Origin of the sequence: Caulobacter sp. KR2-114 (genome assembly GCF_049446115.1) — a bacterium.
Taxonomy (GTDB): Bacteria; Pseudomonadota; Alphaproteobacteria; order Caulobacterales; family Caulobacteraceae; genus Acaudatibacter.
On record NZ_JBMSEC010000002.1, the window covers coordinates 713,755 to 768,569 of the forward strand.

The window sequence follows — 54,815 nt, forward strand, 5'->3', positions numbered from 1 at the left end:
CTCGAGGAGAAAGCGCCATGACTTACTTCTTCTTGCCTTCCTTGCGGCGAACCTTCTCGCCGGCATAGCGGACGCCCTTGCCCTTGTAGGGTTCGGGAGGACGGATCTTGCGGATGCGCGCGGCCAGCTCGCCGACCATCTGCTTGTCGATGCCGCTGATCTTGATCTCGGTCTGCTTCGGCACCGCGAAGGTGATGCCTTCCGGCGGATCCAGGTCGACGTCGTGCGAGAAGCCGAGTTGCAGCGACAGGGCCTTGCCCTTCAGCGCGGCGCGATAGCCCACGCCCACCAGCTCGAGGGTCTCCTCGTAGCCCTGGGTGACCCCGTGGACCATGTTGGCCACCAGGGTGCGGGACAGGCCCCACATACCGCGGGCGCGCTGCGTGTCGTTGCGGGGGGCGAGCGTCAGTTCGCCGCCGTCCTGCTTGATCTCCACGTCGTCGACCACGGTCCACGAGAGCTGGCCCTTGGGGCCCTTCACCGTGACCGTCTGGCCGTCGACCGTCAGGGTGACGCCGGCCGGGATCGCGATGGGTTTCTTGCCGATACGGGACATATCAATACACCTGGCAGAGCACTTCGCCGCCGACGTTGGCGTCTTTGGCGGCGGTGTCGGACATGACGCCCTTGGGCGTCGACAGGATCGAGATGCCCAGGCCGTTCTTCACCGGCTTGAGGTCCGAAATCGACGAGTAGACCCGGCGGCCCGGCTTGGACACGCGATGGATCTCGGCGATCACCGGCTCACCGTCGAAGTACTTCAGCTCGATCTCGAATTCCGGGAACGCGCCGGGCTTCTGAACCAGGGTGTAGCCCCGGATGTAGCCTTCGGACTGCAGCACGTCGAGAACGCGCTGGCGCATCTTGGATGCGGGGGTCGACACCTTCGAACGCTTGCGGGTCGCGGCGTTCTTGATGCGGGCGATCATGTCGCCGATGGGATCGTTGACCATATCTCCAGCCCTTCCCTACCAGCTCGACTTCACGAGGCCGGGGATCTGACCATGCGAGCCCAGCTCGCGCAGCGCGATCCGGCTCATCTTGAGCTTGCGGTAGAAGGCGCGCGGGCGGCCCGTCACCTCACAGCGGTTGCGGATGCGCGTGGCGGACGAGTTGCGCGGCAGCTTCGCCAGTTGCAGGCGCGCCTCGAAGCGCTCCTCAAGCGACAGTTGCTCGTTGTTGGCGGTGTCAACCAGGGCCTGACGCTTGGCCGCATACTGCTTCACCAGCTTGCGGACCATTTCGTTGCGGTTGACGGCGCTTTTCTTGGCCATGTTCGGTTCCTTGCCCGTCCCTTAAGCGTTGAACGGGAACTGGAATTCCTTGAGAAGCGCGCGCGCTTCGTCGTCGGTCTTCGCAGTGGTGCAGACGATGATGTCCATGCCCCAGATCTGTTCGATCTGGTCGTAGTTGATTTCCGGGAACACCAGGTGCTCCTTCAGGCCCATGGCATAGTTGCCACGGCCGTCGAAGCTGGTGGCCTTCAGGCCCCGGAAGTCCTTCACGCGCGGCAGGGCGATGGTGATCAGGCGGTCAAGGAACTCGTACATCCGGTCCTTGCGCAGGGTCACCTTGGCGCCGATTGTCATGCCTTCGCGCAGCTTGAAGGTCGCCACGGACTTGCGGGCCTTGGTCGCCACCGGCTTCTGGCCGGCGATCGCGGTCAGGTCCTTGATCGCGGCGTTGATCTTCTTGGAGTCGGCCACGGCCTCGCCGACGCCCATGTTCAGGACGATCTTGTCCAGCTTGGGAATCTGCATCTCGTTCGTGTAGCCGAACTGGTCCTTCATCGCCTTGCGGATGCGCTGGCGATATTCGGCCTTCAGCCGCGGTTCGTAGGTGGTTTCAGTATCAGCCATTGATCACCTCGCCAGTCGTCTTGGCGATGCGCACCTTCTTGTCGCCATCGATACGGAAACCGACGCGGGTCGGCTTCCCATTGGAGTCCACGACCGCCACGTTGGAGATGTGGAGGCTCGCTTCCTTGGTCTTGATGCCGCCCTGCGGGTCGGACTGGCTCGGGCGCGTGTGGCGCTGCACCAGGTTCAGGCCCGACACGATGACGCGGCCTTCCTTGGGCATGACCTTGGCGACCGGACCGGTGCGGCCCTTGTCCTTGCCGGCCAGAACGACGACACGGTCGCCCTTCTTGATCTTGGCGGCCATTACAGCACCTCCGGCGCGAGCGAGATGATCTTCATGTGGTTCTTGGCGCGCAGCTCGCGCGGCACCGGGCCAAAGATCCGGGTGCCGATCGGCTCGTTCGCCTTGTTGACGATCACCGCCGCGGACTTGTCGAAACGGATCAGCGAACCGTCCTTGCGCTTGATGCCCTGGGCGGTGCGCACGACGATGGCGCGCAGCACGTCGCCCTTCTTCACGCGGCCGCGCGGAATGGCTTCCTTCACCGACACGACGATGACATCGCCGACACTGGCGTAGCGCCGCTTGGCGCCGCCCAGCACCTTGATGCACATCACCCGGCGCGCGCCGGAGTTGTCGGCGACGTCGAGGTTGCTTTGCATCTGGATCATGGTCTGACCCTTACCTTAAGCGCTGGCAGCCTGGTCGCCCTTTGGCAGGACTTCCCAGGTCTTCAGCTTGGATTTCGGCGCGCACTCGATGATCCGGGCCAGTTCGCCTTCCTTGTAGGAATTGGCCTCATCGTGAGCGTGGTACTTCTTCGACCGGCGCACGGTCTTCTTCAGCAGCGGGTGCAGGAAGGTCCGCTCGACCTTCACGATCACCGTCTTGTCGCCCTTGTCGGAGACGACCACGCCTTCCAGAATTCGCTTCGGCATCTGTCTGTCTCTCGTCTTAGGCCGTGGCGGCCTTGGCGCGCAGGACGGTCTGAATGCGCGCGATGTCGCGACGCACTTCCCGCACGCGGTGGGTCTTCTCGAGCTGGCTGGTGGCGCCCTGGAAGCGCAGGTTGAACTGCTCCTTCTTCAGGTTCAGCAGCTGCTCGGCGAGCTGGTCGGAGGTCAGCCGACGGACTTCATCGATCTTCATTGGGCATGCTCCACGCCGGCGTCGAGGCGCGTGACGATGCGCGTGCGCACGGGCAGCTTGGCGGCGCCGAGGCGAAGGGCTTCACGCGCCACATCGTCCGGCACGCCGTCGACTTCGAACATGATGCGGCCAGGCGCGACGCGCGCGGCCCAGTATTCCACCGCGCCCTTGCCCTTGCCCATCCGCACTTCGGCCGGCTTGTCGGTGACCGGCAGGTCCGGGAAGATGCGGATCCACACCCGGCCCTGACGCTTCATCTGGCGGGTGATCGCGCGGCGGGCCGCTTCGATCTGGCGGGCGGTGATCCGCTCCGGCTCGACCGACTTGAGGCCGTGCGAACCGAAGTTCAGCAGCGCGCCACCCTTGGTCATGCCATGGATGCGGCCCTTGAACTGCTTGCGGTACTTGGTTTTCTTCGGAGACAGCATGTTCGTACGACCTTAAGCGTTCGCGTTTTCGCGACGGTCGCGGCGCGGGCCGCGATCACCGCGGTCGCCACGGCCTTCGCGATCGCCGCGGCCACCGCCTTCACCGGCCGGACCGGACTCGCTGGCCAGACGCTTGTCCAGGGCCATCGGGTCGTGCTCCAGCACCTCGCCTTTGAAGATCCAGGTCTTCACGCCGATGATGCCGTAGGTCGTCTTGGCTTCCGCGAAGCCGTAGTCGATGTCGGCGCGCAGGGTGTGACGGGGGACGCGGCCCTCGTGATAGGATTCCGTCCGCGCGATTTCCGCGCCGCCGAGGCGGCCGGCGACTTCCACGCGGATGCCCTTGGCGCCCAGGCGGGTCGCCGACTGCATCGAACGCTTCATGGCGCGGCGGAAGGCCACGCGGCGCTCGAGCTGCTGGGCGATGTTCTCGGCCACCAGCTGGGCGTCGGTCTCGGGCTTGCGCACTTCGACGATGTTGAGGTGGATCTCGCCCTCGGTCATGCCCGAGAGGTCCTTGCGCAGCTTGTCGATGTCCGCGCCCTTCTTGCCGATGATCACGCCGGGGCGCGCGGCATAGATGGTGATGCGGCACTTCTTGTGCGGACGCTCGATGATGATCCGCGACACGCCGGCCTGGCCGAGACGCTTCTTCAGCTCGCGGCGCACCTTGATGTCGGCGTGCAGCAGGCGGGCGTACTCGGCGCCGTCGGCGAACCAGCGGCTGTCCCAGGTGCGGTTGATGCCGAGGCGCAGCCCGACCGGATTGACTTTCTGACCCATTAGGCGGCCTCACCCAGTTCGCGGACCACGATGGTGATCTCGGAAAACGGCTTTTCGATCCGCGACGAGCGGCCCCGCGCACGGGCGGAGAAACGCTTCATCACCAGGTTCTTGCCGACGTAGGCTTCGGCGACCACCAGGCTGTCGATATCGAGGTTGTGGTTGTTCTCGGCGTTGGAGATCGCCGAGTAGAGCGCCTTGCGCACATCCTTGGCGATGCGCTTGTGGCTGAACTCCAGTTCGTTGAGGGCGCGCTGCACCTTCAGACCCCGGATGGACTGGGCCACGAGGTTGAGCTTGCGCGCGCCGGTGCGCAGCGAGCGCACCTTGCACATGGCCTCAACCGGCTTCAGGCGCCGCTCTTTGGCTTTCTTGCTCATGTTACTTCCTCTTGGCCTTCTTGTCGGCCGCGTGGCCCGGGAAGTAGCGCGTGGGAGCGAACTCCCCGAACTTCATTCCAACCATGTCTTCGGAGACCAGCACCGGAACGTGCTTCTGGCCGTTGTGCACGCCGAAGGTCAGGCCGACGAATTGCGGCATGATGGTCGAGCGGCGCGACCAGGTCTTGATGACGTCCTTGCGGCCCGACGATTGGGCGGCGTCCGCCTTCTTAAGAAGGTAGCCGTCGACAAACGGGCCTTTCCAAACAGAGCGGGTCATCGCTTAGCGAGCCTTCTTCACGTGGCGACTGCGGATGATGAACTTATCCGTGGTCTTGTTCGTACGAGTCTTCTTGCCCTTGGTGGGCTTGCCCCACGGGGTCACCGGGTGACGGCCGCCGGAGGTGCGGCCTTCACCGCCGCCGTGCGGGTGGTCGACCGGGTTCATCGCCACGCCGCGGACGTGCGGGCGACGGCCCTTGTGGCGAACGCGGCCGGCCTTGCCGAGCACTTCGTTCATGTGGTCCGGGTTGGACACCGCGCCGACCGTGGCCATGCAGCCGTCCGGCACCATGCGCAGCTCGCCCGAGTTCAGGCGGATCTGGGCGTAGCCGGCGTCACGGCCGACCAGCTGGGCGTAGGCGCCGGCGGACCGGGCGATCTGCCCGCCCTTCAGCGGCTTCAGCTCGATGTTGTGGATGATCGTGCCGACCGGCAGCGAGCGCAGCGGCGAGGCGTTGCCCGGCTTCACGTCGACCTTCTCGGCGGCGATGATCTCGTCGCCGGCCTTCAGGCGCTGCGGGGCCAGGATATAGGCCATGTCGCCGTCGGCGTACTTCACCAGGGCGATGAAGGCCGTGCGGTTCGGGTCGTATTCCAGGCGTTCCACGACGCCGACCACGCCGAACTTGCGGCGCTTGAAGTCGACCATGCGGTAGAGGCGCTTGGCGCCGCCGCCGCGGAAGCGGACCGCGATGCGGCCACCGCCGCCACGGCCGCCGGACTTGGTCAGACCTTCGACCAGGCTCTTTTCCGGGCGGCCCTTGTGGAGCTCGGAGCGATCGACCAGCACCAGCCCGCGGCGGGACGGCGAAGTCGGGTTGAACTGTTTCAGAGCCATGACCTAGAGCCCCGTCGTGATGTCGATGGATTGGCCTTCGGCAAGCGTGACGATGGCCTTCTTGACGTCGGAGCGGCGGATGCGCATGCCGCGGCGGACCTTGGTCTTACCCTTCTGCAGGATGGTGTTGACCTTGGTCACCTTGACCTTGAACAGCTCTTCGACGGCGGCGGTGATCTCGGGCTTGGTGGCCTCGAGCGGCACCCGGAAGACGACCTTGTTCTGGTCGCTCAGCAGGGTGGCCTTCTCGGTGATCACCGGCGCGAGGATCGTGTCGTAGTGACGGGCGGTGGGCATCAGGCGGCTTCCTTCTGAGCGAAGCGGGCCTGAATGGCCTCGACCGCGTCCTTGGTCAGCACCAGGGTCTCGCGGCGCAGCACGTCGTAGACGTTGAGGCCGGCGTTCGGCAGCACATCCACGTTGGGGATGTTCCGCGCGGCCAGCTTGAAGTTGGCGTCGACCTCGACCCCGGCGATCACCAGGGCGTTCTTCAGGCCGATCTTGGCGAAGTTGGCGCGCAGGGCGGCCGTCTTCGGCTCGGCCAGGGCGGCGCTGTCCAGCACCACCAGCGTCCCGGCCTTGGCCTTGGAGGACAGCGCGTGGCGCAGGGCCAGGGCGCGGACCTTCTTGTTCAGGCCGAACTCGTGGCTGCGCACCACCGGCCCGTGGGCCTTGGCGCCGCCGACGAACTGGGCCGCCCGGCGCGAGCCGTGACGGGCGCCGCCGGTGCCCTTCTGCTTGTACATCTTCTTGCCCGTACGAGAGACCTCGTTGCGGACCTGGATCTTGTGGTTGCCCGAGCGGCGCTTGGCGAGCTGCCAGGTCACCACGCGTTGCAGGATGTCACCGCGGATCTCGTCGATGCCGAAGATGTCGTCCGGCAGGTCGAGCGAACCGCCCTTGCCGCCGTCCAGTTTGATCACGTCGATTTTCATTGGTCTTCGCCCCCGTTCGAGGCCTCGGGAGCCTGGGCGTCTTCAGCCGGGGTTTCGGCCGGAGCCGCGGCCGCAGCCGCCTTGGACTTGATCGCGCCCGGGGTGGGAACACCGTCCGGAGCCGCCGCCTTGATGGCGTCGCGGATCTTCACGTAGGAGCCCTGGGCCCCCGGAACCGCGCCGCGCAGAAGAATAAGACCGCGCTCCACATCCACGCGGAACACGGTCAGATTGAGGGTGGTGACGGTTTCCTGGCCGAGGTGGCCGGCCATCTTCTTGTTCTTGAAGGTCTTGCCCGGATCCTGGCGGTTGCCGGTCGAACCGTGGGAACGGTGCGATACGGACACGCCGTGGGTGGCGCGCAGACCGCCGAAGTTCCAGCGCTTCATGGCGCCGGCGAAGCCCTTACCGATGGTGACGCCCTGAACGTCGACCTTCTGGCCGGGAACGAAGTGGTCGGCGGTGAATTCCGCGCCCACGTCGATCAGGTTGTCCTCGGACACGCGGAACTCCGCCACCTGGCGCTTGGGTTCGACCAGGCCCTTGGCGAAATGGCCGCGCTCGGCCTTGGAGGTGTTCTTGGCCTTCTTGGCGCCGGCCCCGAGCTGCAGGGCGACATAGCCGTCCTTGTCCTGGGTGCGCTGGCCGGTGACCTGGCAGCCGTCGAGGCTGAGCACGGTCACGGGGATATGGCTCCCGGCCTCGTCGAAGAGGCGGGTCATACCCAGTTTCTTGGCGATCACGCCGGTACGCATCGGCTGGTCCCCTTAGAGCTTGATTTCGACGTCGACGCCCGCCGACAGGTCGAGCTTCATCAGCGCGTCCACGGTCTGCGGGGTGGGGTCGACGATGTCGAGCACGCGCTTGTGCGTGCGGATTTCGAACTGCTCGCGCGACTTCTTGTCGATGTGCGGCGAGCGGTTGACGGTGAAACGCTCGATGAGCGTGGGCAGGGGGATCGGCCCCCTGACGGTCGCGCCGGTGCGCTTGGCCGTATTCACGATTTCGCGGGTGGAATGATCCAGCACGCGGTGATCGAAGGCCTTGAGCCGGATGCGGATGTTCTGACGATCCATATCGCTCGATAATTCCCCTTAGGCTTGCGCCCGCGTGTGCCAGACCGTTCAAAGACCAGCCCGTTTGGTCGAAAGACCGCCCGGGACGCGTAGCCCGCAAAAACGAATGATAGCCCGCGCGGTCCCCCGCGAGGGCTGTTCCCCTTAAGTCTCCCGGCCAACGGTGGCCAGGTCCTTCAGGTTCGTTCCGCGAACCGCGTCTGCCCCAAGGGACACAGCCGGCTCAACAGAGGGGCGGCTTCTAGACTCACCCGCCGCTGGCGTCAAGGGCTGATGCGTGACGGACGCGGTCACGAAACGGCCTTGGCCGATAGCGATGTTCCGCTGAGAGCCGAACCCCTGTAAGGGTGAAGCACATAGGGGTCCAGACCACAGGGGGCGCTGGGTTTTGAGTCGCGATCCGGAGACCCCGCGCAATCTGCTCGAGGCCATCGGCGCCCGGCTGGACCGCTTCTTCGGCGATCTGCAGGAGCGCATCGAGCGCTATCTCGGCTTCCCCAAGCCGGACAAGCGTCGCCAGGACGGAATCATCCTGGTCCTGTCGGTGATCATCCACGCCGTGCTGATCGGCGTGATCGCCGACCAGCTGACCCCGGTCTACAACCTGCCTGTGGAGCAGCCGATCCAGGCCGAGATCGTGCCGGAGCCGGAGGAGCCTCCGCCGCCCCCTCCCCCGCCGCCGCCGGTCCCGCCGCCGAAGGTCGAGCAGAAGGTGGAGACGCCGCCGCCGACGCCCGTGCCGCCCAAGCCGCAGCCGCCCCCCAAGCCCGCGCCCCAGCCGGCCCCGCAGCCCGCGCCCGCGCCGAGCCCGCCCGCGCCGCAGCCGGCCCCCAGCCCGCCCGCGCCGCCCAAGCCCGCTCCGCCCAAGCCCGAGCCCCCCAAGCCGGCCCCGCCGAAACCCTCGCCGCTGCCCGCCCCCGTGGCGCCGACCCAGGCCAAGCCGACGCCAGCGCCCTCCCCGGCGCCGGCGCCGACCCCCGCGCCGGCCAGGCCCAACCCGTCGCCGGCGCCCACCATCAGCCCGGCCCCGCCCGCGCCGGTCGCCGGCCCGCCGAAGCCCTCGCCGTCCGCCAACGTCGCGCCCAGCCCGCTGAACGTGCGCAAGCCCAAGGACACGCCGGCGGGCGTGCCCGGCCTGCCGATGGCGCCTGCCGCGGGCCCCGCCGGGCGGCCGGGAACGCCGGCCGGCGGCTCGCCTGGCTCGCCTGGCTCCCCCGGATTCCCAGGATCACCCGGCGCGCCGGGGACCGGCAGCCGGCTGAACGGCCTCAATCCCTTCCCCGGCGGGATGATGCCCGGCGGCGGCGGCGGCCTGCGCGGCACGCTGGTCGGCTGCGCCAACGCCGATGCGGTGCATCTGAGCGGGGTCGAGAAGAACACCTGCGCCGAACGGTTCGGCACGCACGTGGGCTCGGCGCCGGCGATGACCCTGTCGCCGGCCAAGCGCAAGGAATACGACGCCGCCGCCGCCCGCCAGGAGCAGGACCGCAAGTACCGCGACAGCGCCCCGGTGGGCACCACCTCGGACGGTCAGGACGCCGGCATGGGCGCCGGCATCGGCCCGCAGCACCGCGGCCCCTGACGACAGTCTCCCGGCACAGCCCCTGACCGCCGCCGCCCGGCCGCCATGCTTTGGCCGGCTTGCCCCCCGATGCTGGCGCCATGTCCATGATCCGAACCGTCGGCCTGCGAAGCCTGGGCGGGGGCGCCGCGGCCCTGCTGCTGCTGGGCGCCGGCCTGCCGCCAGACGCGGTGCGCCCCGGCTACTGGGAGAGCACCAGCACGCTGGATTCGCCGGTGGCCAGCAGCAAGACCGAGCGCCGCTGCATCACTGCCCAGGACGTGGCCAAGTTCATGCTGGGGCCGTCGAACCATATCTACAGCTGCAGCTATCCGGTGCAGTCCGCCCGCGGCGGCCACATCGCCTTCAAGGGACACTGCACCAGCCGCCAGGGTCGGGAGGCGGACATCGCCGGCCAGGGGACCTACAGCCCCACAACCCTGCACGTGGAGGCCCAGGTGCAGACCACCCTCGCCTCCCTGCCGATCACCGCCACAGCCACCACCGACGCCCACCGCATCGCCGACGCCTGCCCGGCCCCGACCGCGCCCCCGGCGCCCTGAGGGCGGCCCTAGGCCCGCTTGGGGAAGCCCTCGTCCAGCCCCAGGCGCTCGGCCGGGGTCAGGCGCTGCGGGGCCGCCACGGGATCGCCGGTCGCGGGGTCGAAGAAGCTGTTGCGCCGCCAGTCGCCCGAGAGCCGTGCGCCGACCATCCGCGAGGCCATGCGCCAGAGGATCGCGGCGACGTTGGCCTGACGCACGCGGCCGATGTCGCCGGTGGCGTAGCGGGTCCAGACGTGGCCGGCGGGCGGGCCGATCGCGCGGTCGCAGGCGCGCGGGTCGAAGCCGGCGAGGATCAGCGACATGAACGAGCGCCTGGCCGAGCCGTAGGTGTTGGCGATCGGCGTGCGGCAGCAGTCGGCGTACCAGCGCAGCAGCGGCCGGTCGGTCACCTGAACGCAGGCGAGCCGGCTGGCGCCCAGGGTGATCTCGAAGCGCGAGGCGGCGGTCTGGAACACGTCCGTGCCGCCGTGGCGGTCCAGCCAGCGCTCGGGCGCGCCGAGGAAGCGCGCGAAGGCTTGGCAGTCGTCGCAATGACAGATGTAGCGCATGCCGGTCTTCGGCGACGGCCCGCGCAGCACCCCCCGCACCGCCCCGCAGGCGCAGCTGAAATCGAGCTCGGCCATGCCGTAGCCTAGCACGGCCACGGCGCCGGTTCGGTGACGGCGAGCGCCCGGAATGGGCGCCGCACATGCGAACGGCCCGGGATCGCTCCCGGGCCGCCGCATGTCGTTACCTCGATGGAACGCCTCAGGCGTCCGCAGCCTCGGCCGCGGCCTCCTCGGCGATCTCCATGGGCAGGGGCTCCATGGCTTCCTCGCGGCTGGCGGCCAGCTGCTCGTCGCGCTTGGCGGCGATGCGCTGCAGGCCACGCAGGTAGGAGCCCGTACCCGCCGGGATGAGCCGGCCGACGATGACGTTCTCCTTCAGCCCTTCCAGGGTGTCGCGCTTGCCGTGCACGGAGGCGTCGGTGAGCACGCGGGTGGTTTCCTGGAACGAGGCGGCCGAGATGAAGCTGCGGGTCTGCAGCGACGCCTTGGTGATGCCCAGCAGCACCGGCTGGGTGATCGCCGGACGGCCACCGCGGGCTTCCGCCTTGGTGTTCTCTTCCTCGACTTCGGACTTGTCGAGGTGATCGCCCTTCAGCAGGCCCGTGTCGCCCGGCTCCATGATCTCGACCTTCTGCAGCATCTGACGGACGATCGTCTCGATGTGCTTGTCGTTGATCGGCACGCCCTGCAGCCGGTAGACCTCCTGGATCTCGTTGACCAGGAAGTTGGCCAGCTCCTCGATGCCGAGGATGCGCAGGATGTCGTGCGGGTCCGGGTTGCCGTCGATCAGGTACTCGCCCTTGCGGATGATGTCCCCGTCGTGGACGGCGATGTGCTTGCCCTTCGGGATCAGGAACTCGACCGCCTCGCCACCGTCTTCCGGGGTGATCTTGATGCGGCGCTTGTTCTTGTAGTCCCGACCGAACTCCACCCGGCCGTCCATCTCGGCGATCACCGCGCAGTCCTTCGGCCGGCGGGCCTCGAACAGTTCGGCCACCCGCGGCAGACCGCCGGTGATGTCCCGCGTCTTGGCGCTTTCCGTCGGCAGACGGGCCAGCACGTCGCCAGGACGCACCTCGTCACCGTCGCCGACCGAGAGGATCGCCCCCACGGGCAGCAGCGAGCGGGCCTCACCGCCGTTCGCCAGGCGCTTGTAGGCGCCGTCGGCGTCGAGCACGGCCATGGCCGGACGCAGGTCCGAGCCCTTGGACGAGGCGCGCCAGTCGATGACCACGCGGTTGGAGATGCCGGTGGCCTCGTCGGCCTCCTCGCGGACGGAGAAGCCTTCCACCAGATCCTCGAAGCGGACCTTGCCGGCCACTTCGGTGATGATCGGCGTGGTGTAGGGGTCCCATTCCGCCAGGCGCTGCCCGCGCTTGACCTTGTCGCCGTCCTTGACCTTCAGGCGCGCGCCGTACGGCGGCTTGTAGGACTCGCGGTCCTTGCCGTCGACCTGCACGGTGACCGTCAGGTTGCGGCTCATGACGATGATGTCCCCGTCGGGGGCCTGCACAGAGTTGCCGCCGCCGACCCGGGCCACGCCCTCGTTGGTGGCTTCGAAGAACGACTGCTCGGCCACCTGGGCGGTGCCGCCGATGTGGAAGGTCCGCATCGTCAGCTGGGTGCCCGGCTCGCCGATCGACTGGGCGGCGATGACGCCCACGGCCTCACCGATGTTGACGGTGGTGCCGCGCGCCAGGTCGCGGCCGTAGCAGGCCGCGCAGACGCCGACCTTGGCCTCGCAGGTCAGCACCGAGCGCACCTTCACCGACTGCACGCCCGCGGCCTCGACGGCCTCGATCATGTTCTCGTCGAGATAGGTGTCGGCCGGCGCGACCAGCTCGTTGGTGCCCGGCTCCTTCACCGCCTCGGCCGTGTAGCGGCCCAGGATGCGCTGGCCGAGCGAGACGATCACGTCGCCGCCTTCGACCACGGCGCGCAGGGTGATGCCCCGCGTGGTGCCGCAGTCTTCCTCGGTGATGATGCAGTCCTGCGCCACGTCCACCAGACGGCGGGTCAGGTAGCCCGAGTTCGCCGTCTTCAGCGCGGTGTCGGCCAGACCCTTACGGGCGCCGTGCGTGGAGTTGAAGTACTCCTGCACGGTCAGGCCTTCCTTGAAGTTCGAGATGATCGGCGTCTCGATGATCTCGCCGGACGGCTTGGCCATCAGGCCGCGCATGCCGCCCAGCTGCTTCATCTGCGCCTGGGAGCCCCGGGCGCCGGAGTTGGCCATCATCCAGACCGAGTTGATCTCGAGCTCGCGCCCGGTCTTCTCGTCCTTATGGCTGGTGGAGATCTCGGCCATCATCTCGTCGGCCACGCGGTCGGTGGCCTTGGACCAGGCGTCGACCACCTTGTTGTACTTCTCGCCCTTGGTGATCAGGCCGTCGGCGTACTGCTGCTCGTACTCCTCGACCAGGTGGCGGGTGGTCTCGACGATCCCCTTCTTCTTCTCGGGGATGATGATGTCGTCCTTGCCGAAGGAGATGCCGGCCTTGGCCGCTTCCTTGAAGCCCAGACCCATCACCTGGTCGGCGAAGATCACCGTCGCCTTCTGACCGCAGTGCCGGTAGACGGCGTCGATCAGGTTGGCGATTTCCTTCTTGGTCAGGTTCTTTTCCACCAGCCGGTGGCCGATGTTCGGGTTCTGCGGCAGCAGGGCGGCGATCTTCATCCGGCCCGGCGTGGTGTCGATCACCTTGCGTTCCGAGACCCCGTCCGCGTTCATTTCGGTGAAGCGGGCCTTGATCTTGGTGTGCAGGGTCACGACCCCGGCGTCGAGCGCCGCGTCGATCTCGCCGAGGTCGGCGAACAGTTTGCCCTCGCCCGGCTCCTTATCCTTGGCCATCGACAGGTAGTAGAGGCCCAGGACGATGTCCTGCGACGGCACGATGATCGGCCGGCCGTTGGCGGGCGACAGGATGTTGTTCGTGCTCATCATCAGCACGCGCGCTTCCAGCTGGGCTTCCAGCGAGAGCGGCACGTGCACGGCCATCTGGTCGCCGTCGAAGTCGGCGTTGAAGGCGGTGCAGACCAGCGGGTGAAGCTGGATCGCCTTGCCCTCGATCAGCTTGGGCTCGAAGGCCTGGATGCCGAGGCGGTGCAGGGTCGGGGCGCGGTTCAGCAGCACCGGGTGTTCGCGGATCACCTCTTCGAGGATGTCCCACACCTGCGGCTGCTCGCGCTCGACCATGCGCTTGGACTGCTTGACGGTGCCCGACAGGCCCTTGGCGTCCAGCCGCGCGTAGATGAACGGCTTGAACAGCTCCAGCGCCATCTTCTTGGGCAGGCCGCACTCGTGCAGCTTCAGCTCGGGACCGACGACGATCACCGAACGGCCCGAGTAGTCGACCCGCTTGCCCAGCAGGTTCTGGCGGAAGCGGCCTTGCTTGCCCTTCAGCATGTCGGCCAGCGACTTCAGCGGACGCTTGTTGGCGCCGGTGATCACGCGGCCGCGGCGGCCGTTGTCGAACAGGGCGTCGACGGCTTCCTGCAGCATCCGCTTCTCGTTGCGGATGATGATGTCCGGCGCGCGCAGCTCGATCAGGCGCTTGAGGCGGTTGTTCCGGTTGATCACCCGGCGGTACAGGTCGTTCAGGTCGGAGGTGGCGAAGCGGCCGCCGTCCAGCGGCACCAGCGGGCGCAGCTCGGGCGGGATCACCGGGACGACCGTCATGATCATCCATTCCGGCTTGTTGCCGCTCTCCAGGAACGCCTCGATGATCTTCAGGCGCTTGGACGCCTTCTTGAGCTTCATCTCCGAGGTGGTGGTGAGCAGGTCCTCGCGGAGCTTGTCGGCTTCCTTCTCCAGCTCCAGGCCCTTCAGCAGGCCCTGGATCGCCTCGGCGCCGATCTCGGCGGTGAAGCTGTCGTCGCCGAACTCGTCCTGGAAGCGCATGTACTCGTCTTCGCTCAGCAGCTGGTGCTGCTTCAGCGAGGTCAGGCCCGGCTCGGTGACGATGTAGTATTCGAAGTACAGGACCCGCTCGATGTCCTTCAGCGGCATGTCCAGCATCATGGCGATGCGGCTGGGCAGCGACTTCAGGAACCAGATGTGCGCGACCGGGCTGGCCAGTTCGATGTGGCCCATCCGCTCGCGGCGGACGCGGGCCAGGGTGACCTCGACGCCGCACTTCTCGCAGATGATGCCCTTGTACTTCATGCGCTTGTACTTGCCGCACAGGCACTCGTAGTCCTTCGTCGGACCGAAGATCCGCGCGCAGAACAGGCCGTCACGCTCGGGCTTGAACGTCCGGTAGTTGATGGTCTCCGGCTTCTTGATCTCGCCGAACGACCACGACCGGATCTTCTCCGGGCTGGAGAGCGAGATGCGGATCTGGTCGAAGGTCGGGGCGGCGACCACCGGATTGAAGATATTCAGGACTTCCTGGTTCATGAGACTTCCAGTTCGTCAGTATTGCAGAAGGCGAATGGGAGGGGGCTGACGGTCCCTCCCCTCGCACAGGATCGATTGGCGGACGTCGAACGCCGTCAGCTGTTTTCCAGCTCGACGTTCAGGCCCAGCGACCGCATCTCCTTGACCAGCACGTTGAAGCTTTCCGGGATGCCGGCCTCGAAGGCGTCGTCGCCGCGGACGATGCTCTCGTAGACCTTGGTCCGGCCCGCCACGTCGTCCGACTTCACCGTCAGCATTTCCTGCAGGGTATAGGCGGCGCCGTAGGCTTCCAGGGCCCACACCTCCATTTCCCCGAAGCGCTGACCGCCGAACTGCGCCTTGCCGCCCAGCGGCTGCTGGGTGACCAGGCTGTAGGGGCCGATCGAGCGGGCGTGGATCTTGTCGTCCACCAGGTGGTGCAGCTTCAGCATGTAGATGTAGCCGACCGTCACCTTGCGCTTGAAGGGCTCGCCCGTCTGGCCATCGTACAGCTGGACCTGGCCCGAACGATCGAGACCAGCCGATTCCAGCATGTCCTCGATGTCGTTGATGTGCGCCCCGTCGAACACCGGGGTGGCGATCGGAACGCCCTTGCTGAGGTTGCGCGACAGCTCGATCAGCTCATCCTCGTCGTCGGGGATGTGCTCGTTCGGGCCATAGATCTCGCGCAGACGGTCCTGCAGCGCCTTCTTCTCGCCGCCGCTGGAACGCCAGTCCTCCAGGAGGGCGGCGATCTGCTTGCCCAGGCCCGCGCAGGCCCAGCCGAGGTGGGTCTCGAAGATCTGGCCGACGTTCATCCGCGACGGCACGCCCAGCGGATTGAGCACCACGTCCACGGCGGTGCCGTCTTCCAGGTGCGGCATGTCCTCGATCGGCAGGATCTTGGAGATGACCCCCTTGTTGCCGTGACGGCCGGCCATCTTGTCGCCCGGTTGCAGCTTGCGCTTCACCGCCACGAACACCTTGACCATCTTCATCACGCCGGGGGGCAATTCGTCGCCGCGCTGCAGCTTGTCGACCTTGTCCTCGAAGCGGCGGTCCAGACGCTTGCGCGCCTCGTCGAACTGGCGGCGCATGGCCTCCAGCTCGCCCATCGCCTTCTCGTCGTCGAGGGCGATCTGCCACCACAGGCCCGGCGCGATCTCTTCCAGCTTCGCCGGGGTGATCTCGCCCCGGCCCAGGCCCTTGGGCCCGGAGACGGCGGTCTTGCCCGTGAGCAGTTCGCGCAGGCGGCCGGTCATGTTGCGGTTCAGGATCGCGAATTCGTCGTCGCGGTCCTTGCCCAGACGGTCGATTTCTTCGCGTTCGATCGCCACGGCGCGTTCGTCCTTGTCGACGCCATGCCGGTTGAACACGCGCACCTCGACCACCGTGCCGGCGACGCCGGGCGGCAGCCGCAGCGAGGTGTCGCGCACGTCGGAGGCCTTCTCGCCGAAGATCGCGCGCAGCAGCTTCTCTTCCGGGGTCATCGGGCTTTCGCCCTTGGGCGTGACCTTGCCCACCAGGATGTCGCCCGGCTGAACCTCGGCGCCGATCGCCACGATGCCCGCCTCGTCGAGGTTGCGCAGGGCTTCCTCGCCGACGTTGGGGATGTCGCGGGTGATCTCTTCCGGACCCAGCTTGGTGTCGCGGGCCATGACCTCGAACTCCTCGATGTGGATCGAGGTGAACACGTCATCGCGCACGATCCGCTCGGAGATCAGGATCGAGTCTTCGAAGTTGTAGCCGTTCCAGGGCATGAAGGCGACGAGGGCGTTGCGGCCCAGCGCCAGTTCGCCCAGCTCGGTGGACGGGCCGTCGGCGATGATGTCGCCGGCCTGCAGCCGATCGCCCACCCGCACCAGCGGACGCTGGTTGATGCAGGTGTTCTGGTTCGAACGCTGGAACTTCGACAGGCGGTAGATGTCGACGCCCGGCTTGGTGGGGTCGGTCTCTTCCGTGGCGCGGATGACGATCCGGGTGCCGTCGATCTGTTCCACCACGCCGGCGCGGCGGGCGGCGACCACGGCGCCGGAGTCACGCGCGACCACGCCCTCCATGCCCGTGCCGACCAGCGGCGCATCGGACTGGATCAGCGGCACCGCCTGGCGCTGCATGTTCGAGCCCATCAGCGCGCGGTTGGCGTCGTCGTTCTCGAGGAACGGGATCAGGGCCGCGGCCACCGACACCACCTGCTTGGGAGACACGTCCATCAGGTCGACGGTGTCCTTGGGCAGCAGCGAGGGTTCGCCGTTCACCCGGCCGGGGACCAGATCCTCGACCATCTCGCCGCCATCGATCTTGATGTTGGCCTGGGCGATGACGTGCTTGGCCTCTTCCATGGCCGACATGTAGATTACCTCGTCGGTGATCTTGCCGTCCTTGACCCGCCGGTACGGGCTTTCGATGAAGCCGTACTTGTTGACCACCGCGTGGGTGGCCAGCGAGTTGATCAGGCCGATGTTCGGGCCTTCCGGCGTCTCGATCGGGCAGATCCGGCCGTAGTGGGTCGGGTGCACGTCGCGCACCTCGAAGCCGGCGCGCTCGCGGGTCAGACCGCCCGGGCCGAGGGCCGACAGACGCCGCTTGTGGGTGATTTCCGACAGCGGGTTGGTCTGGTCCATGAACTGCGAGAGCTGGGACGAGCCGAAGAACTCGCGCACGGCGGCGGCCGCCGGCTTGGCGTTGATCAGGTCGTGCGGCATGACCGTGTCGATATCGACCGAGCTCATGCGCTCCTTGATCGCCCGCTCCATGCGCAGCAGGCCGACGCGGTACTGGTTCTCCAGCAGCTCGCCCACCGAACGCACCCGGCGGTTGCCCAGGTTGTCGATGTCGTCGATCTCGCCGCGGCCGTCGCGCAGGCCGACCAGGGTCTTGAGCACCTCCAGCACGTCTTCCTTGCGGATCACGCGCATGTCGTCCGGGCAGTCCAGCTCCAGACGCATGTTCATCTTCACCCGGCCGACGCTCGACAGGTCGTAGCGCTCCTGGTCGAAGAACAGGCTCTTGAACATCGCCTCGGCGGCTTCCACCGTCGGCGGCTCGCCCGGGCGCATCACCCGGTAGATGTCGAACAGGGCGTCTTCGCGGGTGACGTTCTTGTCCACGCGCAGGGTGTTGCGCATGTAGGCCCCGACCGTGACGTGGTCGATGTCGAGCACGTCGATGGTGGTGAAGCCCTTCTGCTCCAGGTCGGCGATCATGCCCGGGTCCAGCTCGTCGCCGGCCTCGGCGTAGATCTCGCCGGTCTGCATGTTGACTTCGTCGCGCGCCAGGTAGCGGCCCACCAGGGCGTCCGGCGACAGCAGCAGGGTCTTAAGCCCGTTGTCGGCCAGGCGCTTGGCCTGGCGGGCGGAGATCTTGGTGCCCGCGGGCGCCACTTCCTCGCCGGTGTCGGCGTCGATCAGCGGGAAGTCCGGCTTCACGCCGCGCCAGCGCTCGGGCTTGTAGGGCGTGGCCCAGCCGCCGGTGCGCTTCTCGAACGGCACCACGTCATAGAAGGTGGTGAGGATCTCCTCGCCGTCCATGCCCAGGGCATAGAGGAAGGTGGTCGCCGGCAGCTTGCGGCGCCGGTCGATGCGGACATAGACGATGTCCTTGGCGTCGAACTCGAAGTCCAGCCACGAGCCGCGGTACGGGATGATCCGCGCAGCGAACAGCAGCTTGCCCGACGAGTGGGTCTTGCCCTTGTCGTGGTCGAAGAACACGCCCGGCGACCGGTGCATCTGCGAGACGATGACCCGCTCGGTGCCGTTGACGATGAACGTGCCCTTGTCGGTCATGAGCGGGATGTCGCCCATGTAGACGTCCTGCTCCTTGATGTCCTTCACGGAGCGGGCCTGGGTCTCTTCGTCGGTCTCGAACACGATCAGGCGCAGCTTGACCTTCAGCGGCGCAGCGAAGGTCATGTCGCGCTGGATGCATTCCTCGACGTCGTACTTCGGCTCTTCGAACTCGTACGAAACGTACTCGAGGGTGGCGCGTTCGTTGAAGTCGCGGATCGGGAACACCGACTTGAAGACCGCTTCGACGCCCTCATCCCGGCGCTGGCCGGGGCGCACTTCGCGCTGCAGGAACTGTTCGTAGGACGACCGCTGAACCTCGATCAGGTTCGGCATCTGCACAGCTTCGGGGATGCGGCCGAAAGACTTCCGGATCCGCTTCTTGCCGGTGAACGATTGCGCCATCGTGGCTCCCTTGGGTGCGCGAGGACGGACCCCGCGCGTGATATGGTCCGATGCGTCCACCCTCGGTGCGGTCGGGGGGCCTTCGAGCAGACGCTCCTGAGGGCCACATGCCGTCCGCCCGGACGCTCGAAAATCCCGGCCGGACGGGGAAACGTCCGACGGGCGCCCCTTCGCGCTGATCAGAGGGCGGCGACCGCGCCTCGGGGCGTATGTGCTGCACGACCCGAATCCGGGCGCGCGCATGCGACTTGAATCTCTGGCTGTAAGAGAAAGGCGTATGTAGTCCGTCGCCGCGGTCTTGGGAAGCCCCCTCCGCGCGAATTTCGCCGTACCCGTCAGCTAAGGCCAAAACCGCCGGGGGCGCAAGGCCGGGGCCCCTCAAGGTTGTGGGCGAATCCCCACCGCGGGCGCCGGGCCGACCGGCGCCGCCGCGCGCAACGAAAAAGGCCCGGGCCTAAAGCCCGGGCCTTCCCGAAAGGTCGTCCGAAGGGACGGCTTACTTCACCTGGACGGTGGCGCCGGCTTCTTCGAGCTTCTTCTTGATCTCTTCCGCTTCCTGCTTGGAGATGTTCTCCTTCACGTTCTGCGGGGCGCCTTCGACCAGGTCCTTGGCTTCCTTCAGGCCGAGGTCCGGACGCACGGCGCGGACTTCCTTGATCACGTTGATCTTCTTGTCGCCGCCGGCGGTCAGCACGACGGTGAATTCGGTCTGCTCTTCGACTTCGGCGGCCGGGGCGGCGGCGCCCGGAGCGGCGACGGCCATGGCCACCGGCGCGGCGGCGGAAACGCCCCACTTTTCTTCCAGCAGCTTGGACAGCTCAGCGGCTTCCAGGACGGTCAGGGCGGAGAGGTCTTCGACCAGCTTTTCGAGCTTCGACATGGTTTTCAGTTCCTAGGGAAAGGTTGGGATGACGTTGGGAGATGACGGGCCTTAGGCGGCGTCCTTGGTGGCGTAGGCGTTGAACACCCGCGCCAGCTGGCCGGCCGGAGCCTGGAGCACGCCGGCGACCTTGGTGGCCGGGGCCTGCAGCAGACCGATGATCGAGGCGCGCAGCTGGTCGAGCGACGGCAGCTTGGCCAGCGCGTCGATGCCAGCGGCATCCAGGACCTGTTCGCCCATCAGGCCGCCAATGACCGTGAACTTGTCATTGTCCTTGGCGTACTGGGTGGCGACCTTGGCGGCGCTCACCGGATCGGGCGCATAGGCGATGGCGACCGGGCCCTTGAACAGCGCGTAGGTGTCGCTGCCCTCGGTCGTCGCCAGGGCCTTCTGGGCCAGACGGTTCTTCACCACCTTCATCGTCGCGCCTTCCTTGCGGAGGCGAAGGCGAAGGTCAGTCATTTCCGCAACAGTGAGACCCATGTAGTGGGTCACGACGACGGCGCCGGCGTCGGCGAAGACGCCCTTGAGCGTCTCGATCGACTCCGCCTTTTGAGCGCGGTCCATTGCGGTCTCCGTTACTCATGACGCGCCCACCGGACCATCCGGCGGACGTAATCAACGGTTCTTCGCGCGAAGGATCGCTCCCGCGCGCGGCGAACCAACAGACCTGTCCCAAGGAATTGCAGGCGACCGTCCATGCCTGCGGCATCGGACCTGTGGCCTTCGCTTCCCCGTCTCCCAGCGGTGAGGAAGGGCTCTTCCTCGCTTATGGTCCGGGTGACCCCCGAACGCCGCAGTTCTCGGACAGGATCGACGGGGCGAGCCCCATCGGAGGCGCGCTCTTACACGCGATGGGGTTTGGAAGCAAGTCCTGGGCAGTTGGGCTGTTCCTGCCTTTGCCCCCCTCCTTCGTCACCCCGGACAAGGCGCGAAGCGCCGCCGATCCGGGGCCGGCCAGGCCGGCTCCTCGCGGCAATTCGTCTTGGCGCCGGCCGGGCTGGCCCCGGCTCTCCGCTGCGCTGCGGCCGGGGTGACGAGAATTGGGGACAGCGCGGGCCCAAAGTCAGCCCCGCGATGCGGCGGCAAGTCGCCTGCCCTACCCGTTCAAATACACAGGATTGCCGATCAACAGCGTCCGCTCGCCATCCTCAGAGCGGACGTCGGCGCGGATCCAGTGGCAGGCGCCGTCAGACGGCAGGGTGAAGGCCAGGGTCGCCACATCGCCGTCGGCCTGCACGCCGGCCAGGGCCGCGCCATGCTCGCCGTCCAGCACGACGTCGATGCGCGCGCCGGCCAGGCCCGTCACCGTCAGCTCGAACGCGACCTCCGCCCCCGCCGGCGCGGCCAGGGCGTCGCCCATCATGGCCGAGGCTTCGCCGCAGCGGGCGGTCAGCTCCAGCCCCCTGCCCCGCACGCCCTCGACGTCGACGAACACGTGGCCGGCGCGGATGGCGTCCAGGATCGCCCGCTCCGACAGGTTCGGCGCGAACACCACCGTGGTCGGGCTGCCCACGGCCGGGGCGGCGGCCGGATCGCCGTCCGGCTTGTGGTTGTCGGAGCCGCCGATGGCGGTGATGCGATGGCCCTCGTTCAGCCGGGCCTCCCAAAACGGAACGCCGGAGAACACCCCGTCGGCCTTGCCGCCCTGCGCCTGCATGGCGCCGCCGTTGCACACCTCGATGGCGTCCACCCGGGCGAAGTCGGTATTGGCCGCCGTCCAGCCGCAGCCCATGCAGTACTCGTTGGACGGCAGGGCCGGATGGTTGATGGCGAACAGGCCGTGCTGGCGGGCGACGGCGTCCTGCAGCTGGGTGACCGCCGGCAGGTGGCGGCTCTCCAGGCGGAATTCCACGAAGCCGATCGCGCCCAGCACGCCGGCGTGGCCGCGGAAGGTGGTGATCTCGACGCCCGGCATCAGCAGCAGCCGGTCGAAGTGCGGCTGCAGCTCGCGCAGGGCGTGGTGGTGCGAGACGGCGTTGTGGTCGGTGACGGCGATGAAGTCGCAGCCGCGCGCGGCGGCCGCCTCCACGGTGCGGTAGACCGGCCCCGGCGCCCGGCGCTCGCCGCCCTGGGTGGCGACGGTGCCGTCGGAATGGCAGGTGTGCATGTGCAGGTCGCCGCGGTACCAGCGGGCGCCGACCTCCAAGGGCTCGTCGGCGAAGGCCGAGACGGCGGTCGCCTCGCCGCGGCCGAAGCGGATCGTCGCCGTATACGCCGCCACCACGCCCGGCCGGATGTTCGGCACCCCCAGCAGCAGCGTCCAGCGGCCGGGAACGATCGGCCCCGGCAGGTACGACGGGGTGGCGTCCAGTTCGCCGACGGTGAAGCGCATCTTGTCGCCGCCGCTCCAGCCACGGAAGCGGTCGGGGTCCATCAGGCCCAGGTCGATGGTGGTCTTCTGCTCGCGGGTGGTGAAGTCGAAGTCGACCGTCAGCCGCTGCACCCCCGCCGGCACGTCGAAGGCCAGCTCGCGATAGGTCTCGTGGTCGGCGCGGGTGAGAACGCCGGTCAGCACGACCACGGTCTGCGCCTGCGCGGCGGCGGGGACGACGGGCGTCTCGGTCAGGCTCAAGACTGGCCCTCCAACGGCGCGCCCGGCTCGATATCGACCGCCGCGCCGCCGTTTCGCCGGCCCGCCCGGCGCAGGGCCTTGGCCTCGCGCTGACGGCGGCGCTCCTCGCGGTAGTCGTGGAACTGGGCCAGCTGGTTGACCAGCAGCGCCGCCTGGAAGGCGATGAACAGCGACAGCTTCACGACGCTGTCGTGCCGGCCGAGGTCCTTCATCAGATCCTGGAAGGCCGCGACGATGCCCAGCACCAGGCCGACGCCCAGCGCCGCCAGATACGGCCGCCCGATATGTTCGCGCAGCCAGGCGTCCAGCGCCGAGGAAAGCTTCAGTATCGTCGCGATCATGGCCAGGTCCCTGAGACGACGGAGCCTAGGCGAGGATCGCGCCCGGCCCAAGTCCCGGCGCGCGGGCGCCGGCGCAAGAAAAAGGCCCCCGGAGATCGCTCCCCGAGGGCCCGTTCCTTCAGCGCTCAGCGCCGCCTCAGGCGGTGATGCTGGCGGTATCGACCTTGAAGCCCGGGCCCATCGTCGAGGACAGGCTGATGCGCTTCACATAGGTGCCCTTGGCGCCGGAGGGCTTGGCCTTGTTGAGGGCGTCGACCAGGGCGCGGGCGTTGGCCAGCAGGGCGTCGTCGGTGAAGCTTGCCTTGCCGATGCCGGCGTGGACGATGCCTTCCTTCTCGACGCGGAACTCGATGGCGCCGCCCTTGGCGTCCTTCACCGCCTGACCCACGTTCGGGGTCACGGTGCCGACGCGCGGGTTCGGCATCAGGCCGCGCGGGCCGAGGATCTTACCGAGACGGCCGACCAGGGCCATCATGTCCGGCGTGGCGATCACCCGGTCGAAGTCCATGAAGCCGCCCTGGATGCGCTCCACCAGGTCTTCGGCGCCGACCACTTCGGCGCCCGCCGCGGTGGCTTCCGCCGCCTTGGCGTCCTTGGCGATGACGGCCACGCGCACGTCGCGGCCGGTGCCGGACGGCAGGCTGACCACGCCGCGGACCTGCTGGTCGGCGTGACGGGGATCGACGCCCAGGTTGACGGCGATCTCGATGCTTTCGTCGAACTTGGCCTTGGCGTTGGCCTTGACCAGCTTGACGGCTTCGGTGAGGGCGTGGGTGGCGTCGCGATCGCCGGTCCAGGCCTGGATCCGCTTGGGTTGCTTGGGCATGCGCTTAGGCCTCCACGACCTTGAGGCCCATGGCGCGGGCCGAGCCTTCGATGATCCGGGCCGCGGCCTCGATATCGTTGGCGTTGAGATCCTTCATCTTCTTCTCGGCGATGTCGCGCAGCTGCTGGCGCGTGATCTGGCCGACGCTCTCACGGCCGGTCTTGTTGGCGCCGGACTTCAGGCCGGTCGCTTCCTTGAGGAAGAAGGTGGCGGGCGGGGTCTTGGTGACGAAGGTGAAGCTCTTGTCCTGATAGACGGTGATCACCGTCGGCAGGGGCGTGCCCTTCTGCATGTTCTCGGTGCGGGCGTTGAACTCCTTGCAGAACCCCATGATGTTGACGCCGCGCTGGCCCAGCGCCGGCCCGATGGGCGGCGAAGGCGTGGCGGAGCCGGCGGGGACCTGCAGCTTGATGTAGCCCAGGATCTTCTTGGCCATATGGTCCTCTCATAGACCCGGCCGGGACCGGGTCTTTCGGTTGAAGAGCCGTGGTAATTGGGCTTGGCGACCCTCCCACGGATTTGTCACGCCCGGACCGACGGCCCGCGCGCGAAGGGGCGGCGTGTAGCAGAGCCCACGCCGAAGAGCAAATAGGGTCGGCTAGGCGGTCTTCTCGACCTGGCCGTATTCCAGCTCCACCGGCGTGGCGCGGCCGAAGATGGAGACGGTGACGCGCAGACGGGCGCGCTCCTCGTCGACCTGTTCCACGCTGCCGTTGAAGCTGGCGAACGGACCGTCGATGACCTTGACGGTCTCGCCGATCTCGAAGGTGATGGTCGGCTTCGGCCGCTCCACGCCCTCCTCGATGGCGCCGATGATGCGCGCCACTTCCCGCTCGGAAACCGGCATCGGCTTGGAGCCGGAGCCCAGGAAGCCGGTGACCTTGGGGGTGTTCTTCACCAGGTGATAGGCCTCGTCCGAGAGGTCCATCTTCACCAGCACGTAGCCGGGGAAGAACTTGCGCTCGGCGTTGACCTTGCGGCCGCGGCGGATCTCGACGACGTCCTCGGTGGGCACCAGGATCTCGGAGAAGGCGTCGTCCAGCCCCTGGGCGTGAGCCTGCTCGCGGATGCTCTCGGCCACCTTCTTCTCGAAGTTCGAGTAGGCGTGGACGATGTACCACTTGTGGCGCGGATTGGAGGCCTGGACGGCGGTATCGGTCATGGGTGGGTCTCTATTGGCCGCCGGCGGCGAATTTCAGGATCTGGCTGACGGCGAGCGACAGCGCGGAGTCGACGGTGAAGAAGAAGATCGCGGTGACCACCACCATGATCCCCACCATCACCGAGGTGATCCAGGTTTCCTTCCAGGTGGTCCAGGTGATCTTCCTCGCCTCGGCCCGCGTCTCGCGCAGGAATTGGACGGGATTGAAAGGCTTCCTGGGCGTCTGGTCGACCTCGCCGCCCTGTCCCGCAGGCGGGCGGCCGCCGGCGCCGCGCAGGGCGGAGCGGGGGCGCAGGTTGGTCTGGACGACGCCTTGATCCTTGGCCATGGGGCCTTTCAACTCGCTTCTTCGTGGGTCGGCGGCGGCGGGGCCGCGCCTCGGGTACGCTTCATATAGTGGCAGGAGTGGAGGGACTCGAACCCCCGGCCCTCGGTTTTGGAGACCGATGCTCTACCAGCTGAGCTACACTCCTTCAGGCACTTTCCCCGGCAATGAACAACGCGCCGGAGAGCGGCCAGCCCACCGGCGCGTTCGGCTCATCGCCGTAGGGCGCGTGGTTTAGCAAGGGGCGCCTGCAAGAGCAAGCGGGGAGCCACTAGGCGCGTCACCGCGTTCCTTCGACGAAGGAGCCCGCCATGACCGACGCCACCGGGACCGAACGCAGCCGCGAATCCGAGAGCGAGAACCAGCGCCCCGACCGCGCCGGCCACCCTCCCCGCCCCGCGACCGAACCGAAAGGGGCGGAGTGGTCGACCCAGACGCCGAAGACCGAGACGGATCCCGGCACCGGCGAGCCGACGAAGGGGAAGTGAGGGGGGCATTTCTCCCTTACCCCTCTCCTCCTCTGTCATCCCGGAATGGGCGCAGCCCATATCCGGGACCGCCGGAAGCGCCGATGGGTGACGGCGGTAGCGGGCGCCGGCGCCTGCCGCGGTCCCGGATATCCGCTTCGCGGATTCCGGGATGACAGTGAGGGGGGTGGCGGAATCGAAACGGCCGCCGGAGTGTCCTCCGGCGGCCGCCCGATAGTCGTCTTGTCGTTTGGGCCTTGGCCTATTCGACGATCTTGGTCACCACGCCCGAGCCGACCGTGCGGCCGCCTTCGCGGATCGCGAAGCGCAGGCCCTGGTCCATGGCGATCGGCGTGATCAGTTCCACGTCCAGCTCGGTGTTGTCGCCCGGCATCACCATCTCCACGCCTTCGCGCAGCTTGATGATCCCCGTCACGTCCGTCGTGCGGAAGTAGAACTGCGGGCGGTAGTTGGAGAAGAACGGCGTGTGGCGGCCGCCCTCGTCCTTGGTCAGGATGTAGGCCTCAGCCACGAACTTGGTGTGCGGCGTGATCGAGCCCGGCTTGCACAGCACCTGGCCGCGCTCGACGTCCTCACGCTTGGTGCCGCGCAGCAGCACGCCCACGTTGTCGCCCGCCTGACCCTGGTCCAGCAGCTTGCGGAACATCTCGACGCCCGTGCAGGTCGTCTTCTGCACCGGACGGATGCCGACGATCTCGACTTCCTCGCCGACCTTCACGACGCCCTTCTCGATCCGGCCCGTCACCACCGTGCCGCGGCCAGAGATCGAGAACACGTCTTCCACCGGCATCAGGAACGGCAGGTCAACCGGACGCTCCGGCTGCGGGATGTAGGCGTCGACCTGGGTCATCAGTTCCAGGATCGAGTTCTCGCCGATGATCGGATCACCGCCGTCGATCGCCACCTTGGCCGAACCCTTGACGATCGGAATGTCGTCGCCCGGGAACTCGTAGGACGACAGAAGTTCGCGAACCTCCATCTCCACCAGCTCCAGCAGCTCGGCGTCGTCCACCAGGTCCACCTTGTTCATGTAGACCACCAGCGCCGGCACGCCCACCTGGCGGGCCAGCAGGATGTGCTCGCGCGTCTGCGGCATCGGGCCGTCGGCCGCCGACACCACCAGGATCGCGCCGTCCATCTGCGCCGCGCCCGTGATCATGTTCTTCACGTAGTCGGCGTGGCCAGGGCAGTCCACGTGCGCGTAGTGACGGTTCGCCGTCTCGTACTCCACGTGCGCCGTGTTGATCGTGATCCCCCGCGCCTTCTCTTCCGGCGCAGCGTCGATGTCCTCGTACTTCTTCGCCGTCGCACCGCCCGTCTTCGCCAGGATCATGGTGATCGCCGCCGTCAGCGTCGTCTTCCCATGGTCAACGTGACCAATCGTGCCAATGTTGCAGTGAGGCTTCGTGCGTTCGAACTTTTCCTTGGCCATCGTCTTACCTTCGCGCGGTCCCTTGTGTGATGAGATGTACTACTGGATCTGGAGCGGGTAGCGGGAATCGAACCCGCATCCTCAGCTTGGAAGGCTGCTGCACTACCATTGTGCTATACCCGCGCGCCAAGCGGGGCGCTGAATGCTCTCCTAGCTCGTCGAGGACGTCTTGGCCGGGGGCGAGGCCTTCGAGAACCGCGTGGTGGGGGAAGTAGGACTCGAACCTACGAAGCTTACGCAGCGGATTTACAGTCCGCCCCCTTTGCCGCTCGGGACATTCCCCCAACGCGGTTTCTCGAATGGGCCCGATCCCGGCGCCGCCGTCAGCCCGGGAGACCCCGGACCGCCGTGCGAAACACCTTCCGGTCACGGCTCCAAATGCTTAGAGCGGAACGGCAGGGCTCGCATGGGCCCCAAATCGGAGCGCGTCTTATAGTGGCCTCGCATCGGCAACGCAACGACCGGAAAAGCACGGCGCGAAATAGCCACGCGTCGCCAGCAAAAAGCCAAGCCGTACAAAGGCCTGCGGCCGGCGCCGCAGCCGCCGCCAAGCCCCCTTCCCGCCCCCGCCCACCCGCCAGGGGCCACGACGAGGCCGACTGGATCTGGGGCGTGCACCCCGTGTTCGCCGCGCTGGAGAACCCCGCGCGCACCCAGATTCGCCGGGTGGTCGCCACGCCTGACCGCGCCCGGACGCTCGCCGAGCGGTTCAGCGCGCTGAAGACCCTGGAGGTCGCCGACACCCAGGCCATCGCCCGGCTGCTGCCCCAGGGCGCCGCGCACCAGGGCCTGGCCCTGCGCGCCGAGCCGCCCGAACCTCGGTCGATCGAGGACCTGGGCACGCCGGCGCAAGGCTTCCTGCTGATGCTCGACCAGGTCACCGACCCGCAGAACGTCGGCGCCATCTTCCGCTCGGCCGCGGCCTTCGGCGCGCGCGGGGTGATCGTGCAGGACCGCCACGCCCCGGCCCTGGCCGGCGCCCTGGCCAAGGCCGCCGCGGGCGCGGTCGACAAGATCCCGCACGCCCGCGCCGTGAACCTGTCGCGCGCCCTGGAGCAGCTGGAGGAGATGGGCTGGCGCGCGGTGGGCCTGGCCGGCGAGGCCGAGGACGACCTGGAGACGGTGCTGGACGGGCGCCCGACGGTGATCGTCATGGGCTCGGAGGGCGAGGGCCTGCGCCGGCTGGTGCGCGAGCACTGCGACGCCCTGGCGCGCATCCCGATGCCCGGCGGCTTCGAGAGCCTGAACGTCTCGGCGGCGGCGGCGGTGGCCCTCTACGCCGCCGCGCGCGCCACCCGCCGCGGGTAGAGTCAGGAATAATTCACCCCCGCGCGCTTGCGCGCGCGACGCGGGCGGGCCATTTCTTGCGCATGGTCGAAATGCTGCCCGGCCCCCTTGGGGATCACGCCTGGATCGGGCCCGCGACCGTCCTCGTACAGGTGCTGATGATCGACCTGGTCCTGGCCGGCGACAACGCCGTGGCCGTGGGCCTGGCCGCCGGCGGCCTGTCCGCCGACCAGCGCAAGAAGGTGATCCTGGTCGGCCTCGCCGCCGCGGTGGTGATGCGCATCGGCTTCGCCATCGTCACCGCCCAGCTGATGGCGGTGATCGGCCTCTTGCTGGCGGGCGGGGTGCTGCTGCTGTGGGTGTGTTGGAAGATGTGGCGCGACCTCCGCAGCCAGTCCGCGCACGAGGACGCCGCCGAACTGAAGCCGGCCAAGACCTTCCGCGCCGCCTTCGTGCAGATTCTGATCGCCGACCTGTCCATGTCGCTGGACAACGTGCTGGCCGTCGCCGGGGCGGCGCACAACCATCCCCTGCTGCTGGCCATCGGCCTGCTGGTGTCCGTCGCCCTCATGGGGCTGGCGGCCAACGCCATCGCCCAGCTGCTGAACCGCCACCGCTGGATCGGCTACGTGGGGCTGGGCATCGTGCTCTACGTCGCCGTGCACATGATCTGGCAGGGCTATCGCACGGTGATCATCGATACCCACCAGGTGGCGCAGTACAACGCCTGGGCGCCCGACTGGGCCGACATCCATCCGCAGGAAATCAGCAGGCGGACCGGCCAGCACATCTGAGCCCGGCCCGCCTGCCCTTCCCTAGCCCTCCGAACGTCAGCTCTGCCCCTGGAACTGCTCGGTCCACTCGGCGACCTGGGCGTCCTCGATCTTCTGGAACAGGATCTCCGGCACGCTGAACGGCCGGCCGGCCTCCAGGCGCGACAGCTCCACGGCGATGTTCTCCGACGGCCAGGTGGGCGGGAAGGGTTCGCCCACCGCCATGGCGATCTTCTCGGCCGCGTACGGGATGATCGGCGCAGACACCCGCGCATAGAGCGCCGCCAGGTTGATCGCCGTGCGCACGACCACCGCCGCCCGCTCGGGATCGGTCTTGATCGCCGTCCACGGGGCCGCCTCCTGCAGGTACTCATTGCCCACCACCCAGAGCGCCCGCAGAGCCTGGGCGGTCTTGCGGATCTCGATGGCTTCGAACTGGGCGGTGAGGTCGGCCAGCTTCTCGGCCACCTGGGCGTAGAGCTTCTCCTCCAGCGGCCCGGGTTCGCCGCCGGCGGGGATCTTGCCGTCGAACCGGGTCTCGGCGAACTTCAGGATGCGGTTGACGAAGTTGCCCAGCACGTCGGCCAGGTCGCGCACCGCCCCCTGGAACAGCTCCCAGGTGAAGGCGCTGTCGGAGTGCTCCGGGCTGTTCGACGTCAGGTACCAGCGCCAGTAGTCGGACGGCAGCAGGGCCAGGGCCTGGTCCATGAACACGCCGCGCCGCTTGGAGGTCGAGAACGGGCCGCCGTACCAGTTCAGCCAGTTGAAGGCCTTCAGGTTGTCGACGCTCTTCCACGGTTCGCCCGAGCCGATGATCGTCGCCGGGAAGCTGACGGTGTGGAAGGCGACGTTGTCCTTGCCCATGAACTGGACGTAGCGCACGTCCTTCGCCCCGGCGTCCTCGCGCCACCAGCGCTGCCAGTCCTGGCCGGTGGCGTCGGCCCATTCCTGGGTCGAGCCGATGTATTCGATCGGGGCGTCGAACCAGACGTAGAACACCTTGTCCTCGAAGCCCGGCCGCGGCTGGCCGCCCCGAGTGACCGGCACGCCCCACGACAGGTCGCGGGTGATGCCGCGGTCGATCAGCCCCTCGTCGAGGTGCTTGTAGGCGATCGAGCGGGCCAGGCTGGAGAACTCCGGCTTGGCGTCCACCCACTGGCGGATCGGCCCCTGCAGCGCCGACTGCTTCAGATACAGGTGCTGGCTCTCGCGCACCTCCAGGTTCCGCGAGCCGGAGATCACCGAATAGGGCTCCTTCAGCTCGATCGGGTCGAGCAGCGAGCCGCAGTTGTCGCACTGGTCGCCGCGCGCGTCCGGATAGCCGCACACCGGGCAGATGCCCTGGATATAGCGGTCCGGCAGGAAGCGCTTGTCGTCGATGGAGTAGACCAGCTTGTCGGTGCGCTCCTCGATGAAGCCCCTGTCCTCCAGGGCCTCGGCGAAGTGCTGGGTCAGGCGCGCGTTCTGCGGCGAGGACGAGCGGCCGAACCAGTCCCACGACAGGCCGAAGCCGCGCCCCAGGTCGTGCTGGATGCGGTGCTGCTCCTCGCAATAGGTCATCACGTCCTGGCCGGCGGCGGCGGCGGCCAGCTCCGCCGGGGTGCCATGCTCGTCGGTGGCGCAGATGTAGAGCACCTCGTGCCCCCGGGCCCGCTGGAAGCGGGCGTAGAGGTCGGCCGGCAGCATCGAGCCGGCGAGATTGCCCAGGTGCTTGACGCCGTTGATGTACGGCAGGGCGGAGGTGATGAGGATACGGGCCATGGCGGTCCTTTAGCGTCAGCCGCGCCGCCCCTCCAGCGGGTATGGCGCGATGTTGGATGATGCCGGCGCGCAATCGCGCGACCGGCGGGTCGACAAAGCCTGGGATCAGGATGAGGGATGAAGCGCAGCGCGGGCCGTCAGGTCGGCTCGCCAGCGGCCCTCACCCGGCGCGCATTCGCCGGCCGCGGGCGACCAGGATCGTCCGGCTGGAGCCCGTGTCGGGATGATCGGCGGCAGTCGTCACGTCTTGATCAGTCCCATGCCCTGGATGGCGCAGAGGTCTGGAAATATAGAACCGGCGCCGCAAATGCCAAGCGGCGCTTAACGTGGCCGCCGTGGCGCCTGTAAGGTCCCGCGCGATCGGGAGGTGGTGATGCGGGCGAGAGGTTCGGTCCTGGGCAGGCTGCGCGGCGTGACGGCCGCGCTGGTCGGCGCCCTGACGCTGGCCGCGTGCGGCGGGGGTGGTGGGGGCGGCGGCGCGCTGCACATCTACAACTGGTCCGACTACATCGATCCCAAGATCCTGGCGGACTTCACCCGGGAGACCGGGACCAAGGTGGTCTACGACACCTTCGATTCCGTCGACATGCTGGAGACCAAGGTGCTGACCGGCAACTCCGGCTACGACATCGTCGTGCCGTCGAACCAGTACGTGCCGCGCTTCGCCGAGGCCAAGGCGATCCAGCCGCTGGACCAGGCCAAGCTGCCGAATGCGAAGAACCTTTGGCCGGCGGTGATGCGCTACATGGCCCCGTTCGATCCGGGGGCGAAGTACGCCGTGCCGTACATGTGGGGCACCGTCGGCATCGGCTACAACCCGGACAAGGTGGCCAGGGCGCTGCCCGGGGTGAAGGTCGACAGCTGGCGCGTGCTGTTCGACCCGGCCAATCTGGCGAAGCTTAAGGACTGCGGCGTCTATTTCCTGGCCGATCCTCAGGACATGTATGGCTCGGCGCTGCGCTTCATGGGCAAGGATCCCAACAGCAAGGACCCGGCCGACTATGCCGCCGCCACGGACCTGCTGCTGAAGCTGCGCCCGTACGTGCGCAAGTTCACCAACTCCGAGAACATCGAGGCCCTGGCCAACGGGGATATCTGCATCGCCATCGGCTATTCCGGCGACATGCTGCAGGCGGCCTCCCGCGCCCGGGAGGCGAACCACGGCGTCACCCTGGCCTACGCCATCCCCAAGGAGGGCTCGCAGGTGTGGTTCGACAGCTTCACCATCCCCGCCGATGCGCCCAACCCGTCCGCCGCGCACGCCTTCATCAACTACATGCTGCGGCCGGACGTGATCGCCCGCGCCTCGAACGCCACCCACTACGCCAACGCCAATGCGGCCGCGACGCCGCTGCTGGACAAGGCGGTGCGTGACGACCCGAACGTCTACCTGTCGCCGGACACCTTCGCCCGGCTGTACGTGGTGGCTCCCAAGGATCAGGCGCTGCTGCGCGAGGTGAACCGCGACTGGACGCGGGTCACCACCGGCCAGTAGCGGTCGGCGGCATGGCTGACTCCGCTCCGCGTCCGCCCCTCGCCCGCTTCGAGGGGGTCAGCAAGCGCTTCGGCGAGGTGACGGCGGTCAACGACGTCACCCTGGATATCCTCGAGGGCGAGTTCTTCGCCCTGCTGGGCCCGTCCGGCTGCGGCAAGACCACGCTGATGCGGTTGCTGGCCGGGTTCGAGGCCCCCGACGGCGGGCGCGTGTCCCTGGGCGGCCAGGACCTGGCGGGCACGCCGCCGCACCGGCGGCCGGTGAACATGATGTTCCAGTCCTACGCCCTGTTCCCGCACCTCGACGTGGCCGGCAACATCGCCTTCGGCCTGCGGCAGGAGGGCCTGGGCAGGGCCGCGATCGCCGCGCGGGTGGAGGAGATGCTCGCCCTGGTGCAGCTCACCGGGCTTGGCCGGCGGCGCCCCGACCAGCTCTCCGGCGGCCAGCGCCAGCGCGTCGCCCTCGCCCGCGCCCTGGCCAAGCGGCCGAGGATGCTGCTGCTGGACGAGCCCATGGCCGCCCTGGACCGCAAGCTGCGCGAGGAGACGCGCTTCGAGCTGAAGGCGCTACAGGCGCGGCTGGGAACCACCTTCCTGATCGTCACCCACGACCAGGAGGAGGCCATGAGCCTGGCCGACCGCATCGCGGTGATGCGCGAGGGCGCCATCGAGCAGGTGGCCCCGCCGGCGGAGATCTACGAGGCGCCCGCCAGCCGCTACGTCGCCGGCTTCCTGGGCGAGGTGAACCTGTTCGAGGCGGCGGTGACGGGGACCGAGGGCGGTCTGGTTAAGCTGGCCGGCGCGGCGTGTCCGGCAGGGTTCCTGGCGCAGGCCCCGGACGCGCCGCCGCCCGGAACCACCGTCTGGCTGGCCGTGCGCCCCGAGAAGATGGTCCTGGCGCAGGATCCGCCCGCCGCCGCAGCGCCCAACACGCTCGCCGGCGAGGTGCGCGACATCGGCTACACCGGCGACTGGAGCACCTATGTCGTGGCGCTTGAGGGCGATAGCACCCTGCGCGTCGCCCGCGCCAACGCCTCGCGCCACGTGCAGCGCCCGATCGTCCGCGGCGACAAGGTCTGGGCCAGCTTCGCGCCCGACGCCGCCGTGGTGCTGACGCGATGAGCCGCCGCCTGTGGCCTTGCGCCCCCTCCGTCACTCAGCGCTGCGCGCTGAGCGCCACCTCCCCCGCTGCGCCCTTCGGGCTTGCATGGGAGGAGATGAGAATGGCGCCGACCGTATCTCCTCCCCTGCGCAGCGCAGCGAAGCGGGGGAGGTGGCAGACCGCGAAGCGGGCTGACGGAGGGGGCGCAAGGCAGTCGCAGAGAGGGCCACAGCCCCATGGCTGACCCCCGCCCCCGCCGCTGGCTGGCGGCCGTCCCGCCCTACGCCTGGCTGCTGGTGTTCTTCCTGTTTCCGTTCGTGCTGGTGGCCAAGCTGTCGCTGTCGCACACCGTGCTGGCGATCCCGCCCTATGCGCCGACGCTGGACCTGTCGCGCGGGGCCGACGGCGTCGCCGATTTCGTTCGCGGCCTCAGCGGCGAGACCTATGCCCGGCTGGTCCACGACCGCCTGTACCTGGCCGCCTATCTCTCCAGCCTGAAGGTCGCGGCGGTCTCCACCCTGCTGCTGCTGCTGGTCGGCTATCCTATGGCCTACGGCATGGCCCGCACCGGTCCACGGGCCCGCACCTGGCTGCTGATGGCGGTGATCCTGCCGTTCTGGACCAGCTTCCTGATCCGGGTCTATGCCTGGATCGCCATCCTCAAGCCGGAAGGGCTGCTGAACCTGGCGCTCGGCTGGCTGCATCTGGGGCCGGCGGAAATCATGAACACCCCGACCGCGGTCTACATCGGCATCGTCTATTCCTACCTGCCGTTCATGGTGCTGCCGCTCTATGCGGCGCTCGAGAAGCTGGACCCGACCCTGCTGGAGGCCGCCGGCGACCTGGGCGCGCCGCCGTGGCGGGCGTTCTGGCGGGTGACCTGGCCGCTCTCCTGGCCGGGCGTCGTGGCCGGCTCTCTGCTGTGCTTCATCCCGATCGTCGGCGAGTTCGTGATCCCCGACCTGCTCGGCGGGCCGGGCTCGCTGATGATCGGCCGCACGCTGTGGACCGAGTTCTTCGCCGACCGCGACTGGCCCAGCGCCTCGGCGGTGGCGATCGTGCTCCTGGCCACCCTCACCGCGCCGATCCTGATCTACCAGCATCAGCAGGCCCGCGCCCTGGAGCGCCAATGAGAGAGCCCCGCTGATGCGCAAGGGCCCCTCCTGGTTCAACCTGGCCTCCATCGGCCTGGGCCTGGCCTTCCTCTATCTGCCGATCGTGCTGCTGGTCGCCTGGTCGTTCAACGCCGGCCGGCTGGTCACCGTCTGGTCCGGCTTCTCGACGCATTGGTATGCGGCGCTGCTGGACGACGACGCCCTGCGCGACGCCGCCTGGGTGACGCTGCGGGTGGGCGTGCTCAGCGCCAGCCTGGCCACCGTCCTGGGGACCCTCGCCGCCGTCGGCCTGGTGCGCGGCGGGCGCTTCCGCTCACGGCTGCTGTTCGCAGGCCTGATCTATGCGCCGCTGGTGATGCCCGAGGTGATCATGGGCCTGTCGCTGCTGCTGCTGTTCGTGGCCCTGGGCCTGCCCCGCGGCTTCTGGACCCTGACCGCGGCGCACACCACCCTGACCCTGTGCTACGTCGCCGTGGTGGTGCAGGCGCGGCTGGTCGACTTCGACCGCAGCCTGGAAGAGGCCGCGCAGGACCTGGGCTGCCCGCCCTGGCGCACCTTCCTGTCCGTCACCCTGCCGAACATCGCCCCGGCCGTCGCCGCCGGCTGGATGCTGGCCTTCACCCTGTCGCTGGACGACCTGGTGATCGCCTCCTTCACCTCCGGCCCCGGCGCGACCACCCTGCCGATGCGCATCTACAGCCAGGTCCGCCTGGGGGTCTCGCCGGAGATCAACGCCGTCTGCACCCTGCTGATCGGCGCCGTGGCGCTGGGCGTGGCCGCCTGGGGACTGGCAGGCCGGGCGCGGACGCGGCTGCCGCTATGACGCCCCTGCCGGCCGGTGAGTTGCCACCAACCCCTCCCCTACGGCATAAGCGCCCCTCGGCGCCGGTTTAGCTCAGCTGGTAGAGCAGCGGTTTTGTAAACCGAAGGTCGCGGGTTCGAGTCCTGCAACCGGCACCACGCCCCGTCGGGGCCAGCCCTGGCCGGGTCGCCAGGCCCTGGAGCCCTCAGGGTCAGACGGGATCATCTGACCCGTTGAAAAAGGCTCTGTCTTCATAAGTTTAGACCATGTTCTTAGACCATGTTCGGGCGACAAGGCCGCGTACGCTTTTGCCTGACAGGTTCTAGCCGGGTCTGAACGACACCACGGTCTCGCGCGAGCGGATGCGCCAGCCGTCGGGCGTGCGCACGAACACGTCACGGTATTCACCGATCAGCGCGGGAACCAGGGCGGTGGCGTAGGGCCTGCCGGGAGGTCCGTCCTCCCGATACAGGGTCAGATAGACCACCCCGGCGGCGCGCTCGGCGTCCTGGACCTCGACCAGCAGGTTCTCGCAGACGTGCCGGGAGATGCGGCCCCGGTTGTCCTGCCGCCGGCGGAAGCCGCGGGCGATCGCCTCGCGCCCGTCCATCATCTGCTCGGGCGAACTCCAGGTCCCATCCTCGGTGAAGAGGTCGGCGACCCGCTCGGCCTCCCCGTGGTCGACGAGGTGGCAGTACCGCGCCACCAGGCGCGCACAGGCGCGCTCGATCAGCAGGCGCTCGACATCGTCCATGGAACTCAGGCCTCCCGCGTCGCGCCGCCCGCGAACAGGGCATAGGGCTTGCTGTTCCAGAACACTTCGCCGTTCGGGCCCCCGCTGGGAAGGCTCGCCATCCACCGCGCATGGGGATAGACGGCCGCCGGCTCCTGCAGGCCAGGGCCCTGGTTCATGCCGCTGCGGGTAGGCCCGGGGATCATGGCGTTGACCAGGATATCCGCCCCTTGCGTCTCGGCGGCGGCTACGCGGGTCAGGGCGAACAGCCCCGCCTTGGCCGAGGCGTACCCGGCCCAGCCCGGGGCGCGCGCCTCGGCGCCGCGCGAGATCATGTTGACGACGCGGCCGTAGCCCTGGGCGCGCATCACCGGCAGGGCGGCGCGGATGGCGTAGAACGGACCGAACAGCGAGACTTGCGCCATGCGCTCGAAGAGACCGTCCGGGATCTCGTCGATGCGGTGGCGATGGCCAAGGCCGGCGTTGTTGAACAGGACGTCGACGCGCCCCGTCTCAGCCTGCGCGGCCGCGATCAGCGCCCGGACCTCGGCCTCGACGGTGACGTCGCAGCGGCGGGTGACCACGCCGCGCGCCGCCAGCCGCTCCAGACCGGACAGGTCCACGTCGGCCCCGACCACGCGGGCGCCATCGGCGAGGAAGCCGAGCGCCAGGGCCTCGCCTATGCCGCCCCCGGCCCCGGTGATGATGACGGTCCTGCCGGCGATGTCGGTGGTCACGAGGCGACTCCTTGCATGGGGATGACGTGCGCCCGCGCCGGGCGCAGGACGGGCTTGGCGCAAGCCCCGGCGGCGCCTAGCCTGGGCGCGCGACCGCAGCGGGGGCGAAGAAACAGGCTATGGATGTCAGGCAGCTGCGTCAGGTCACCGAGATCTGCGACGCCGGCAGCTTCAGCCGGGCGGCGGAGGTGCTCGGCCTCTCGCAGCCGGCCCTCAGCCGCAGCATCGCCCGACTGGAGCGCGACCTGGGCCTGCGGCTGTTCGACCGCAGCGGCCGCGGCGCCCAGCCCACCGACTACGCGCGCCACATCGCCGACCAGGCGCGCCGGGCGCTGAGCGACGTCTCGACGGTGGTGCAGGAAGTGCGCGATCTCGCCGAGGGGCGCTCGGGCGCGATCTCCATCGGCGTCGGCGCCGCCGCCCGCGCGATCCTGGCCGCGCCTCTGGCGGTGCGCCTGACCGCGGCCTACCCGCGGCTGAGCATCCAGCTGGTCAACGGGCGCGCGCGCGAGCTCATCACCGACGTCGCCGAGCGGCGGCTGGACATGGTGATCACCACCTCCGAGCTGGTCCCCGATTCGCGCGACCTGGTGCGCGCCAGCCTGTTCCGCGATGAGGTCTGCTTCTTCGCCCGTCCGGGCCATCCTCTGCTCGCACGCCGCGGGGCGCCGGACCTGCGCGCGCTGCTGGACTATCCGTTGGCCTCGCCCGGCGTTTCTCCGGTGCTGATCGCCAAGGCGCAGGGCTATGACGCCCGGCGACGGGAGAACCTGACCGCCTATCTGACGCACGACTACGGACTGATCCTGGACATCGTGCGCCGCTCGGACGCCATCGGCCAGGCGCCGCTGTCGGTCTACCCGCGGGCCTTCGCCGCGGGCGAGGTCGTGCGCCTGCCGTCGGACCACACGGACCGCTATCACTGCGTCAGCCTCGTGCACCGGGCGGCAATGGCCTCGCCGGTGATCCGCCGGACCCTGGAACTGGCCAAGGCGGCGGCGCTCGACCTGCCGGACCTTTCGTCCCTGAGAGTCTCGGTGACCCCGCCCGGGCCGGCGCGCCATCGCCCGGTCACTGCCGCGCCGTGACGGTGAGGCCCCAGGTGGCCGGCTGCGACCAGAACTGGGCGCTGCCCACCGTCGAGGTCAGATAGCGATCGTCGGTGATGTTCTTGCCGTACGCCGAGATCTCCCACCCCCGGGTCGAGGCCAGCGTCAGATGCAGGTCCAGCAGGTTGCGGGTCGGGAACGGCACGGGCGTCAGCACGCCGCTGGCCGCCGAGTATTGCTGCACCCCGCCACGGGCGAAGCCGTAGGTCCCCTCCAGCTTCAGTGACAGCTGCCCGTTCAGCGGCAGGGTATAGGCGGCGTCGATCGAACCCTGGATGTCATTGGTGTAGGGCGTCCGCAGGCCGGCGAGCGACAGGGGGCCGTAGGGCGCCTTCTCGGTGATCGTCGCCCCGCCTTCAAAGGCGCCGGTGTTGGACGACAGGCTGACCGACAGCTTCAGCACGCCAGGCCCGACGCCGCGGAACTCGCGGTGCGCGTTCGCCTCGATCCCGTAGACATGGTCGTCGCCGACGTTCTGCAGCACGTAGCCGCCCGCCGCCGTGGTCGAGTACTGGACCAGCTGCACGTGGCGCGTGGCCTGGTAGTAGATGTCCGCCTCGGCATGGAACAGGCCGAAGACGTCGCCTTTCCAACCGGTCTCGACCGAGCGGGCGTACTCCGGCTGGTACAGCGGCTGCACGGCCGTGAGCGGGTTGTTGTAGCCCCCTGGGCGATAACCGGTGGCGAAGCGGACGTATAAGATCTGGCGCGAACTGGGCCGCCAGTTGAGGCTCGCCCCTGGCAGCACTTCGGTCCAGCGGTGGCTCAGGGGGCCGCTCTGGTACGGACCGCCCGTGGCGCCCGTGCACTGTCCAGCCGCAACGATGGCTGGCGAACAGTATTCCCCCGCCAGGGGCGCGAGGAAGCCGGCCGGGGCGGCGCCGGCGCCGAACCAGGCCAGCGGATCCTGGGAGTACTGCTGGAAGCTGAAGTTCGCGCGGTCCGTGGTCACCCGCCCCTCGAAGCCAAGCGCCACCTGGGGGGTGAGGTCGTAGGTCAGGGTGCCGAAAGCGGCGTAGGAGGTCAGCTTGCTGAGGTAGCGCAGGTCGCTCATCTGCCCGCGGATGGCGTTCAGCACCGCCACGTCGGCGGTGTACTGCGACGAGACTGGATAGGCCGCGGACGACGGCGCCAGCCCCGCCACGCAGCCGCCGGCGCCATTGCCTTGATAGGTCGCCATCGCCGCCGCGGTCTTGGGCGCAGGATCGTAGGCCGCGCAGTTGGCCATCCCCTGGTGCACGGCGTCGGAGAAGTGCAGCGCCTCGCCGCCAACGAGCCACTTCCAGCGCCCCGTCTGATGCGCGGCAAAGGTCACCTGGCCGTCGTAGAGGTGGTAGTCCTCATACTGGAACTGCGACAGGTCGGTGGGCGCGGTCACGCTGCCGGCGGCGCGCGAGGCGAAGCCGGACAGGCCCAGATAGTGGTCGTAGTCCTCGTTGTAGCGTCCGGCGTTGCGGTCGCGGTTGTAGAGCTTCACCGACAGGTCGCCGGCGTCGGTCGCCTGGTCGAAGCCGACGTAGGCGCTGAAGTCCGGCGCCTTGGAACGGCCCTCGCGGTTCATGTTGCTGCGGGTGTAGGGGCCCGGGTCGAGGGTGGCGCCCTTGGTGAAGGCCGAGGTGGTGGCCGCATAGACCGGCACATAGCCCAGCGTGCCGAACGAGCCCTGGCGGATGTCGTAGTACTCCAGCTGGACGTACAGCTTGCCGCCGTGGGTGGGCCTGGCCAGGAAGCCTGTGCGCACACCCCAGGAATGATAGGCGTCGATGGCGTCCCCGGTGGTCAGGTTGCTCATGAACCCGCCGTTCTGCGCCGTATAGAACCCGCCCACGCGCACATCGAGTTCGCCAAGTCCGGTGGTGATCGGCGCGTTGACGACGCCCTGGCCGCCGTAGGTGTTCTTGTCGCCGTACTTGAACTGCTCGAGGGCGGAAAAGCTGCCCGTCGGCTGGTGTTCGATGACGTTGATCGCGCCGCCCACCGAATTGCGGCCGTAGAGCGCGCCCTGCGGGCCATGGAGCACTTCCAGCCGGTCGACGTCGAACAGGTTCATTTCCGACAGCTGACGGCCGTTGAACCCGCCGCCGGCGATGTAGGCTCCGTTTTCGTAGAGTCCGGTCGAGGTCTCGGAGAAGCCGTTGCGTCCGGCCCCCTGGCCCCGCATGGAAACGTCCTGCAGGAAGGTCGGACCGCTGGAGACGAGGTCGACGCCGGGCAGCTGTTGCAGCAGGTCGCGGGTGCTCGAGACGCCCAGCGACACCAGCTGATCACCCCCCACCACGCTTACCGCGGCAGGAATGTCCTGCAGTCTCTCCGACCGCTTTTCGGCGGTCACGACCACAGTGTCGAGCGTAGCCCCGTCGCTGGCGGGGAGTTCGGCGGCGACGGCCGGCGCGGCGGCGGCCAGGACGGCGACGGAGGCGCCTGCCTGCAACGCCAGGACGAATGCGCGCGCGGCGACGCGCGGACGGCGGATGTTCATGGTCCCCTCCCCTTTGGTGCGGCCGCTTCTCGGGTGCGGTCGTCGGCCGGAGACTAGGGCGGGACCTGATGTTTGAAATTGAATTGTCTTTGCGATCCCCATAACCCGAAGGCATGGACTACCGACGGCTGCACCTGGTGACCGAGATCGTCCGGCAGGGTAGCTTCGGCCGCGCGGCCCAGGCGCTGGGCGTGTCGCAGCCGGCGCTCAGCAAGGCGGTCGCGCGGCTGGAGGATCAGCTGGGCGTGGCGCTGTTCTCGCGCGGGGGCGGCGCCACCTTGCCGACGGCCTTCGCCTTGCACATCGTCCAATACGCCCGCGAGCGCCTCGGCGACGCCGACCGCATCACCGCCGAGGTGCGCCAGATGGCCATCGGCGAGACCGGCCGCGTGAGGATCGCCGACGAGCCCGTGGCCCGGACGGGCTTCATGCCGCAGCTGGTGCGCGCCATTGTCGAACGCTTCCCCGCCCTGAAGGTGGAAATCGTCGATCGCGCCGCCTCCGACATGGGCGACCGCCTGGCGGCGCGGGAAATCGACCTCGGCGTCGCCAGCCGCCGGCTCGACGCAACGCAACCAGGGCTGAAGGCCTTTCCGCTGCTTGAAAGCCCGCTGGTGGCGGTGGCCCGCCCCGGCCATCCGCTGCTGAGTGCGCAAGATTCGTCGCCCGCCCCCGCCGTGGTGCTTCCGAGCCGATCGCCGGAGCTCGGCCGGCTCGTGGGCCGGCCCGCGAACGACGGCGCCGGTGACATCATCGGCCCCGACTTCGATCTGGTGAAGACGATCGTCGCCCAGACCGACGTGATCAGCCACGGGCCGGCCTTCCTGTTCGCCGCCGAGTTGGCCGACGGCCGCCTGGCGCGGGTTCCCGCCCGCCTGGAGGGCGGGCCCTACGCACTCAGCCTGTTCGTCACCGAGGGCGCCCTGCACTCTGCGGTGATCCGCGAGATCGCCGTCATCGCCCAAGCCTGCGGGGCCCAGATCACCCGCAGCGGGGGTGCATAGTTGTCGGCGCCGCCATAACCCGAGGGCATGGCGAAGGATAAGCCGTTGAAATCCGTATGAAGCCTCGCGGGCGGCGGGAGGTCGCGCCGCCCGGCGGCGGGCTCGTCGACCGGCAGGTCCACCGCTAGGCTCGGCAGGCGACAGACCGGGCTGCATCCGACGGGGCACAGGCAAGCGATGACGTGGGGAAGAGGGACGCTTTCAGGCATGGCGGCCGCCTTGGCGGCGGCGACGCTCGGGGTCTGGACGGCGAGCGCGGCGGCTGCGTCCGTCGAGGTGGCGGTGGACGGCGGCCGGGTGGACGGCGTGCGCGATGCCGGTCTGGAGATCTTCAAGGGCGTGCCCTATGCCGCCCCGCCCATCGGCGAGCGCCGCTGGGCCCCGCCAGCCCCGGTGCAGGCCTGGACCGGCGTGCGTCCGGCCGCCGACTTCGGCCCCGTCTGTCCGCAACCCAGGCGACCCGACGGCGCGGCGGCGGCGGGCGCCGACCAGCCGCAGAGCGAGGACTGCCTGACCCTGAACATCTGGAGCTTCGCCGGCGCGCGCAAGGCGCCGGTGATGGTCTGGATCCACGGGGGCGCCTTCCGTTTCGGCTCCGGCTCGGCGCGGATCTACGATGGCGCACCCTTTGCCCGTGACGGCGTGATCCTGGTCAGCCTCAACTACCGGCTGGGCGCGCTCGGCTGGTTCGCCCATCCGGCCCTCACCCGGGCGGCGTCACCGGACGAGCCGCTCGTCAACTACGGCCTGATGGACCAGATCGCCGCGCTGCGCTGGGTGCAGCACAATATCGCGGCCTTCGGCGGCGATCCGGCCAACGTGACCGTGTTCGGGGAGTCTGCCGGCGGCGAGAGCGTGCTGGCCCTGCTGTCGGCGCCTTCCGCGAAGGGGCTGTTCGCCAAGGCGATCGTCGAATCCGGCGGCGGCTGGGGCGCCGACAAGACTCTGGCCCAGGCGGAGGCGCAGGGAAGCAGCCTGGCGACGGCGGCCGGCCTGGGGCCTGATGCGACGCCCCAGCAGCTGCGCGCACTGCCGGTAGACAAGCTGTTCGCCCTGCCCATGACCCTCGGCGCAGTCGGGCCGGTGACCGACGGGCGCCTGTTGCCACAGTCGGTGACCCGGACGTTCGCGGCCAGCCGGCAGATCGCGGCGCCGCTGATCATCGGCTCGAACAGCTACGAAGCCTCGCTGATGCGGAGCTTCCGCATTCCGCCGCAGACCATGCTGGCGAGGGTCCCGGCGACCATGCGCGCCCTCTATCCCGGCGACGACGACAAGGCCGCCTCGGACCTGTTCACCGACGCCATCATGGGCGCGCCCTCGCGTTGGGTCGCCGCCCGTCAGAGCGCCGTCGCGCCCACCTGGCTCTATCGCTTCGACTACGTGCCGACCCTGCGCCGCGGGTCCGCGCCGGGGACCCAGCACGGGGGCGAGATCCCGTTCGTGTTCGCCACATGGTCGGCGCTCGCCGGCCCGGCCGCCTCCGCCGACGACCAGGCCATGGAGCGCCTGGCGCACGGCTGCTGGATCGCCTTCGCCAAGACAGGGACACCCGCCTGCGGCGATCCGAAGTGGCCGGCCTACACGCCCGCCCAGGACCGGCTGATGGCCTTCGGCGTCTCGAGCGGTCCGGCCCAGGAGCCTCGGGAGGCGCAATACGACGCCCTGCAGCAGACCCTGCTGCCGCTGATGGAGGCGGCGCGATGAGCCCCCTCGCCTCCCTCTTCGCCGCGCTGGCAATGCTGGCCGCGCCGGCGGCGTGGGCCGCCGACGCCTGCGACGCCCCGCCGATCACCACCGGATACGGCGCCGACGGGACCTTCGCCTTCGATGTCCGCGCCGTCGCCAACCCCGCCGATCCGGCCCAGCCGGTGCAGGTCTTCCTGCCGCGCGGCGCGCGGGGGCCACGGCCGGTCATCTTCTTCGCCCATGGCTTCGGCCCGGGCGAATGGCGAAACTACGAAGACCTGGTGCGGCATCTGGCAAGCCGCGGATATGTCGTGGTGTTTTCCTCCTACGAGATGTTCGGCGTCAGCATGCAGCAGCGCTACGAGGCGCTGCGCCAGGGCGACCGGGCGGCAGCGGCGGCGTTCGGGACGGCGATGGACCTCAGCCGCGTGGGCTTCGTCGGCCACTCGTTCGGCGGCGGGGCGGTCCCCGCCCTGGCCTACGACGGCGTGGCGCGGCAGGGTTGGGGCGCGAACGGCGCCTTCATGTTCGAGCTGGCGCCCTGGTACGCGATGCAGGCCGACGACCGGCAGATTCGCGCCCTGCCGCCCTACGTCATCGAGGTGGCGGAAGTCTTCGACCAGGACACGGTCAACGACCATCGCATGGCCATCGACCTCTTCCGGACCAGCGCCGCGTCGCGAAAGGCCTATTTCCTGGTGCGCTCGTCCGGCGCCGGCTGCGGCGTGGTCGCCGACCATTCCACCCCCGGGCGCAACGCCTCGCACATCCAGCGCCAGTATGCCGTGTTCCGGCCGCTGGACGCCCTGGCGGGGGCGGCGTTCGACGCCAGCCCACAGGCGCTGGCCGCGCTGCAGCACATGGGCGACGCCAACGGCGGCTATCAGCCTCTGGACCTGCAGGCCTCGCCGGCGCCCGAGCGGCCCGAGAGCGCCTACCGCTTCGGCTGGAGCGGGCCGCAGAACCCCAGGCGCACCCCGTGACCCCGCCCCTGCCGGTCTCCCGCCGCGCCTTGCTCGCCCTGGCGGCGGCGGGCGGCGGGGCGGCCACGCCCATCGCCGCGTCGCCGCCGCCCGCCGACACCTGCGTCGCCGACCTGCAGCGCTACGTCGGCTTCGGGGGCAAGGCCTCGGGCGGTCCGGGCGACGAGGCCTGTGGCGCCTGGCTGGAAGCCGAGGCCGTCCGCGCCGGCTATGCGGTGCGTCGCCACCCGATCGAGGTTCCCTGGTTCGAGCCCTCCACCGCCATGCTGGCGGCCGGCGCAGCGAGTGCGGAGGTGATCCCCCAGGGGGTGGTCACGCCCACCGGTCCTGGCGGGGTCGAGGGCCCCCTGGTCATCCGCCAGGCCTGGACGGCGCCGGCGGCGCCCTGCCTTGGCGCCATCGCCCTGCTGGTGCTGCCGCACAGCCGCTGGTCCACCGCCACCGCGCCCGGCCTGCGCCGGGCCGTGGACGAGGCCTTCGCCGGCGGTGCGGCGGCCGTGGTGCTGGTCACCACCGGGCCCACCGGTGAGGCCATCGCCCTCAATGCGCCGCCGGACAGACCCCTGTTCAGGGGTCCCGTCGCCAGCCTCGCGCCGCGCCAGGCGGCGCCGCTGCTGGCGGCCGCCGAACGCGGCGCGCACGGCCACCTGGTGATCGACGGCCGCGGCGGGCGACGGCGGGCCTGGAACCTGCTCGCCCGACTGGATCGCGGCGCGGGCCGCACCCTGGCCGTCTCGACGCCTCGCTCCGGCTGGTTCGCCTGCGGCGGCGAGCGGGGGCCCGGCGTGGCTGTCTGGCTCGCCCTGCTCCGCTGGGCCCCGGCCGCGCTGACCGGCCATGATCTCGTGTTCCTGGCCACATCCGGTCACGAATACGAAAACATGGGCGGCGAGGCGTTCCTGACCTCGCCCCTGGCGCCCCGCCCTGCCGCCACCGACCTGTGGGTCCACCTGGGGGCCAACGTCGCGGGCCGGGACTGGAACGAGCTGGGCCCGCTGACGCCCTTGTCGAGCCCCGATCCGCAGCGGATCCTGATGGTGTCGCCGCCTCTGGCCGCCCGCGCGCGAGGGGCCTTCACCGGCCAGCCCGGCTTGCAGGACGTACGCGAGACCGCGCCGGGGGCTTCCGCCGGCGAGCTGACCGGCATCCTGGCGGCCGGCTATGGCGCTGTGGCGGGCGTGTTCGGCGCCCACCGCTTCCACCACACCCGCGCCGACGATCTTCGCCGCGCCGACCCTCAATCCACGATGGCCGCCGCGATGGGGTTCAAGAGCCTGATCCTGGCGAGTCTCACCGCCAGCTGACATCGTAAAGATCAATCACGACCATAGCGATCGCTGTTGCCGATTTGCCGCAGCCTGGCACCCCAATGGTGAAGATGAGGAACGGCTCAGCCCCCTCGCGTCTTCATGGCTCGTCAAAGGGCTGCGCGTCGTAAGCGCCGCTTACACAAGGCGTACTGGAGTTTCTCATGTTGAAGAGCGTATCAATACTGGCCGCGGTTGGCGGCTTCTGTCTGGCCGCCGGCGCGGCGTCGGCGCAACCGGCCGATGGCGCGCCGGACTGGAGCGGCCTCTACGGCGGTCTGAACGGCGGCTGGAGCGGCGCGCGCAGCACGGCGGACTCCAACCTCACCGTCAATCAGCTCACCGGGGTGAACGCCGGCGCGGGCGCCGTCACCGTCCCCACCACCAGCTCCACGGCGCGCCAGCACCTGAACCACGACGGGTTCATGGGCGGCGGCCAGCTGGGCTACAACCTGCAGCGCGGCGGCCTGGTGTTCGGCATGGAAGGCGACTTCGACGGCATGAGCGGCCGGGCGCGGGCGTCCGACAGCTACACCCTGCCGGCCACCGGCCTGACCACCGGCTCGTCGGTGGCGGTGCAGCGCTTCGCCGATCCCACCTGGACCGCGACCCTGCGGGGCCGGGTCGGCGTGGGCATGGACCGGGCGCTGATCTACGCCACGGGCGGCGCGGCCTGGGTGAACATCCGCGACCGCGCCTTCTACGGCTATGCCCCCACCGTCACCTCGGCGGTGACCACGGCCAACCCGGGGACGACCTTCGGCCCCTATGCCAACAGCGCGGGCCGTGAAGACACCCACGCCGGCTGGACCCTGGGCGGCGGCGTCGACTTCATGACCACGCCGAACATGACCCTGGGCGTCGAGTACCGGCACACCGAGGTCGGCGACTACACCGACAACTTCTCGACCAGTTCCGCCAACAGCGTCTCGGACATCTCCCGCATGCACTATCACGACGACGCGGTCATGGGCCGGGTGAACATCAAGTTCTCGGCCCTGGGCCACATGTTCTAGACCACCAGGAACCGACAGGGCGGCCGGCGCGCAGCGTGCGCCGGCCGCTGAATCCGTTCTGTCGCAAGCCGCCGCTATGCACGCTTCCGGAAGGTCCCGGTCCGGACCATCGCCTGGAGCAGCGGCATGCGACATCGGAACGACGCGGAGCGCCCCCGCCGGACGAGCGCCCGATGACGGCCGCCGCCGCCGCGCCGCCCGCCCCTTCGCTGTCCGGATTCAGCGCCTGGCTCGCCCGCGCGCCGGCGCCGGTGTTCGCCGCCTACGCCGGCAGTATGGCGTTCGGCGCTTATTTCGCCATGTACGCCTTTCGCAAGCCGTTCACCGTGGCCAGCTTCGCTGCCGCCGCGCCGTTCGTCGTGCAGTACAAGATCGCCCTGGTGATCGCCCAGGTGCTGGGCTACGCCCTGTCCAAGATCGCCGGCGTCAAGGTGATCTCCGAGACCCCGCCGCACCGCCGCGCGCTCGGCATCGTCGCCCTGATCGGCGCCGCCGAGGTTGCGCTCGTGCTGTTCGCGCTGATCCCCGCGCCCTGGAACATCGCCTGCCTGTTCGCCAATGGCCTGGCGCTGGGGATGATCTGGGGGCTGGTGTTCGGCTTCCTGGAGGGCCGGCGGCTGTCGGAGGTGCTGGGCGCGATCCTCTGCGCCAGCTTCATCGTCTCCTCCGGCGTGGTGAAGTCGGCCGGCAAGGCGGTGATGCTGCGCGGCTGGGCCGACGAGTACTGGATGCCGGCCCTGACCGGCCTGCTGTTCGCCCCGCTGCTGCTGGCGTGCGTGGCGGGGCTGGCCGTGCTGCCGCCGCCCAGCGCCGAGGACGAGCGGCTGCGGGTGGCCCGCGCGCCGATGGACGGGCCGGCCCGGCGGGCGATGTTCGCCGCCTTCGCCCCCGGCCTGGTCGCCCTGATCGTCGTCTACGTGGGCCTCACCGCCCTGCGCGATTTTCGCGACAACTTCGCCGCCGAGATCTGGAATGGCCTGGGATTCAAGGACGATGCGGCGATCTTCTCACTGTCGGAACTGCCGGTGGCGGTGATCGTGCTGGCGACCCTGTCGCTGGTGATGTTCGTGCGCGACAACCGCCGCGCCTTCCTGGCGAACCTGGGCCTGGTGGCGCTGGGCCTGGCCCTGGCCGGGGCCTCGTCGCTGGCCTTCCAGGCGCGCTGGATCGGCCCGATCAGCTGGATGATCGCCCTCGGAGCGGGGCTCTACCTGGCCTACACCCCGTTCAACGCCCTGCTGTTCGACCGTTTCATCGCCGCCAGCGGGCGCACCGGCACCGCCGGCTTCCTGATCTATGTGGCGGACGGCGCCGGCTACGCCAGTTCCGTGGCGCTGCTGATCGCGCGCAATCTCACCGGGCTGAAGCTGTCTTGGATCAGCTTCCTGGAGATGATCTCCTACGTCCTGGCCGTCGCCGGCCTGGCCCTGGTCGCCGGCGCGTGGCTGTACTTCCGTCGTCGCCTAGAGCCAGCCGTCTTTTGATGGAACCATCAAAAGGCGATCAGCAGGCTCGCCTCTTTAAGTCTACGAGCACGATTCAGCCTCTTGTCGATTCCGACAAAAGCCATCGTGCTCTTGCGGAGGATCGGATCGTTGCCGCGCCTGTCCAGCCTTGACGACCTGGCCGCGCTGTACGCGGCGCGGGGCGGCCAGACCTACGGCGAGGGGGTCACCCAGCTGGAGCACGCCGTGCAGTGCGCGGGGCTCGCCGAGGCGGCCGGCGCCGCGCCCAGCCTGGTCGCCGCCGCCCTGCTGCACGACGTCGGCCACCTGTTCCTGGAGGAAGCCGAGGCGACGACCGCCGCCCAGGATGATCGTCACGAGATCACCGGCGCGCGCGCCCTGTCGGCGCTGTTCGGCCGGGCGGTGCGCGGACCGATCGCCCTGCATGTGCCGGCCAAGCGCTGGCTGTGCCTGCGCCAGCCCGGCTACCTCGACGCCCTCAGCCCCGCCTCTGCGGCCTCGCTGGCGCTGCAGGGCGGACCGTTCGACGAGGGCGGCGCGGCGGCGTTCGAGCGCAAGCCCTATTGGCGTCAGGCCGTGGCCCTGCGCCGCTGGGACGACCTGGGCAAGGACCTGGAGCCTTGTGGCCGCACCTTCGCGGACTTCGCGCCGCTGCTGCGGTCGTTGCAGCGGGACCAGCCGCCTCAGGACTGAACGGAGAGCTGCGGCTCCGCCGAGCGGGAAGCTTCGGGGCGGCCCGGCGCCGACACGGCGCGTGGCGCCGGCGCGTGCAGCGGCAGCGGGCTGAGCGCCTTGAGGGTCTGCGCCGCCGTGAGCACGGCGCGCATCATCGCCGTTCGCCGCCGCTCGACCCGGCCCACCAGATAGCCGGTCAGCTGCGCGCGCTCCCCCTGGCGGTCCGGACGCACCAGCGCCAGGCGGGTGTCCGGCGGGCAGTCGCTGGAGAAGAACAGGCTGACGCCCATGCCCAGCGCGATGGCCTCGCGAATCGCCTCGCGGCTGTGCAGCTCCATCACCTGGGCGGGAAACACCCCCGCCGAGGCCATCAGAGTCTCCATGGCCGCGCGGGTCTTGGAGGCGGGCTCGCGGATGATCACCCGCTCCTCCGCCAGGGCCGCCAGCGGGAACACCGGCGAGCGGGCCAGCCGATGGCCGACCGGCAGCACCACCTGCAGATAGTCGGCGAAGATCGGCTCGTAGAAGAACTGGCCGTCCATCGCCGGGTCGCTCAGGATCGCGACGTCGACCTTGGCGTCCTGCAGGCAGCGCATCGCGTCGCCGGCGTTGTCGATGCGCGCCTCGACGACCATGTCCGCGTGGGCCTGCATCAGCGCCTGCGCCAGCCTGGCAGCGTACACCGGCGAGTCGGCGCCGATGCGCACCGAGCCCGAACCGGTGTCGATCCGGTCGTCGAGCAGTTCGTCGATCTCGTCGGAGGTGGCGAACATGCGCTGGGTCAGGGCGAACAGCTCCCGCCCGATCGGGGTCAGCCTCAACGGCGGACGGCGGCCCTCGAACAAGACCGCTTGATGACGGTCCTCCAGCGCCTTGATCTGCTGCGACAAGGTCGGCTGGGCCACGTTGAGGCGTCGCGCGGCCCGGCTGAAGCTGCCTTCCAGCGCTATGGCATGAAAGGCGCGCAGATGTTGGTGATTAACCGCCAATATAAAGCGCCACGACTAACGCTCATTATACAGAGCAGTCTGCCGATTATGCGCCGGGTCAATTGCAGTTTTATGACACCGCGACCGTGTATAGGTCCGACCTATAAGACGCTTCACATCTAAATATTTGCCCTGCCGAGGGGCATTCACCAGGGTCCGCCACGCCTGCCCGACAGCCCGCGACCCGGTGGCTCCCAACCCCCGCCGGCCGCGCGCGGCTGTGCCCGGGCCAAGAGGGGGACAAGTGTCATGAGAGTTCGGCTTACGGTTTCATGTGCGGCGGCGGCGCTGCTGAGCGGCCTCGGCGGCGGGACGGCGTTCGCCGCGGCCGCGGACGTCGCCGCGGACAACGCCAACACGGCCATCCAGGAAGTCACGGTCACCGCTCAGCGCCGCGAGGAGACGGCCCAGACCGTGCCGATGACCGTCCAGGCCTTCGGCAGCGAGACCATCAAGCAGCTGAACATCACCACCCTCGACGAGATCCTGCGCTACACCCCAAACGTGGTCTATTCGGCGCCGGGGGCCGGCCAGGGCCAAGTCTACATGCGCGGCCTCAGCACCGGCCGCGCCGGCGAGCAGTCCTACGCCACCGTGGGCAACTTCCCCAATGTGGCGGTCTATCTGGACGAGCAGTCGATGCAGTTCCCGGGCCGCAGCCCGGACATCTACCTGGCGGACATGGAGCGGGTCGAGGTCCTGGAAGGCCCGCAAGGAACCCTGTTCGGCGGCGGCGCCCAGGCCGGCGCCCTGCGCTACATCACCAACAAGCCGCGCTTCGACGAATTCGAGGGCAGCGTCGAGGGCAGCTACGGCCTGACCGCGCACGGCAGCCACAACGACAGCATCGTGGCGATCGGCAACTTCCCCATCATCGCCGACAAGCTGGCGGTGCGGGCGGTGGTCTACGACGACCGCCAGGGCGGCTACATCGACAACGTGCCCAGCACCTTCACCCGCAACGAACAGCTCGACAACAACACCTATATCGGCGTGTTCCCCACCGGCGGCTTCTGCCCGGACGGCGGCCGGCCGAACCCCAGCACCGGCTTCTGCCTGCCGGCGCACACCACCCAGGCCAACAACTTCGCCCTGGCCAGCAAGGCGCAGAACCCGGTCACCACCACCGGCGGGCGCGTGTCGTTGCGCTGGAAGCCGGCGACCGACTGGGACGTGCTGATCACCGAGAGCATCCAGAACCTGGACGCGGAGGGGCTGTCGACCTCCTATCCGCTCGGCTCGGACCAGCAGGTGCTCAAGCCGCTGGAGGTCACCGCCTTCGTGCCGACCTACAACCGCGACAAGTACGAGAACACCGCCTGGACCGTGAACGGCAAGGTCGGCCAGTTCAACCTGATCTACACCGGCGCCTACACCGACCGGCACGTCACCCAGCAGAACGACTACACCAACTACTCGCGCACCCTGTACGGCCAGTATTACGAGTGCACCGGCGGCAACAACGGCGGCTTCGGCGCCGGCCCGGGCGTCCCGGCGCAGTGCTATTCGCCGGTCACCTACTGGCACGACAAGGTGCACTCCACGCACCTGAGCAACGAGGCGCGGATCAGCACCCCGTCGGAGTGGCGCCTGCGCGGCGTGGCCGGCGCGTTCTACGAGCAGATGCGCATCTATGACGTGATGGATTTCGACTACAAGACCATCCCGTCCTGCCAGAACCCCTCGATCCTGGCCGCGGCCCTGGCCGGCGGCGCCCCCTGCGTCGGCAACGACGCCCCGGCGCCCGGGTCGACCATGAACGAGCCCGGGGTCAAGGGCGACATGGTGGGCTACGGCGACGACACCCAGCGCGGCTACAACCAGACCGCCGTCTTCGCCCAGCTGGACTACGACATCATCCCCAAGGTGCTGACGATCACCGCCGGCTTCCGGCACTACAGCTACGACGAGTTCGAGACCGGCTCGATCTACCACACGGCCACCAACTGCCTGAACGTGCCGGTCTGCCCGGCCAAGGCCAACATCGACGCCGAGCACCTGAAGGTGAACTACTCGGGCTTCTCCAGCCGCTTCGGCATCCAGTGGAAGCCGACCGACTCGATGATGTTCTACTACACCTATTCCGAGGGCTTCCGGCCGGGCGGCTTCAACCGCTATTCGGAAATCAAGGCGCCGCTCACCGCCGGCGGCAAGGACTACCAGTTCGCCAAGCCCGTCTCGTACGCCCCAGACACCCTGGTCAACCACGAGTTCGGCATCAAGTCCGAGCTGTTCGACCACCGGGTGCAGCTGAACCTGACCGGCTACCACATGATCTGGAGCGACAGCCAGATCGCCCTCTACCAGCCCTGCTGCCTGGGCAATTCGACCTTCACCACCAACGGCGCCAGCTACCAGATCAACGGCGTCGAGGCCCAGTTCATCGCCCGGGTGACCGAGCAGCTGACCTTCCAGGGATCGGGCGCCTACAACGACAACCGGCAGATCAATTCGCCCTGCCTGATCAGCAACATCCCCACCTCGCCGACCTTCGGCAAATGCATCACCACGGTGAAGGGGAACGCCTATCCGAACCCGTTCGGCGTGCAGGGCGGCATCTCGGCCTTCTCGTCGAAGCTGCAGTTCAACCTGCGGGTCCGCTACGACTGGACGCTGGCCAACAACCTCAAGGCCTGGGTCAGCCTGGACGGCAGCTACACCAGCACCCAGTTCAACGAGCCGGAGAACTACATCTCCGGCAACGATCCCTCGCAGGCGGTGCCGACCACCACCTACCTGCGCTACGAGATCCCGGCCTACGGCACCATGGGCGCCTCGATCGGCCTCAGCCGGGATCGCTGGCGGGTCGAGCTGGTGGGCGCGAACCTGCTGAACTCGCACGCCCCGACCTTCATCTCGTCGGGCCAGTTCATCAAGGCGGAGGTGCCGCTCCGTCCGCGGACGGTGAACATCAAGGTCAGCGAACGGTTCTAGTCGTCACATAACGTCTCTAGAGCAGCCTGAGGGGCGGGTGGAAACGCCCGCCTCTTTCGCGTCCTGAGCCATGCAAGCCCTCGCCAAGTCCCCCACCGAACTGGAAGTCGGCCGCCTGCGGCAGCTGCAGCAGGGTGGGCGCCATGCCGAAGCCCTGGCCGGCGCCCTGGCGCTGAAGGCGAGCGTGCCGCAGAACCGCGACGTGCTGCTGCTGGCCGCGACCAGCCAGCGCTGCCTCGGCCAGGTCGATGCGGCGATGCAGACCCTGGACGAGCTGGAGCAGGTCGCGCCGCGCTTCAGCCGGCTGCATCAGGAACGGGGCATGGGCTTCGTCGCCCGCCGGGACGCGCCGAACGCGATCCGGAGCCTGCTGATCGCGGTGAACATCAATCCTGCCCTGCCCGCCAGCTGGAACATGCTGGCCGGGCTCTACCGGATGACCGGCGACGCGCAGAACGAAGCCCTCGCCGAGGCGCACGTGGAGACCCTCAAGGTCCTGGCCCCGGAGGTCGTCGCCGCGACCTCGCACTTCTCCGACGGCGACGTCGGCTTGGCCGAGCAGATCATCCGCCCCTACCTGCGCCGGCACGGCGACGATCCGGAAGGCATGCGCCTGCTGGCCAGGATCGGCATCGAACTGGACGTGCTGAACGACGCCGAGGCCCTGCTGGAAGGGGTGCTGGCCCGGCTGCCGACCTATCACGCCGCCCGCTACGACTACGCCCAGACGCTGATCAGGCGCCAGAAGCACGCCGAGGCCCGCGCCGAGGCGCAGACCCTGCTGGCCCAGGATCCGGCCAATCCGGACTACCTGACCCTGGCGGCGACGGCCGAGGTGGGCCTGGGACAGAACGCGCGGGCGCTGGCGATCTACGAAAGGATGCTGCAGCTGCAGCCGTCATCGTGGGACGTGCCGCTGTGGATGGGCCACGCGTACAAGACCATCGGCCAGATCCCCGAGGCGATCGCCGCCTACCGCGCCGCGGCCGCCGCCCGGCCGGACTTCGGCGACGCCTACTGGAGCCTGGCGAACCTCAAGACCTATCGCTTCACCGACGAGGAGCTGGCCCGCATGCGCGCCGGGGAGGCTGCGCCGAGCACTGCCCTCACCGACCGCCTGCACCTGTGCTTCGCCCTGGGCAAGGCGCTGGAGGACCGCGGCGAGCCCGAGGCGTCCTGGGCGTTCTACAGCCGCGGCAATGCGCTGAAGCGCGCCGAGAGCCGGTATGCGCCCGAGATCATCGAGGACAACACCGCCCGCCAGAAACAGGTCTGCACCCGCGCCTTCTTTGCCGACCGCGCCGGCTGGGGCGATCCGCGCCCGGACCCGATCTTCGTGCTGGGCCTGCCGCGGTCCGGCTCGACGCTGATCGAGCAGATCCTGGCGTCGCATTCCCAGGTCGAGGGCACCCTGGAGCTGTCCAACGTTCAGCGCATCGTGCTGGACCTGCAGGGGCCCGAGCCGGAGGGGAGCCAGCCGCGCTATCCGCACGCGCTCGGCCAGCTTTCGCCGGACGCGGTGCGCGCGCTGGGCGCGCGGTACCTGGAAGAGACCCGCGCCTACCGCACGGACCGGCCGTTCTTCATCGACAAGATGCCCAACAATTTCCGCCACATCGGCCTGATCGCCCTGATGCTGCCGAACGCCCGGATCATCGACGCCCGTCGCGATCCGATGTCCTGCTGCTTCTCCAACCTCAAGCAGCTCTACGCCCAGGGCCAGGAATTCACCTACAGCGTCGACGATATCGCCCGCTATTACCGTACCTATCTCGAGCTGATGCGGCACTGGGACGAGGCGCTGCCGGGCCGGATCCTGCGGGTGCAGCACGAGGACGTGGTCGACGACCTCGAGGGCAGCGTGCGCCGCATCCTCGACCATTGCGCCCTGCCCTTCGAGCCAGGCTGCGTCGACTTCCACAAGACCCGGCGGGCCGTGCGCACGCCCAGCGCCGAACAGGTCCGCCAGCCGATCTTCCGCGACGGCCTGGACCAGTGGACCCGCTACGAACCCTGGCTGGACGATCTGAAGGCGGCCCTCGGCGACGCCCTGGTCCGCTACCGCGACTAAGCCCTCCTCAGCCGACCACCCCGTGGTCCCACATGTGCTCGGCCGCGCTGCCCAGCATCTGCAGGAACATGCGGTCGCCGCGCTCGGTCTGGGTGACGATCATCGCCGCGAAGAAGGCGGTGGCGAACAGCAGGTAGGCGCCGCGGGCGTAGTGGCGCCTGAGGTCGGTCATGGCGTAGCCGGTGACGCCGAGACTGGTCAGGGTCTGCAGATACAGCCCCAGCAGGTCCGCCTCGTGCGCGCGGCGCACCTCGGCCGGCAAGGCGCCCGCCAGGAAATAGGCCACGTC

Annotated in this window: 55 protein-coding genes and 4 tRNA genes (2 of these 59 only partly in view); 20 read left to right on the top strand and 39 right to left on the bottom strand. The window is 69.0% G+C overall.

All coding sequences use genetic code 11. The annotated features are described in order from the left end of the window. The 18 genes in view from rplR to rpsJ are tightly spaced (at most 21 nt apart) and all read right to left on the bottom strand, a layout consistent with a single transcriptional unit that may run on beyond the window. A protein-coding gene (gene rplR, locus ACO2Q3_RS09540; RefSeq protein WP_423306333.1) for a 50S ribosomal protein L18 crosses the window boundary here: on the bottom strand, positions 1 to 19 show its start. The gene continues 335 nt to the left of window position 1, outside the view; the window shows 19 of its 354 coding nt (coding positions 1-19); it begins with the start codon at positions 17 to 19; its stop codon lies beyond the left edge, outside the window. Positions 20 to 22: 3 nt separating this feature from the next. Beyond that, positions 23 to 556, bottom strand: a complete 534-nt coding sequence (rplF, locus tag ACO2Q3_RS09545; protein WP_423306334.1) for a 50S ribosomal protein L6 — start codon at positions 554 to 556, stop codon at positions 23 to 25. A gap of 1 nt (position 557) precedes the next feature. Then, complete coding sequence (gene rpsH, locus ACO2Q3_RS09550) at positions 558 to 953, bottom strand: 30S ribosomal protein S8 (RefSeq protein ID WP_423306335.1); 396 nt, start codon at positions 951 to 953, stop codon at positions 558 to 560. Positions 954 to 968: 15 nt separating this feature from the next. Beyond that, positions 969 to 1,274, bottom strand: a complete 306-nt coding sequence (gene rpsN, locus ACO2Q3_RS09555) for a 30S ribosomal protein S14 (protein ID WP_423306336.1) — start codon at positions 1,272 to 1,274, stop codon at positions 969 to 971. A 21-nt stretch (positions 1,275 to 1,295) separates the two neighbouring features. After that, positions 1,296 to 1,859, bottom strand: a complete 564-nt coding sequence (rplE, locus tag ACO2Q3_RS09560) for a 50S ribosomal protein L5 (RefSeq protein WP_423306337.1) — start codon at positions 1,857 to 1,859, stop codon at positions 1,296 to 1,298. After that, on the bottom strand, positions 1,852 to 2,166 hold the full coding sequence (gene rplX, locus ACO2Q3_RS09565) for a 50S ribosomal protein L24 (RefSeq protein WP_423306338.1): 315 nt from the start codon (positions 2,164 to 2,166) through the stop codon (positions 1,852 to 1,854). Before rplX ends, rplE begins: the two co-directional genes overlap by 8 nt. After that, complete coding sequence (rplN, locus tag ACO2Q3_RS09570; protein WP_423306339.1) at positions 2,166 to 2,534, bottom strand: 50S ribosomal protein L14; 369 nt, start codon at positions 2,532 to 2,534, stop codon at positions 2,166 to 2,168. The genes rplX and rplN overlap by 1 nt, the downstream gene beginning before the upstream one ends. A gap of 15 nt (positions 2,535 to 2,549) precedes the next feature. Further along, positions 2,550 to 2,801, bottom strand: coding sequence for a 30S ribosomal protein S17 (gene rpsQ, locus ACO2Q3_RS09575; RefSeq protein WP_423306340.1), 252 nt, complete (start codon positions 2,799 to 2,801; stop codon positions 2,550 to 2,552). A gap of 16 nt (positions 2,802 to 2,817) precedes the next feature. Continuing rightward, the gene (rpmC, locus tag ACO2Q3_RS09580; RefSeq protein WP_423306341.1) at positions 2,818 to 3,012 is read right to left on the bottom strand and encodes a 50S ribosomal protein L29; all 195 of its coding nucleotides are present in this window, start codon (positions 3,010 to 3,012) and stop codon (positions 2,818 to 2,820) included. Next, the gene (gene rplP / locus ACO2Q3_RS09585) at positions 3,009 to 3,440 is read right to left on the bottom strand and encodes a 50S ribosomal protein L16 (RefSeq protein WP_423306342.1); all 432 of its coding nucleotides are present in this window, start codon (positions 3,438 to 3,440) and stop codon (positions 3,009 to 3,011) included. The genes rpmC and rplP overlap by 4 nt, the downstream gene beginning before the upstream one ends. Before the next feature lie 12 nt (positions 3,441 to 3,452). Continuing rightward, positions 3,453 to 4,223, bottom strand: coding sequence for a 30S ribosomal protein S3 (gene rpsC / locus ACO2Q3_RS09590; RefSeq protein ID WP_423306343.1), 771 nt, complete (start codon positions 4,221 to 4,223; stop codon positions 3,453 to 3,455). After that, on the bottom strand, positions 4,223 to 4,603 hold the full coding sequence (rplV, locus tag ACO2Q3_RS09595; protein ID WP_423306344.1) for a 50S ribosomal protein L22: 381 nt from the start codon (positions 4,601 to 4,603) through the stop codon (positions 4,223 to 4,225). Before rplV ends, rpsC begins: the two co-directional genes overlap by 1 nt. Before the next feature lies 1 nt (position 4,604). Beyond that, complete coding sequence (gene rpsS / locus ACO2Q3_RS09600; RefSeq protein ID WP_211938459.1) at positions 4,605 to 4,883, bottom strand: 30S ribosomal protein S19; 279 nt, start codon at positions 4,881 to 4,883, stop codon at positions 4,605 to 4,607. A 3-nt stretch (positions 4,884 to 4,886) separates the two neighbouring features. Further along, positions 4,887 to 5,723, bottom strand: coding sequence for a 50S ribosomal protein L2 (gene rplB, locus ACO2Q3_RS09605; protein WP_423306345.1), 837 nt, complete (start codon positions 5,721 to 5,723; stop codon positions 4,887 to 4,889). Positions 5,724 to 5,726: 3 nt separating this feature from the next. Beyond that, positions 5,727 to 6,023, bottom strand: coding sequence for a 50S ribosomal protein L23 (locus ACO2Q3_RS09610; RefSeq protein WP_423306934.1), 297 nt, complete (start codon positions 6,021 to 6,023; stop codon positions 5,727 to 5,729). Beyond that, positions 6,020 to 6,658 (bottom strand): 50S ribosomal protein L4, encoded by a 639-nt coding sequence (gene rplD, locus ACO2Q3_RS09615; RefSeq protein WP_423306346.1) that lies wholly within the window; start codon positions 6,656 to 6,658, stop codon positions 6,020 to 6,022. The genes ACO2Q3_RS09610 and rplD overlap by 4 nt, the downstream gene beginning before the upstream one ends. Beyond that, positions 6,655 to 7,413: a 50S ribosomal protein L3 gene (gene rplC, locus ACO2Q3_RS09620; protein ID WP_423306347.1), complete on the bottom strand. Its 759-nt coding sequence runs from the start codon at positions 7,411 to 7,413 to the stop codon at positions 6,655 to 6,657. Before rplC ends, rplD begins: the two co-directional genes overlap by 4 nt. Before the next feature lie 12 nt (positions 7,414 to 7,425). Next, complete coding sequence (gene rpsJ, locus ACO2Q3_RS09625; RefSeq protein ID WP_423306348.1) at positions 7,426 to 7,734, bottom strand: 30S ribosomal protein S10; 309 nt, start codon at positions 7,732 to 7,734, stop codon at positions 7,426 to 7,428. Between the two features lie 388 nt (positions 7,735 to 8,122). Here rpsJ and ACO2Q3_RS09630 point away from each other — a divergent pair, with 388 nt between their 5' ends. Both ACO2Q3_RS09630 and ACO2Q3_RS09635 read left to right on the top strand, forming a co-directional pair. After that, a complete protein-coding gene (locus ACO2Q3_RS09630; protein WP_423306349.1) occupies positions 8,123 to 9,316 on the top strand; it encodes a hypothetical protein in 1,194 nt (397 codons plus the stop codon). An 80-nt stretch (positions 9,317 to 9,396) separates the two neighbouring features. Then, positions 9,397 to 9,858: a DUF3617 domain-containing protein gene (locus ACO2Q3_RS09635; protein ID WP_423306350.1), complete on the top strand. Its 462-nt coding sequence runs from the start codon at positions 9,397 to 9,399 to the stop codon at positions 9,856 to 9,858. Positions 9,859 to 9,866: 8 nt separating this feature from the next. On the opposite strand, the gene ACO2Q3_RS09640 is transcribed toward ACO2Q3_RS09635, so the two are convergent. The 12 genes from ACO2Q3_RS09640 to ACO2Q3_RS09695 form a co-directional block, all read right to left on the bottom strand. Then, complete coding sequence (locus tag ACO2Q3_RS09640; RefSeq protein WP_423306351.1) at positions 9,867 to 10,502, bottom strand: DUF6151 family protein; 636 nt, start codon at positions 10,500 to 10,502, stop codon at positions 9,867 to 9,869. 103 nt (positions 10,503 to 10,605) lie between these two features. Further along, on the bottom strand, positions 10,606 to 14,802 hold the full coding sequence (gene rpoC, locus ACO2Q3_RS09645) for a DNA-directed RNA polymerase subunit beta' (RefSeq protein ID WP_423306352.1): 4,197 nt from the start codon (positions 14,800 to 14,802) through the stop codon (positions 10,606 to 10,608). Between the two features lie 95 nt (positions 14,803 to 14,897). Then, a complete protein-coding gene (gene rpoB, locus ACO2Q3_RS09650) occupies positions 14,898 to 18,971 on the bottom strand; it encodes a DNA-directed RNA polymerase subunit beta (RefSeq protein ID WP_423306353.1) in 4,074 nt (1,357 codons plus the stop codon). Between the two features lie 496 nt (positions 18,972 to 19,467). Further along, a complete protein-coding gene (rplL, locus tag ACO2Q3_RS09655; protein ID WP_423306354.1) occupies positions 19,468 to 19,851 on the bottom strand; it encodes a 50S ribosomal protein L7/L12 in 384 nt (127 codons plus the stop codon). Positions 19,852 to 19,902: 51 nt separating this feature from the next. After that, complete coding sequence (gene rplJ / locus ACO2Q3_RS09660; RefSeq protein WP_423306355.1) at positions 19,903 to 20,418, bottom strand: 50S ribosomal protein L10; 516 nt, start codon at positions 20,416 to 20,418, stop codon at positions 19,903 to 19,905. A gap of 532 nt (positions 20,419 to 20,950) precedes the next feature. Beyond that, a complete protein-coding gene (locus ACO2Q3_RS09665) occupies positions 20,951 to 22,426 on the bottom strand; it encodes a CehA/McbA family metallohydrolase (protein ID WP_423306356.1) in 1,476 nt (491 codons plus the stop codon). Beyond that, positions 22,423 to 22,767: a hypothetical protein gene (locus tag ACO2Q3_RS09670; RefSeq protein WP_423306357.1), complete on the bottom strand. Its 345-nt coding sequence runs from the start codon at positions 22,765 to 22,767 to the stop codon at positions 22,423 to 22,425. Before ACO2Q3_RS09670 ends, ACO2Q3_RS09665 begins: the two co-directional genes overlap by 4 nt. 136 nt (positions 22,768 to 22,903) lie before the next feature. Next, positions 22,904 to 23,593, bottom strand: a complete 690-nt coding sequence (gene rplA, locus ACO2Q3_RS09675) for a 50S ribosomal protein L1 (RefSeq protein ID WP_423306358.1) — start codon at positions 23,591 to 23,593, stop codon at positions 22,904 to 22,906. Positions 23,594 to 23,597: 4 nt separating this feature from the next. Further along, positions 23,598 to 24,029 (bottom strand): 50S ribosomal protein L11, encoded by a 432-nt coding sequence (gene rplK, locus ACO2Q3_RS09680; protein ID WP_423306359.1) that lies wholly within the window; start codon positions 24,027 to 24,029, stop codon positions 23,598 to 23,600. Between the two features lie 162 nt (positions 24,030 to 24,191). After that, positions 24,192 to 24,755: a transcription termination/antitermination protein NusG gene (gene nusG, locus ACO2Q3_RS09685; RefSeq protein ID WP_423306360.1), complete on the bottom strand. Its 564-nt coding sequence runs from the start codon at positions 24,753 to 24,755 to the stop codon at positions 24,192 to 24,194. Positions 24,756 to 24,765: 10 nt separating this feature from the next. Continuing rightward, positions 24,766 to 25,083, bottom strand: coding sequence for a preprotein translocase subunit SecE (gene secE, locus ACO2Q3_RS09690; RefSeq protein ID WP_423306361.1), 318 nt, complete (start codon positions 25,081 to 25,083; stop codon positions 24,766 to 24,768). A 69-nt stretch (positions 25,084 to 25,152) separates the two neighbouring features. Then, positions 25,153 to 25,228 (bottom strand) — tRNA-Trp (locus ACO2Q3_RS09695). A gap of 163 nt (positions 25,229 to 25,391) precedes the next feature. Between ACO2Q3_RS09695 and ACO2Q3_RS09700 the strand changes: the two genes are divergently transcribed. Beyond that, complete coding sequence (locus ACO2Q3_RS09700; RefSeq protein ID WP_423306362.1) at positions 25,392 to 25,568, top strand: hypothetical protein; 177 nt, start codon at positions 25,392 to 25,394, stop codon at positions 25,566 to 25,568. 241 nt (positions 25,569 to 25,809) lie between these two features. Here the strand turns inward: ACO2Q3_RS09700 and tuf are convergent, their stop codons facing one another. From tuf to ACO2Q3_RS09715, 3 genes are all read right to left on the bottom strand, one after another. Beyond that, entirely contained in the window at positions 25,810 to 27,000 is a 1,191-nt protein-coding gene (gene tuf, locus ACO2Q3_RS09705; protein ID WP_423306363.1) for an elongation factor Tu, read from the bottom strand. A 49-nt stretch (positions 27,001 to 27,049) separates the two neighbouring features. After that, positions 27,050 to 27,123 (bottom strand) — tRNA-Gly (locus ACO2Q3_RS09710). A 77-nt stretch (positions 27,124 to 27,200) separates the two neighbouring features. Then, positions 27,201 to 27,284 (bottom strand) — tRNA-Tyr (locus tag ACO2Q3_RS09715). Positions 27,285 to 27,435: 151 nt separating this feature from the next. On the opposite strand from ACO2Q3_RS09715, the gene rlmB reads away from it, so the two are divergent. Then, positions 27,436 to 28,308 (top strand): 23S rRNA (guanosine(2251)-2'-O)-methyltransferase RlmB, encoded by an 873-nt coding sequence (gene rlmB / locus ACO2Q3_RS09720; RefSeq protein ID WP_423306364.1) that lies wholly within the window; start codon positions 27,436 to 27,438, stop codon positions 28,306 to 28,308. A 62-nt stretch (positions 28,309 to 28,370) separates the two neighbouring features. Beyond that, entirely contained in the window at positions 28,371 to 29,081 is a 711-nt protein-coding gene (locus tag ACO2Q3_RS09725) for a TerC family protein (RefSeq protein WP_423306935.1), read from the top strand. Between the two features lie 36 nt (positions 29,082 to 29,117). Here ACO2Q3_RS09725 and metG read toward each other — a convergent pair whose 3' ends face one another. Beyond that, entirely contained in the window at positions 29,118 to 30,821 is a 1,704-nt protein-coding gene (metG, locus tag ACO2Q3_RS09730) for a methionine--tRNA ligase (protein WP_423306365.1), read from the bottom strand. A 373-nt stretch (positions 30,822 to 31,194) separates the two neighbouring features. Here metG and ACO2Q3_RS09735 point away from each other — a divergent pair, with 373 nt between their 5' ends. The 5 genes from ACO2Q3_RS09735 (at position 31,195) to ACO2Q3_RS09755 (ending at position 35,492) form a co-directional block, all read left to right on the top strand. Beyond that, a complete protein-coding gene (locus tag ACO2Q3_RS09735) occupies positions 31,195 to 32,316 on the top strand; it encodes a polyamine ABC transporter substrate-binding protein (RefSeq protein WP_423306366.1) in 1,122 nt (373 codons plus the stop codon). Positions 32,317 to 32,327: 11 nt separating this feature from the next. Next, positions 32,328 to 33,437 (top strand): ABC transporter ATP-binding protein, encoded by a 1,110-nt coding sequence (locus ACO2Q3_RS09740; protein ID WP_423306367.1) that lies wholly within the window; start codon positions 32,328 to 32,330, stop codon positions 33,435 to 33,437. Between the two features lie 216 nt (positions 33,438 to 33,653). Further along, positions 33,654 to 34,550, top strand: a complete 897-nt coding sequence (locus tag ACO2Q3_RS09745) for an ABC transporter permease (RefSeq protein ID WP_423306368.1) — start codon at positions 33,654 to 33,656, stop codon at positions 34,548 to 34,550. A 13-nt stretch (positions 34,551 to 34,563) separates the two neighbouring features. Next, positions 34,564 to 35,355, top strand: coding sequence for an ABC transporter permease (locus ACO2Q3_RS09750; RefSeq protein WP_423306369.1), 792 nt, complete (start codon positions 34,564 to 34,566; stop codon positions 35,353 to 35,355). A 61-nt stretch (positions 35,356 to 35,416) separates the two neighbouring features. Further along, positions 35,417 to 35,492: transfer RNA gene (locus tag ACO2Q3_RS09755), tRNA-Thr, on the top strand. A 164-nt stretch (positions 35,493 to 35,656) separates the two neighbouring features. On the opposite strand, the gene ACO2Q3_RS09760 is transcribed toward ACO2Q3_RS09755, so the two are convergent. After that, the gene (locus ACO2Q3_RS09760; protein ID WP_423306370.1) at positions 35,657 to 36,088 is read right to left on the bottom strand and encodes a nuclear transport factor 2 family protein; all 432 of its coding nucleotides are present in this window, start codon (positions 36,086 to 36,088) and stop codon (positions 35,657 to 35,659) included. 5 nt (positions 36,089 to 36,093) lie between these two features. After that, positions 36,094 to 36,804 (bottom strand): SDR family oxidoreductase, encoded by a 711-nt coding sequence (locus ACO2Q3_RS09765; protein ID WP_423306371.1) that lies wholly within the window; start codon positions 36,802 to 36,804, stop codon positions 36,094 to 36,096. Positions 36,805 to 36,923: 119 nt separating this feature from the next. Between ACO2Q3_RS09765 and ACO2Q3_RS09770 the strand changes: the two genes are divergently transcribed. Next, entirely contained in the window at positions 36,924 to 37,892 is a 969-nt protein-coding gene (locus ACO2Q3_RS09770; RefSeq protein ID WP_423306372.1) for a LysR family transcriptional regulator, read from the top strand. On the opposite strand, the gene ACO2Q3_RS09775 is transcribed toward ACO2Q3_RS09770, so the two are convergent. Next, entirely contained in the window at positions 37,876 to 40,392 is a 2,517-nt protein-coding gene (locus ACO2Q3_RS09775; protein ID WP_423306373.1) for a TonB-dependent receptor, read from the bottom strand. The two genes, ACO2Q3_RS09770 and ACO2Q3_RS09775, sit on opposite strands and share 17 nt — an antisense overlap. A gap of 113 nt (positions 40,393 to 40,505) precedes the next feature. Here ACO2Q3_RS09775 and ACO2Q3_RS09780 point away from each other — a divergent pair, with 113 nt between their 5' ends. From ACO2Q3_RS09780 to ACO2Q3_RS09810, 7 genes are all read left to right on the top strand, one after another. Then, positions 40,506 to 41,396 carry a LysR family transcriptional regulator gene (locus ACO2Q3_RS09780; RefSeq protein ID WP_423306374.1) on the top strand — a complete coding sequence of 297 codons (891 nt, stop codon included), beginning with the start codon at positions 40,506 to 40,508 and terminating at the stop codon, positions 41,394 to 41,396. 207 nt (positions 41,397 to 41,603) lie between these two features. After that, a complete protein-coding gene (locus ACO2Q3_RS09785) occupies positions 41,604 to 43,103 on the top strand; it encodes a carboxylesterase/lipase family protein (RefSeq protein WP_423306375.1) in 1,500 nt (499 codons plus the stop codon). Continuing rightward, positions 43,100 to 44,068, top strand: coding sequence for a chlorophyllase/cutinase-like alpha/beta fold protein (locus ACO2Q3_RS09790; RefSeq protein ID WP_423306376.1), 969 nt, complete (start codon positions 43,100 to 43,102; stop codon positions 44,066 to 44,068). The genes ACO2Q3_RS09785 and ACO2Q3_RS09790 overlap by 4 nt, the downstream gene beginning before the upstream one ends. Then, complete coding sequence (locus ACO2Q3_RS09795; protein WP_423306378.1) at positions 44,065 to 45,372, top strand: hypothetical protein; 1,308 nt, start codon at positions 44,065 to 44,067, stop codon at positions 45,370 to 45,372. Before ACO2Q3_RS09790 ends, ACO2Q3_RS09795 begins: the two co-directional genes overlap by 4 nt. 167 nt (positions 45,373 to 45,539) lie before the next feature. After that, positions 45,540 to 46,391: an outer membrane protein gene (locus tag ACO2Q3_RS09800; protein ID WP_423306379.1), complete on the top strand. Its 852-nt coding sequence runs from the start codon at positions 45,540 to 45,542 to the stop codon at positions 46,389 to 46,391. 173 nt (positions 46,392 to 46,564) lie between these two features. Further along, positions 46,565 to 47,875, top strand: a complete 1,311-nt coding sequence (locus ACO2Q3_RS09805) for a DUF5690 family protein (protein WP_423306380.1) — start codon at positions 46,565 to 46,567, stop codon at positions 47,873 to 47,875. A gap of 111 nt (positions 47,876 to 47,986) precedes the next feature. Continuing rightward, positions 47,987 to 48,550, top strand: coding sequence for an HD domain-containing protein (locus ACO2Q3_RS09810; protein ID WP_423306381.1), 564 nt, complete (start codon positions 47,987 to 47,989; stop codon positions 48,548 to 48,550). Here ACO2Q3_RS09810 and ACO2Q3_RS09815 read toward each other — a convergent pair. Beyond that, positions 48,541 to 49,521, bottom strand: coding sequence for a LysR substrate-binding domain-containing protein (locus ACO2Q3_RS09815; protein ID WP_423306382.1), 981 nt, complete (start codon positions 49,519 to 49,521; stop codon positions 48,541 to 48,543). The two genes, ACO2Q3_RS09810 and ACO2Q3_RS09815, sit on opposite strands and share 10 nt — an antisense overlap. Positions 49,522 to 49,770: 249 nt before the next feature. On the opposite strand from ACO2Q3_RS09815, the gene ACO2Q3_RS09820 reads away from it, so the two are divergent. Continuing rightward, entirely contained in the window at positions 49,771 to 52,455 is a 2,685-nt protein-coding gene (locus tag ACO2Q3_RS09820; RefSeq protein ID WP_423306383.1) for a TonB-dependent receptor, read from the top strand. Between the two features lie 70 nt (positions 52,456 to 52,525). Beyond that, a complete protein-coding gene (locus tag ACO2Q3_RS09825) occupies positions 52,526 to 54,526 on the top strand; it encodes a tetratricopeptide repeat-containing sulfotransferase family protein (RefSeq protein ID WP_423306384.1) in 2,001 nt (666 codons plus the stop codon). 7 nt (positions 54,527 to 54,533) lie between these two features. Here ACO2Q3_RS09825 and ACO2Q3_RS09830 read toward each other — a convergent pair whose 3' ends face one another. Further along, positions 54,534 to 54,815: the final stretch of a phosphotransferase gene (locus ACO2Q3_RS09830; protein WP_423306385.1), read on the bottom strand. The gene runs 798 nt beyond the window's last position; 282 of the gene's 1,080 nt are visible here — the last part of the coding sequence; its start codon lies off the right edge, out of view; its stop codon occupies positions 54,534 to 54,536.

What these genes read in the sequence shown, in the direction of transcription:
- ACO2Q3_RS09785 (WP_423306375.1), top strand. Translation starts at nt 41,604, where the DNA reads ATGGCGGCCGCCTTGGCGGCGGCGACGCTCGGGGTCTGGACGGCGAGC.
- rplE (WP_423306337.1), bottom strand. Translation starts at nt 1,859, where the DNA reads ATGGCTGATACTGAAACCACCTACGAACCGCGGCTGAAGGCCGAATAT.
- rplD (WP_423306346.1), bottom strand. Translation starts at nt 6,658, where the DNA reads ATGAAAATCGACGTGATCAAACTGGACGGCGGCAAGGGCGGTTCGCTC.
- rpmC (WP_423306341.1), bottom strand. Translation starts at nt 3,012, where the DNA reads ATGAAGATCGATGAAGTCCGTCGGCTGACCTCCGACCAGCTCGCCGAG.
- ACO2Q3_RS09805 (WP_423306380.1), top strand. Translation starts at nt 46,565, where the DNA reads ATGACGGCCGCCGCCGCCGCGCCGCCCGCCCCTTCGCTGTCCGGATTC.
- rpoC (WP_423306352.1), bottom strand. Translation starts at nt 14,802, where the DNA reads ATGAACCAGGAAGTCCTGAATATCTTCAATCCGGTGGTCGCCGCCCCG.
- ACO2Q3_RS09725 (WP_423306935.1), top strand. Translation starts at nt 28,371, where the DNA reads ATGGTCGAAATGCTGCCCGGCCCCCTTGGGGATCACGCCTGGATCGGG.
- ACO2Q3_RS09790 (WP_423306376.1), top strand. Translation starts at nt 43,100, where the DNA reads ATGAGCCCCCTCGCCTCCCTCTTCGCCGCGCTGGCAATGCTGGCCGCG.
- tuf (WP_423306363.1), bottom strand. Translation starts at nt 27,000, where the DNA reads ATGGCCAAGGAAAAGTTCGAACGCACGAAGCCTCACTGCAACATTGGC.
- ACO2Q3_RS09780 (WP_423306374.1), top strand. Translation starts at nt 40,506, where the DNA reads ATGGACTACCGACGGCTGCACCTGGTGACCGAGATCGTCCGGCAGGGT.
- rplP (WP_423306342.1), bottom strand. Translation starts at nt 3,440, where the DNA reads ATGCTGTCTCCGAAGAAAACCAAGTACCGCAAGCAGTTCAAGGGCCGC.
- ACO2Q3_RS09635 (WP_423306350.1), top strand. Translation starts at nt 9,397, where the DNA reads ATGTCCATGATCCGAACCGTCGGCCTGCGAAGCCTGGGCGGGGGCGCC.
- rplC (WP_423306347.1), bottom strand. Translation starts at nt 7,413, where the DNA reads ATGCGTACCGGCGTGATCGCCAAGAAACTGGGTATGACCCGCCTCTTC.
- rplL (WP_423306354.1), bottom strand. Translation starts at nt 19,851, where the DNA reads ATGTCGAAGCTCGAAAAGCTGGTCGAAGACCTCTCCGCCCTGACCGTC.
- rplK (WP_423306359.1), bottom strand. Translation starts at nt 24,029, where the DNA reads ATGGCCAAGAAGATCCTGGGCTACATCAAGCTGCAGGTCCCCGCCGGC.
- secE (WP_423306361.1), bottom strand. Translation starts at nt 25,083, where the DNA reads ATGGCCAAGGATCAAGGCGTCGTCCAGACCAACCTGCGCCCCCGCTCC.
- rplN (WP_423306339.1), bottom strand. Translation starts at nt 2,534, where the DNA reads ATGATCCAGATGCAAAGCAACCTCGACGTCGCCGACAACTCCGGCGCG.
- rpsN (WP_423306336.1), bottom strand. Translation starts at nt 1,274, where the DNA reads ATGGCCAAGAAAAGCGCCGTCAACCGCAACGAAATGGTCCGCAAGCTG.
- ACO2Q3_RS09670 (WP_423306357.1), bottom strand. Translation starts at nt 22,767, where the DNA reads ATGATCGCGACGATACTGAAGCTTTCCTCGGCGCTGGACGCCTGGCTG.
- ACO2Q3_RS09735 (WP_423306366.1), top strand. Translation starts at nt 31,195, where the DNA reads ATGCGGGCGAGAGGTTCGGTCCTGGGCAGGCTGCGCGGCGTGACGGCC.
- rplB (WP_423306345.1), bottom strand. Translation starts at nt 5,723, where the DNA reads ATGGCTCTGAAACAGTTCAACCCGACTTCGCCGTCCCGCCGCGGGCTG.
- rpsQ (WP_423306340.1), bottom strand. Translation starts at nt 2,801, where the DNA reads ATGCCGAAGCGAATTCTGGAAGGCGTGGTCGTCTCCGACAAGGGCGAC.
- ACO2Q3_RS09745 (WP_423306368.1), top strand. Translation starts at nt 33,654, where the DNA reads ATGGCTGACCCCCGCCCCCGCCGCTGGCTGGCGGCCGTCCCGCCCTAC.
- ACO2Q3_RS09760 (WP_423306370.1), bottom strand. Translation starts at nt 36,088, where the DNA reads ATGGACGATGTCGAGCGCCTGCTGATCGAGCGCGCCTGTGCGCGCCTG.
- rpoB (WP_423306353.1), bottom strand. Translation starts at nt 18,971, where the DNA reads ATGGCGCAATCGTTCACCGGCAAGAAGCGGATCCGGAAGTCTTTCGGC.
- ACO2Q3_RS09750 (WP_423306369.1), top strand. Translation starts at nt 34,564, where the DNA reads ATGCGCAAGGGCCCCTCCTGGTTCAACCTGGCCTCCATCGGCCTGGGC.
- nusG (WP_423306360.1), bottom strand. Translation starts at nt 24,755, where the DNA reads ATGACCGATACCGCCGTCCAGGCCTCCAATCCGCGCCACAAGTGGTAC.
- rpsJ (WP_423306348.1), bottom strand. Translation starts at nt 7,734, where the DNA reads ATGGATCGTCAGAACATCCGCATCCGGCTCAAGGCCTTCGATCACCGC.
- rplX (WP_423306338.1), bottom strand. Translation starts at nt 2,166, where the DNA reads ATGGCCGCCAAGATCAAGAAGGGCGACCGTGTCGTCGTTCTGGCCGGC.
- ACO2Q3_RS09800 (WP_423306379.1), top strand. Translation starts at nt 45,540, where the DNA reads ATGTTGAAGAGCGTATCAATACTGGCCGCGGTTGGCGGCTTCTGTCTG.
- rpsC (WP_423306343.1), bottom strand. Translation starts at nt 4,223, where the DNA reads ATGGGTCAGAAAGTCAATCCGGTCGGGCTGCGCCTCGGCATCAACCGC.
- ACO2Q3_RS09825 (WP_423306384.1), top strand. Translation starts at nt 52,526, where the DNA reads ATGCAAGCCCTCGCCAAGTCCCCCACCGAACTGGAAGTCGGCCGCCTG.
- rplV (WP_423306344.1), bottom strand. Translation starts at nt 4,603, where the DNA reads ATGAGCAAGAAAGCCAAAGAGCGGCGCCTGAAGCCGGTTGAGGCCATG.
- ACO2Q3_RS09740 (WP_423306367.1), top strand. Translation starts at nt 32,328, where the DNA reads ATGGCTGACTCCGCTCCGCGTCCGCCCCTCGCCCGCTTCGAGGGGGTC.
- ACO2Q3_RS09775 (WP_423306373.1), bottom strand. Translation starts at nt 40,392, where the DNA reads ATGAACATCCGCCGTCCGCGCGTCGCCGCGCGCGCATTCGTCCTGGCG.
- metG (WP_423306365.1), bottom strand. Translation starts at nt 30,821, where the DNA reads ATGGCCCGTATCCTCATCACCTCCGCCCTGCCGTACATCAACGGCGTC.
- ACO2Q3_RS09820 (WP_423306383.1), top strand. Translation starts at nt 49,771, where the DNA reads ATGAGAGTTCGGCTTACGGTTTCATGTGCGGCGGCGGCGCTGCTGAGC.
- rpsH (WP_423306335.1), bottom strand. Translation starts at nt 953, where the DNA reads ATGGTCAACGATCCCATCGGCGACATGATCGCCCGCATCAAGAACGCC.
- rplJ (WP_423306355.1), bottom strand. Translation starts at nt 20,418, where the DNA reads ATGGACCGCGCTCAAAAGGCGGAGTCGATCGAGACGCTCAAGGGCGTC.
- rpsS (WP_211938459.1), bottom strand. Translation starts at nt 4,883, where the DNA reads ATGACCCGCTCTGTTTGGAAAGGCCCGTTTGTCGACGGCTACCTTCTT.
- ACO2Q3_RS09700 (WP_423306362.1), top strand. Translation starts at nt 25,392, where the DNA reads ATGACCGACGCCACCGGGACCGAACGCAGCCGCGAATCCGAGAGCGAG.
- ACO2Q3_RS09770 (WP_423306372.1), top strand. Translation starts at nt 36,924, where the DNA reads ATGGATGTCAGGCAGCTGCGTCAGGTCACCGAGATCTGCGACGCCGGC.
- rplA (WP_423306358.1), bottom strand. Translation starts at nt 23,593, where the DNA reads ATGCCCAAGCAACCCAAGCGGATCCAGGCCTGGACCGGCGATCGCGAC.
- rplF (WP_423306334.1), bottom strand. Translation starts at nt 556, where the DNA reads ATGTCCCGTATCGGCAAGAAACCCATCGCGATCCCGGCCGGCGTCACC.